This window comes from Rhodocyclus gracilis, from assembly GCF_009617575.1.
GTDB lineage: Bacteria > Pseudomonadota > Gammaproteobacteria > Burkholderiales > Rhodocyclaceae > Rhodocyclus > Rhodocyclus gracilis.
On sequence record NZ_WIXJ01000006.1, the window covers coordinates 1 to 55,748 of the forward strand.

Annotated in this window: 53 protein-coding genes and 1 pseudogene (1 of these 54 running past the window's edge); 28 read left to right on the forward strand and 26 right to left on the reverse strand. The window is 66.1% G+C overall.

The genetic code is table 11. The features are described from left to right. On the forward strand, positions 1-456 hold a 456-nt coding region (locus GHK24_RS09150; protein WP_153472469.1), incomplete at its 5' end, for an integrase core domain-containing protein. Positions 457-770: 314 nt separating this feature from the next. Here the strand turns inward: GHK24_RS09150 and GHK24_RS13900 are convergent. Continuing rightward, the gene (locus tag GHK24_RS13900; protein WP_228384636.1) at positions 771-1,136 is read right to left on the reverse strand and encodes a BRO-N domain-containing protein; all 366 of its coding nucleotides are present in this window, start codon (positions 1,134-1,136) and stop codon (positions 771-773) included. On the opposite strand from GHK24_RS13900, the pseudogene GHK24_RS13510 reads away from it, so the two are divergent. Beyond that, positions 1,017-1,355, forward strand: a pseudogene (locus GHK24_RS13510) (integrase core domain-containing protein); the annotation flags it as partial. The gene GHK24_RS13900 and the pseudogene GHK24_RS13510 sit on opposite strands and share 120 nt — an antisense overlap. A gap of 312 nt (positions 1,356-1,667) precedes the next feature. Here the strand turns inward: GHK24_RS13510 and GHK24_RS09165 are convergent. Both GHK24_RS09165 and GHK24_RS09170 read right to left on the reverse strand, forming a co-directional pair. Beyond that, on the reverse strand, positions 1,668-2,348 hold the full coding sequence (locus GHK24_RS09165) for a recombinase family protein (RefSeq protein WP_153472472.1): 681 nt from the start codon (positions 2,346-2,348) through the stop codon (positions 1,668-1,670). A gap of 278 nt (positions 2,349-2,626) precedes the next feature. After that, positions 2,627-3,904, reverse strand: a complete 1,278-nt coding sequence (locus GHK24_RS09170; RefSeq protein ID WP_153472474.1) for a tyrosine-type recombinase/integrase — start codon at positions 3,902-3,904, stop codon at positions 2,627-2,629. A 355-nt stretch (positions 3,905-4,259) separates the two neighbouring features. On the opposite strand from GHK24_RS09170, the gene GHK24_RS09175 reads away from it, so the two are divergent. From GHK24_RS09175 to GHK24_RS09200, 6 genes are all read left to right on the forward strand, one after another. Then, positions 4,260-4,715: a glycine zipper 2TM domain-containing protein gene (locus GHK24_RS09175; RefSeq protein ID WP_153472477.1), complete on the forward strand. Its 456-nt coding sequence runs from the start codon at positions 4,260-4,262 to the stop codon at positions 4,713-4,715. A gap of 107 nt (positions 4,716-4,822) precedes the next feature. Then, entirely contained in the window at positions 4,823-5,431 is a 609-nt protein-coding gene (locus tag GHK24_RS09180) for a LysE family transporter (protein WP_153472479.1), read from the forward strand. Positions 5,432-5,633: 202 nt separating this feature from the next. Then, on the forward strand, positions 5,634-6,641 hold the full coding sequence (locus GHK24_RS09185; protein ID WP_340666157.1) for a methionine ABC transporter ATP-binding protein: 1,008 nt from the start codon (positions 5,634-5,636) through the stop codon (positions 6,639-6,641). Beyond that, a complete protein-coding gene (locus GHK24_RS09190; RefSeq protein WP_153472481.1) occupies positions 6,638-7,315 on the forward strand; it encodes a methionine ABC transporter permease in 678 nt (225 codons plus the stop codon). Before GHK24_RS09185 ends, GHK24_RS09190 begins: the two co-directional genes overlap by 4 nt. A gap of 111 nt (positions 7,316-7,426) precedes the next feature. Then, on the forward strand, positions 7,427-8,212 hold the full coding sequence (locus GHK24_RS09195) for a MetQ/NlpA family ABC transporter substrate-binding protein (RefSeq protein WP_153472483.1): 786 nt from the start codon (positions 7,427-7,429) through the stop codon (positions 8,210-8,212). 36 nt (positions 8,213-8,248) lie between these two features. Next, on the forward strand, positions 8,249-9,580 hold the full coding sequence (locus tag GHK24_RS09200) for a DcaP family trimeric outer membrane transporter (RefSeq protein ID WP_153472485.1): 1,332 nt from the start codon (positions 8,249-8,251) through the stop codon (positions 9,578-9,580). 84 nt (positions 9,581-9,664) lie between these two features. On the opposite strand, the gene GHK24_RS09205 is transcribed toward GHK24_RS09200, so the two are convergent. The 3 genes from GHK24_RS09205 to GHK24_RS09215 all read right to left on the reverse strand — a co-directional run bounded on the left by GHK24_RS09205 (position 9,665) and on the right by GHK24_RS09215 (position 12,141). Then, entirely contained in the window at positions 9,665-10,339 is a 675-nt protein-coding gene (locus tag GHK24_RS09205; RefSeq protein WP_153472487.1) for an amino acid ABC transporter permease, read from the reverse strand. Then, positions 10,336-11,091, reverse strand: coding sequence for an amino acid ABC transporter permease (locus tag GHK24_RS09210; protein ID WP_153472489.1), 756 nt, complete (start codon positions 11,089-11,091; stop codon positions 10,336-10,338). The genes GHK24_RS09205 and GHK24_RS09210 overlap by 4 nt, the downstream gene beginning before the upstream one ends. Positions 11,092-11,322: 231 nt before the next feature. Continuing rightward, positions 11,323-12,141: an ABC transporter substrate-binding protein gene (locus GHK24_RS09215; RefSeq protein WP_153472491.1), complete on the reverse strand. Its 819-nt coding sequence runs from the start codon at positions 12,139-12,141 to the stop codon at positions 11,323-11,325. Between the two features lie 258 nt (positions 12,142-12,399). Here GHK24_RS09215 and trxB point away from each other — a divergent pair, with 258 nt between their 5' ends. Next, positions 12,400-13,368: a thioredoxin-disulfide reductase gene (gene trxB, locus GHK24_RS09220; RefSeq protein WP_153472493.1), complete on the forward strand. Its 969-nt coding sequence runs from the start codon at positions 12,400-12,402 to the stop codon at positions 13,366-13,368. Between the two features lie 168 nt (positions 13,369-13,536). Beyond that, positions 13,537-14,124 carry a Smr/MutS family protein gene (locus tag GHK24_RS09225; RefSeq protein ID WP_194286405.1) on the forward strand — a complete coding sequence of 196 codons (588 nt, stop codon included), beginning with the start codon at positions 13,537-13,539 and terminating at the stop codon, positions 14,122-14,124. Positions 14,125-14,138: 14 nt separating this feature from the next. On the opposite strand, the gene GHK24_RS09230 is transcribed toward GHK24_RS09225, so the two are convergent. The 4 genes from GHK24_RS09230 to ppa all read right to left on the reverse strand — a co-directional run bounded on the left by GHK24_RS09230 (position 14,139) and on the right by ppa (position 17,569). After that, the gene (locus GHK24_RS09230; protein WP_153472497.1) at positions 14,139-14,669 is read right to left on the reverse strand and encodes a GNAT family N-acetyltransferase; all 531 of its coding nucleotides are present in this window, start codon (positions 14,667-14,669) and stop codon (positions 14,139-14,141) included. 60 nt (positions 14,670-14,729) lie between these two features. Further along, positions 14,730-15,068 (reverse strand): P-II family nitrogen regulator, encoded by a 339-nt coding sequence (locus GHK24_RS09235; protein ID WP_153472721.1) that lies wholly within the window; start codon positions 15,066-15,068, stop codon positions 14,730-14,732. Between the two features lie 115 nt (positions 15,069-15,183). Beyond that, positions 15,184-16,842, reverse strand: a complete 1,659-nt coding sequence (locus tag GHK24_RS09240) for an NAD+ synthase (RefSeq protein WP_228384638.1) — start codon at positions 16,840-16,842, stop codon at positions 15,184-15,186. A gap of 178 nt (positions 16,843-17,020) precedes the next feature. Continuing rightward, on the reverse strand, positions 17,021-17,569 hold the full coding sequence (gene ppa, locus GHK24_RS09245; RefSeq protein ID WP_153472501.1) for an inorganic diphosphatase: 549 nt from the start codon (positions 17,567-17,569) through the stop codon (positions 17,021-17,023). Positions 17,570-17,796: 227 nt separating this feature from the next. Here ppa and GHK24_RS09250 point away from each other — a divergent pair, with 227 nt between their 5' ends. Further along, complete coding sequence (locus GHK24_RS09250) at positions 17,797-18,570, forward strand: RluA family pseudouridine synthase (RefSeq protein ID WP_153472503.1); 774 nt, start codon at positions 17,797-17,799, stop codon at positions 18,568-18,570. A 10-nt stretch (positions 18,571-18,580) separates the two neighbouring features. Here the strand turns inward: GHK24_RS09250 and GHK24_RS09255 are convergent, their stop codons facing one another. Beyond that, positions 18,581-19,495, reverse strand: a complete 915-nt coding sequence (locus GHK24_RS09255; RefSeq protein WP_228384639.1) for a DNA ligase — start codon at positions 19,493-19,495, stop codon at positions 18,581-18,583. A 184-nt stretch (positions 19,496-19,679) separates the two neighbouring features. On the opposite strand from GHK24_RS09255, the gene GHK24_RS09260 reads away from it, so the two are divergent. Continuing rightward, positions 19,680-20,309 carry a 2'-5' RNA ligase family protein gene (locus GHK24_RS09260; protein WP_153472505.1) on the forward strand — a complete coding sequence of 210 codons (630 nt, stop codon included), beginning with the start codon at positions 19,680-19,682 and terminating at the stop codon, positions 20,307-20,309. On the opposite strand, the gene GHK24_RS09265 is transcribed toward GHK24_RS09260, so the two are convergent. Further along, positions 20,306-21,256 (reverse strand): ABC transporter substrate-binding protein, encoded by a 951-nt coding sequence (locus GHK24_RS09265; RefSeq protein WP_340642780.1) that lies wholly within the window; start codon positions 21,254-21,256, stop codon positions 20,306-20,308. The genes GHK24_RS09260 and GHK24_RS09265 overlap by 4 nt on opposite strands. Before the next feature lie 363 nt (positions 21,257-21,619). Between GHK24_RS09265 and GHK24_RS09270 the strand changes: the two genes are divergently transcribed. The 3 genes from GHK24_RS09270 to tcuB are packed head-to-tail and all read left to right on the forward strand — an operon-like array spanning position 21,620 to position 24,797. After that, the gene (locus GHK24_RS09270; protein WP_153472509.1) at positions 21,620-21,976 is read left to right on the forward strand and encodes a cysteine-rich small domain-containing protein; all 357 of its coding nucleotides are present in this window, start codon (positions 21,620-21,622) and stop codon (positions 21,974-21,976) included. After that, positions 21,973-23,592 carry an FAD-dependent oxidoreductase gene (locus GHK24_RS09275; protein ID WP_340666158.1) on the forward strand — a complete coding sequence of 540 codons (1,620 nt, stop codon included), beginning with the start codon at positions 21,973-21,975 and terminating at the stop codon, positions 23,590-23,592. Before GHK24_RS09270 ends, GHK24_RS09275 begins: the two co-directional genes overlap by 4 nt. Then, a complete protein-coding gene (gene tcuB, locus GHK24_RS09280) occupies positions 23,589-24,797 on the forward strand; it encodes a tricarballylate utilization 4Fe-4S protein TcuB (RefSeq protein WP_228384640.1) in 1,209 nt (402 codons plus the stop codon). The genes GHK24_RS09275 and tcuB overlap by 4 nt, the downstream gene beginning before the upstream one ends. 193 nt (positions 24,798-24,990) lie before the next feature. Here the strand turns inward: tcuB and GHK24_RS09285 are convergent, their stop codons facing one another. Beyond that, positions 24,991-25,902: a LysR family transcriptional regulator gene (locus GHK24_RS09285; protein WP_153472511.1), complete on the reverse strand. Its 912-nt coding sequence runs from the start codon at positions 25,900-25,902 to the stop codon at positions 24,991-24,993. Positions 25,903-26,032: 130 nt separating this feature from the next. On the opposite strand from GHK24_RS09285, the gene GHK24_RS09290 reads away from it, so the two are divergent. The 9 genes from GHK24_RS09290 to GHK24_RS09330 all read left to right on the forward strand — a co-directional run bounded on the left by GHK24_RS09290 (position 26,033) and on the right by GHK24_RS09330 (position 35,130). After that, on the forward strand, positions 26,033-27,454 hold the full coding sequence (locus GHK24_RS09290; RefSeq protein ID WP_153472513.1) for a form I ribulose bisphosphate carboxylase large subunit: 1,422 nt from the start codon (positions 26,033-26,035) through the stop codon (positions 27,452-27,454). Between the two features lie 38 nt (positions 27,455-27,492). After that, entirely contained in the window at positions 27,493-27,849 is a 357-nt protein-coding gene (locus tag GHK24_RS09295) for a ribulose bisphosphate carboxylase small subunit (protein ID WP_153116298.1), read from the forward strand. 78 nt (positions 27,850-27,927) lie between these two features. Further along, positions 27,928-28,731, forward strand: coding sequence for a CbbQ/NirQ/NorQ/GpvN family protein (locus tag GHK24_RS09300; RefSeq protein ID WP_153472515.1), 804 nt, complete (start codon positions 27,928-27,930; stop codon positions 28,729-28,731). Between the two features lie 15 nt (positions 28,732-28,746). Beyond that, positions 28,747-31,128 carry a nitric oxide reductase activation protein NorD gene (locus GHK24_RS09305; protein WP_153472517.1) on the forward strand — a complete coding sequence of 794 codons (2,382 nt, stop codon included), beginning with the start codon at positions 28,747-28,749 and terminating at the stop codon, positions 31,126-31,128. A gap of 52 nt (positions 31,129-31,180) precedes the next feature. Continuing rightward, entirely contained in the window at positions 31,181-32,122 is a 942-nt protein-coding gene (locus GHK24_RS09310) for a sodium-dependent bicarbonate transport family permease (protein ID WP_167682328.1), read from the forward strand. Further along, entirely contained in the window at positions 32,119-32,427 is a 309-nt protein-coding gene (locus GHK24_RS09315) for a P-II family nitrogen regulator (RefSeq protein WP_153472519.1), read from the forward strand. Before GHK24_RS09310 ends, GHK24_RS09315 begins: the two co-directional genes overlap by 4 nt. A gap of 289 nt (positions 32,428-32,716) precedes the next feature. Next, positions 32,717-33,811 carry an FUSC family protein gene (locus tag GHK24_RS09320; RefSeq protein ID WP_153472521.1) on the forward strand — a complete coding sequence of 365 codons (1,095 nt, stop codon included), beginning with the start codon at positions 32,717-32,719 and terminating at the stop codon, positions 33,809-33,811. Positions 33,812-33,942: 131 nt separating this feature from the next. After that, a complete protein-coding gene (locus tag GHK24_RS09325; RefSeq protein ID WP_153472523.1) occupies positions 33,943-34,737 on the forward strand; it encodes a cobalt-precorrin-6A reductase in 795 nt (264 codons plus the stop codon). 24 nt (positions 34,738-34,761) lie between these two features. Next, entirely contained in the window at positions 34,762-35,130 is a 369-nt protein-coding gene (locus GHK24_RS09330; RefSeq protein WP_153472525.1) for a VOC family protein, read from the forward strand. 162 nt (positions 35,131-35,292) lie between these two features. On the opposite strand, the gene cobJ is transcribed toward GHK24_RS09330, so the two are convergent. The 3 genes from cobJ to GHK24_RS09345 are packed head-to-tail and all read right to left on the reverse strand — an operon-like array spanning position 35,293 to position 37,522. Continuing rightward, positions 35,293-36,168 carry a precorrin-3B C(17)-methyltransferase gene (cobJ, locus tag GHK24_RS09335; protein WP_340666159.1) on the reverse strand — a complete coding sequence of 292 codons (876 nt, stop codon included), beginning with the start codon at positions 36,166-36,168 and terminating at the stop codon, positions 35,293-35,295. Beyond that, on the reverse strand, positions 36,165-36,896 hold the full coding sequence (locus tag GHK24_RS09340) for a precorrin-2 C(20)-methyltransferase (protein WP_153472527.1): 732 nt from the start codon (positions 36,894-36,896) through the stop codon (positions 36,165-36,167). The genes cobJ and GHK24_RS09340 overlap by 4 nt, the downstream gene beginning before the upstream one ends. Further along, complete coding sequence (locus GHK24_RS09345; protein WP_153472529.1) at positions 36,896-37,522, reverse strand: precorrin-8X methylmutase; 627 nt, start codon at positions 37,520-37,522, stop codon at positions 36,896-36,898. The genes GHK24_RS09340 and GHK24_RS09345 overlap by 1 nt, the downstream gene beginning before the upstream one ends. A 246-nt stretch (positions 37,523-37,768) precedes the next feature. On the opposite strand from GHK24_RS09345, the gene cobF reads away from it, so the two are divergent. Further along, a complete protein-coding gene (gene cobF, locus GHK24_RS09350) occupies positions 37,769-38,539 on the forward strand; it encodes a precorrin-6A synthase (deacetylating) (RefSeq protein WP_153472531.1) in 771 nt (256 codons plus the stop codon). A 200-nt stretch (positions 38,540-38,739) separates the two neighbouring features. Here cobF and cobM read toward each other — a convergent pair whose 3' ends face one another. The 4 genes from cobM to GHK24_RS09370 are packed head-to-tail and all read right to left on the reverse strand — an operon-like array spanning position 38,740 to position 43,526. Next, the gene (gene cobM / locus GHK24_RS09355; RefSeq protein WP_153472533.1) at positions 38,740-39,513 is read right to left on the reverse strand and encodes a precorrin-4 C(11)-methyltransferase; all 774 of its coding nucleotides are present in this window, start codon (positions 39,511-39,513) and stop codon (positions 38,740-38,742) included. Continuing rightward, on the reverse strand, positions 39,510-40,292 hold the full coding sequence (gene cbiE / locus GHK24_RS09360; protein ID WP_153472535.1) for a precorrin-6y C5,15-methyltransferase (decarboxylating) subunit CbiE: 783 nt from the start codon (positions 40,290-40,292) through the stop codon (positions 39,510-39,512). The genes cobM and cbiE overlap by 4 nt, the downstream gene beginning before the upstream one ends. Next, positions 40,289-41,971 (reverse strand): cobyric acid synthase, encoded by a 1,683-nt coding sequence (locus tag GHK24_RS09365; protein WP_153472537.1) that lies wholly within the window; start codon positions 41,969-41,971, stop codon positions 40,289-40,291. The genes cbiE and GHK24_RS09365 overlap by 4 nt, the downstream gene beginning before the upstream one ends. Positions 41,972-41,975: 4 nt before the next feature. Continuing rightward, on the reverse strand, positions 41,976-43,526 hold the full coding sequence (locus GHK24_RS09370) for a cobyric acid synthase (protein ID WP_228384641.1): 1,551 nt from the start codon (positions 43,524-43,526) through the stop codon (positions 41,976-41,978). A 371-nt stretch (positions 43,527-43,897) separates the two neighbouring features. Here GHK24_RS09370 and bchE point away from each other — a divergent pair, with 371 nt between their 5' ends. Continuing rightward, positions 43,898-45,625 carry a magnesium-protoporphyrin IX monomethyl ester anaerobic oxidative cyclase gene (bchE, locus tag GHK24_RS09375; RefSeq protein ID WP_153472539.1) on the forward strand — a complete coding sequence of 576 codons (1,728 nt, stop codon included), beginning with the start codon at positions 43,898-43,900 and terminating at the stop codon, positions 45,623-45,625. A 132-nt stretch (positions 45,626-45,757) separates the two neighbouring features. On the opposite strand, the gene def is transcribed toward bchE, so the two are convergent. The 5 genes from def to GHK24_RS09400 form a co-directional block, all read right to left on the reverse strand. Continuing rightward, the gene (def, locus tag GHK24_RS09380) at positions 45,758-46,291 is read right to left on the reverse strand and encodes a peptide deformylase (protein ID WP_153472541.1); all 534 of its coding nucleotides are present in this window, start codon (positions 46,289-46,291) and stop codon (positions 45,758-45,760) included. A 316-nt stretch (positions 46,292-46,607) separates the two neighbouring features. After that, positions 46,608-49,217: a bifunctional aconitate hydratase 2/2-methylisocitrate dehydratase gene (gene acnB / locus GHK24_RS09385; RefSeq protein WP_340666160.1), complete on the reverse strand. Its 2,610-nt coding sequence runs from the start codon at positions 49,215-49,217 to the stop codon at positions 46,608-46,610. 370 nt (positions 49,218-49,587) lie between these two features. Then, positions 49,588-49,947 (reverse strand): YkgJ family cysteine cluster protein, encoded by a 360-nt coding sequence (locus GHK24_RS09390; protein ID WP_153472545.1) that lies wholly within the window; start codon positions 49,945-49,947, stop codon positions 49,588-49,590. Further along, positions 49,944-50,756: a class I SAM-dependent methyltransferase gene (gene trmB, locus GHK24_RS09395; RefSeq protein ID WP_153472547.1), complete on the reverse strand. Its 813-nt coding sequence runs from the start codon at positions 50,754-50,756 to the stop codon at positions 49,944-49,946. Before trmB ends, GHK24_RS09390 begins: the two co-directional genes overlap by 4 nt. Positions 50,757-50,774: 18 nt before the next feature. Beyond that, entirely contained in the window at positions 50,775-51,833 is a 1,059-nt protein-coding gene (locus GHK24_RS09400) for a tRNA dihydrouridine synthase (protein WP_153472549.1), read from the reverse strand. A gap of 332 nt (positions 51,834-52,165) precedes the next feature. Between GHK24_RS09400 and GHK24_RS09405 the strand changes: the two genes are divergently transcribed. Next, positions 52,166-52,864 carry a PIN domain-containing protein gene (locus GHK24_RS09405; RefSeq protein WP_153472551.1) on the forward strand — a complete coding sequence of 233 codons (699 nt, stop codon included), beginning with the start codon at positions 52,166-52,168 and terminating at the stop codon, positions 52,862-52,864. Here the strand turns inward: GHK24_RS09405 and GHK24_RS09410 are convergent. Next, entirely contained in the window at positions 52,856-53,719 is an 864-nt protein-coding gene (locus GHK24_RS09410; protein WP_153472553.1) for a YaaA family protein, read from the reverse strand. The two genes, GHK24_RS09405 and GHK24_RS09410, sit on opposite strands and share 9 nt — an antisense overlap. Positions 53,720-53,836: 117 nt before the next feature. Here GHK24_RS09410 and GHK24_RS09415 point away from each other — a divergent pair, with 117 nt between their 5' ends. Then, positions 53,837-55,748, forward strand: the 5' portion of a protein-coding gene (locus GHK24_RS09415; RefSeq protein WP_153472555.1) for a site-specific recombinase. It continues 323 nt past the right edge of the window; 1,912 of the gene's 2,235 nt are visible here — the first part of the coding sequence; it begins with the start codon at positions 53,837-53,839; its stop codon lies beyond the right edge, outside the window.

The following is a 55,748-nucleotide window of genomic DNA, read 5'->3' on the forward strand; positions in this document are numbered from 1 at the left end:
GCACTGAAATGCCTGACCGTCATCGACGAATACACCCGCGAGTGCCTGGCGATTGATGTGGCCGGCTCGATCCGTTCGGCGCGGGTCGTGGAGGTTCTTTCCCGACTGATCAGCATCCACGGCGCGCCACAGGTCTTGCGGTCGGACAACGGGCCCGAGTTCGTGTCCTGCGCGCTACTGCGTTGGGCGGCCAGCCAGGATCTCGACATGGCGCTGATCGATCCCGGCAAGCCTTGGCAGAACGGGACGACCGAGAGCTTCAACGGCAAGTTTCGGGATGAGTGCCTGTCGATGGAGTGGTTCCGCCATCGGCTCGAGGCCAAGGTCGTCATCGAGCAATGGCGTCAGCACTACAATGAGGTTCGCCCGCATTCGAGCCTGGGTAACCAGACGCCAGCGGCGTTCAAAAAAGCCCGTTTATCAACCACCCAACCGGAGGCCGTTCTCCAGGAATAAGTGGTCCGAAGAAGTCAGGCAGGTCACGGCGACCAGAGCATTACCCGTAATTCCAGTGATTGCGTCACTGGTAATGGGTGGAATTCCCCCCGTTAGCTCTGGTACTCTCCCGCCCTTTTATGACAAGGGTTTCAGAATGGCTGACAGGGGAGGCGCCTTCGCGGTGGGGCAGTGGGTGCGTTCGTTCTTACTGGATACGCGAAGTGTTGCCATAGTCGTGGGGGCGCTGCTGATTGCCAGTGGCCTTTGGGACGTGGCAGCAAGTGGCCGCTATGCAATGGGCGGGGCTTTAGGAACCGTCCGGCTGGATAGGCTTACTGGGCAACTCGTTGTGTGCAAGGCTGAGCAAGGACCGGGCGGGGAGTATTCCGTGGATTGCGCCCCTCAATCCAAACGCTAGCCCCTGCGGAGAGCACTACAGGTCTCGGCTGGCCGGTGACGTAGGCGCCGGTCTTGCGGATGCTCGGCAGGACTTCCTTGGTCACGAAGTCTTGGAAGGGCTTGGCGGTGGCCTTATCGCTCCGCATGATGAGCTTGTAGAGGCCCGACTCGGAGATGATGTTGGTAGGGCCTCCGCGCGAGGAGTGCAGTTGTTCTTGATCGAGCCCGGCAAACCAAACCAGAACGCTTACATCGAGTCGTTCAACGGACGCTTCCGCGACGAGTGCCTCAACGAGCATTGGTTCACCAGCCTGCGCCATGCCCAGGTGGTCATCGAACGCTGGCGCCGCGAATATAACGAGGAGCGACCGAAGAAGTCTCTGGGCGGCCTGCCGCCTATGCCGAATCACTCACCCGGAAATCAGCTACATTACCCCCGGACTCTAAAGCTCACTGCTACTGAAAACGGGGGGACGTCGGGTGGATGCCTTGGAAGGAGTGCAAGCGATGGAAGCTAAAGAGTGGCTGGCGCAATTTGACGACGCCACGCCACGCAACGAAGTGAAGACGCGCCTCACAGACAGGGAATATGAGGCGCTACAACTAATCAAACGCACATATGAGCTTGAGAGCGACTCCCGAGCGCTGCGGAAAGTGGCGAGGAATGGCCTGTTCGGGGTATCCGGTGGGGGCTATCGGGTTCCGTAAAAACAGGGGATCAGGGACAGGTACAGGTGCTAATAAGAATCATTATAGAAAACTAAAGAGGCCCCGAAGGGCCCCTGCTGGCGCTGCTCTAATTGACCGGGATTCCGGCTATTTGCCAAGTCCTACGCTGCCAGCCTGTCTAGAAGGTTCTTCACGCTGGTCTTGTGCCATGTCCCGCCCCTTGGAGTCTCGTAGCCGCCCCCGTTGAGGGCCTCCGCCAGCGCCCCTAGAGATACCCTCCCTTGGGCCCTGAAGGCTTCCACCACGGGGCGCAGCATCTCGGCGTGATCTTGGGCCTTCGCCTTCACCGCTTCCACGCCTGCCGCATTGCCCTTGCCAGCCCTCAGAAGCGCCGCTGCCCCGTTGGGGTTCCCTAGCTTGGTTCCTCGCGCCTTGGCCGCTTGTAGGGCCTCCTTGGTGCGCTTGGAGATGGCCTCCCGCTCTTGCTGCGCCACAAGGGCCATGATTCCGACCGTGAGATTGTCAGCCGCTGGCATGTCTGCCGCGAGGAACCTAACGCCGGAGTCCCTCAAGGTGAGCAGGAAGGCAGCGTTACGGGAAAGACGGTCTAGCTTGGCAATAACGAGAGTCGCGCCTGTGGCCTTGGCTTGGTGAAGGGCCTTCTGTAGCTCCGGGCGGGCGTTGTTCTTCCCTGACTCCACTTCTGTGAAGGAGGCAATCACGATGGCCCCAGCCCGTGCCGCGCACCCTGCAATGGCCGCTTGCTGGGCCTCAAGCCCTAGGCCGCTGCTGCCCTGCTTCGCAGTCGAGACACGATGATAGGCGACGAGTTTGGATGTCATGGCGGGGCCTCTTCGGGGCGGGTATAGATTCGTCTAACGAGCGTTAGGGGTTTTTATACCACGATCAAGGAGAGGCGAGCAATGCAGCAAGGCGAGGCGGAGCGAGGGCTCTGGGGGCGGGGCTTCCTCCCTGTTGCAGCGGCATCAGCGCAGGACGCAGGCCCTACAAAGCTCGTCGTTCCGGTGCGTCACAGCGGCCCGGCAGGTGCCAAGCAAGGCCCCCCCACGGGGGATAATCGCAGGGCGAGCAGAAGGGATAGACCCCTCACAAATTTTCGTCAGTTTTCCCCCGCCTCGGCCTTGAAGGGGTAGCTGATGCGCTCCAGAGCCTCCCGCTTGGTATTAAGGTCAGCGCCAGAGGAGTAGAGGCCAAAGGTCATCGTCGGCTTCTCATGGCCGAGAATGTCAGCCGCTACCCCTTCAGGGACTCCCGCATTCTCTAGGAGGGTCGCCACCGTCGAGCGGAAGGAGTGGAAGGTATGCTGACTGCTGAAGCCCTCCGCCGCCTTCAGGCGCCCGAACCGTTTGCCGATGGCGTTTGACCTCCCCTCGTACTTATTGAAAGTAAGCCCGGACAGAAGATAGCCGTCTTTTGATTCTTTCTTCAGGCGTTCTACCAAGGGGGCAATCACGGAATGAATGGGCACGCTGCGGGTGCCTGCCTCGGTCTTGTCGTCCTCGATCCAGAAGGCGCCATCCCGAACTTGGGCGGTCTTCAGCGAGCAAAGGGACTCGATGCGGGCGCCGGTGTAGGCCCCCAGCATGATGAGGTCCGCTAGTTGGGTGTCTCGCTTGGCGTTCTTGGCAGTCCCCACAGGGCGGGCCCGTGCGGCTTCCCATAGCTTGACTACATCGGCGGCGTCGTACGCGAAATTGGTAGCCTTCTTGCCCTTCTTCTTCGGGGCGGCCTCGATAACGCCCGCGAAGGGCTCGGCGTCCTTACTCACGGCGTCGTACCGCTGAAGGTACTTCCAGTAATTCCGGCAAAAGGAGAGGATGCGCTTGACTGAGGAAAGCTTGGCGCCTCGGGCTTCGAGCTTATCAACCCAGCGCCTCACTGCCCCTTTATTGATGCTCTCAAGGGTCGAGAACTCGGCAATGAGTAGGCTGACATCCTTGACCATCTGGTCCTTGGTCTTAGGAGCAAGCTTTATCTGAGCCTTCCACGCCTCGAAGTATTCGCTGCTGGGAGTGGCTGCGCCAGTAGCTACCACCACGAATTCTTGGGCAGCGGTAAGCCCTTTGGCTTCCTCCACCTTTTCGGCCTCGTCGGTTAAGACGTGCTCGAAAATCTCCCGCGCATCCTCGTCGGGGGCCTGTGCAAGTGACACCCTCCAGCGTAGCGCCTCGGTGGAGACAGCATTGGTAGAGCCCCTCGCCTGCCTTATCTGGGCCTTCCAAGAAGCGATGAAGGGGGCAGCGAGGAGCCCGGCCTCTCTCTTGTTGGTTGTGCCCATCGACTTCCTGAAGCGTACCTTGCCTAGGGCCTGCTGTACGTCTTTGGGAACTAGGAGAGTGGCGCACCAAACACCATCCGGGCGACGGTCTAGGTTCATGGTCTTTTATCTCGGGTTCGAATCACATTAACCCCAAGATTAACCCTACAATTAACCCTACGTCAAACGCAAAACGTCCTTATTTCTCAATGACTACGAGGGGTTAGATGCCCTTTAACGGAAAGTCCCGCCCTCTCCGCCAAGAACAATCAGAGGCCCTTCGGGGCCTTTGTCGTTTCTGCGCAGTTTCCACGCGCCATCGCTCGCACCTCCCACAGCGGCACTGCAGAAAAGCCCCTCAGCGCGGCGCCAGACTCTGTAATCCTTCGATACAAGCCCTTACAAACCACCGTCAGCGACGCTCACGGATGGTGCGTTAATGCTCCTGAAACACGCTTCTTCAGGAGAGAAGGTCATGAAAAACGTCTGGATCCCCGCACTGATCACCTCGCTGCTCGTCAGTGCCAACGCCTTTGCCGATCCTTACTGGGATCGCGGTTATGGCGAGCCGTATGGCCATCATCCGCATCATGAGCGCTTCTATGAAGTTCAAGAGCCGGTCGTGGTTTATCAAGGGCCTCCCGTGGTCTATCAACCGGCGCCGCGCGTCATCTATCAGGAGCGCATCATCTACCGCGACCGCCCGGTCCCTGTGTACGCTGCCCCGGTCGAGCCGCGCTATTACCAGGAGCAGACCCGCGTCTATCAGGCGCCGCCCCCCTATAACGGTAACCGCGTCATCGGCCAGGCGTTGGGCGCAGTGGCGGGAGGCATCCTCGGTAATCAGGTCGGCGCAGGGAATGGTCGCGTAGCCGCGACGGCGGTCGGCGCCGTCGTCGGCTCGATGGTCGGCGGCAACCTGAGCGAGTAGCCGCGCACCCCGCCCCCGCAAGATACAGCGCACCACGGGCCGGCAAGGCGCCGCCCGTGATACCGTCAGCACATTGGCGCTTCGGCGCCCCGTGATGCTAAGACGCCGTGACCTCTGACGCACTCCTCCTCGTTCTGGCCATTCATGCGGTCGCCCTGATTTCGCCGGGGCCGGACTTCGCCGTCGTGACGCGACTAAGCGTCATCGGCGGCCGGCGTGGCGGGCTATGGGCGGCGGCCGGCGTTGCCACCGCCATCGGCGTTTATGTATTGACCTGTGCGCTCGGGCTGTCACTGCTGCTCGCCGCGCTGCCCGGACTCTCGCGCGTGCTCTCTATCGCCGGGGCGATTTACCTCGCCTGGCTTGGGGTGCAATGTCTTCGCTCGCGTGGCGAATTGCCGGCGACGGGGGCGAAAACCCGGAGCGGTCGTGCCTTCATCACGGGTTTCTTCACCAATCTGCTCAATCCGAAGGCGATGCTCTACTTCGGATCGATTCTTTCGCAGACGCTGGCGCCCGGCCTGTCGGCCAGCGACACGGCCTTGCTGTGGACCTTGATGGTCGGCGAATCCTTCCTCTGGTTCGCCCTGCTGGCGCTGCTCTTCTCGTCCGAGCGCCTGCTTGGCTGGCTGCGCGTGCATCTGCGCTGGTTCGATCGCGCCGTTGGCGTCGTCCTCCTCGGACTCGCCGCCAAGCTCGCCTCCCGCGCCGCCTGACGCCTGCGCCTGCCCCGCCTGATTCCAGCCATTCTCGCTTGATCGATATTCCCGCGCGGGCAATATCGATATAGGGATCGCTTCGTTCGGGATTCGCCACCCGAATGCTAATTTCGCTGCCAATTCAGGGAGTCACCGTTTCCAGCAGCGATATCCGAGGCGGGTCTGCCCCCCGATGCCATAACAAATAACGGGGCAAGGCGTGATTGAAATCGACAACATCAGCAAGCACTACGTCGTCGACGGCGTGGCCATTCCGGCGATCTCCGGAATCAGCCTGCGCGTCGAAGCGGGCGAAGTGTTCGGCATCATCGGCGTCTCCGGTGCCGGCAAAAGCACGCTCGTCCGCACGCTGAATCTGCTCGAACGGCCGGACAGCGGGCGTATCCGAGTCGACGGCAGCGACATCACCACGCTTTCCAAGGATCAGCTGCTGCGCTACCGACGCAAGACCGGGATGATCTTTCAGCATTTCAACCTGATCAGCGCCAAGACCGTCGGCGAAAACATCCGCTTTCCGCTCAAGCTGGCCGGCGAATACACGCGCGCCGAGATGGACCGGCGGGTCGATGAACTGCTCGATCTCGTCGAACTCGGCGGCCACCGCGACAAATATCCGGCGCAACTCTCCGGCGGGCAGAAACAGCGCGTCGGCATCGCGCGCGCACTCGCCAACCACCCGAAACTGCTGCTCTGCGACGAAGCCACCTCAGCGCTCGATCCGCAAACGACGCAGTCGATCCTCTCCCTGCTGCTCGATATCAACCGCCGCTTCGGTCTGACCATCGTCCTCATCACGCATGAAATGGACGTCATCCGCCGCATCTGCGACCGCGTCGCCGTGCTCGACCGCGGCGTGCTCGTCGAAGAAGGCGTTGTCGCCGACGTCCTGCTGCATCCGCAGCACGAAATAACCCGCGCGCTGGTGCAGGAAAGCTGCCCCAGCGCGACGACCGGCCAGCGTCTCGGTCTCTCCGGGCCGCTCTTCCGTCTGACGTTTCTCGGCGCCGTCACCTACCAGCCGATCCTGCAAAGCATTTCAGCGGCGCTCGATGTTGGTTTCAACATCGTCGAGGGCGTTGTTGGGCGGATCAAGGAGACGCCCTACGGCCAGATCACCGTACAGGCGCTTGGCGACGCCGCCGACCCGGCGCGCATCGCCGCCGCCTTTGGCGAACACGCCGTCCGTTGCGAGGCATTACCGTCATGAACGCGTCGACCTTCAACCTCTTTGCCTCGCTCGACTGGTCCGATATCGGCATGGCGACGCTCGAAACGTTGACGATGGTCGGCGGCTCGCTGCTGTTTACCGTCCTGCTCGGACTACCGCTGGGCGTCGTGCTTTTCCTCACCGGCCCGCGCCAACCGCTCGAGCACGCCCGCCTCTACGCAGCGCTGTCGCTGCTCGTCAATCTGATCCGCTCGACGCCTTTCGTGATCCTGCTGATCATCCTGATCCCGGTGACGGTGACGCTGATCGGCACCTCCATCGGCGTTCCCGGCGCCATTCCGCCACTCGTCATCGGCGCCACGCCGTTCTTTGCCCGACTCGTTGAGAACGTCTTGCGCGAAGTGGATCGCGGCATCATCGAAGCCAGCCAGGCCATGGGCGCCACCCTGCCGCAAATCGTCTTCGGCGCCCTCTTGCCGGAGACCTTCCCCGGCCTCCTCGCCGCCATCACCGTCACCGCCATCACGCTGGTTTCGTACGCCGCGATGTCGGGCGTCATTGGTGGCGGCGGCCTCGGCGACCTCGCCATACGCTTTGGCTATCAGCGCTTCCAGAGCGACGTGATGTTCGTCACCGTCGCCGTCCTTCTCCTGCTCGTGCAGGCACTCCAGGTGTTTGGAGATCGCCTGGTGCAGCGCTTTTCCCACAAATAGATCGTCCGCCGGAAACGGGAGCTCACGCATGTCGCCATTTCGATGTTAACCCGCGCGCGAGCCCGCCTCGCGCGTCGTCACGCACCGATCTCTTTTCCCAAAGGAACGATCATGAAACGTCAATTCACGCCCCTCTTCGCGGCCATTTTTGCCTTCGCCGCCTTCTCGGCGCAAGCCGACACGAAACTGAGCGTCGCCGCCACCGCCGTGCCGCACGCGGAGATTCTCGAACACGTCAAGCCGACGCTGGCCAAGGAAGGCGTCACGCTCGACATCAAGGTATTCACCGACTACGTGCAACCGAACGTGCAGGTGGCCGAGAAAAAAATCGACGTGAACTACTTCCAGCACAAGCCTTACCTCGACGAGTTCAACAAGAACAAGGGAACGCACCTCGTCTCGGTCGCCGCCGTGCACGTCGAGCCCTACGGCGCCTATTCGCGCAAGTTCAAGAAAATCGGCGATCTGCCGTCCGGCGCCACCATCGCCATTCCGAACGACCCGTCCAACGCTGGCCGGGCGCTCGTGCTGCTTGAGCAAAACGGGCTGATCAAGCTCAAGGACTCGCACAACATCCTGTCGACGGTCAAGGACATCACCGAGAACAAGAAGGAATTCAAGTTCAAGGAACTCGAAGCCGCGACGCTGCCGCGCGTACTCGATCAAGTCGATCTGGCCCTGATCAACACCAACTACGCGCTCGAAGCCAAGCTCGTGCCGACGCGCGATGCGCTCTTCATCGAAAGCGCCAACTCGCCCTACGCCAATCTGATCGTCGCCCGTCCTGACAACAAGGACGCACCGGCCGTCAAGAAGCTCGTCTCGGCCCTGCAAAGCGAAGACGTGAAGCAATTCATCGAAACCAAATACAAGGGCGCCGTCGTTCCCGCCTTCTGATTACGCCGCGCTCTTTAACTATCTGGAGAAATCCCCATGACGCGTTTGAAAACCATCGCCCTTGCCGTTTCCACCCTCGGTCTCGTCGCCACCACGGCGCCGGCCTTCGGTGGCGAAGTCGAAGACCTGAAAGCCGCCCTGAAGAAACTCACCGAGCGACTCGACCAACTGGAAACGCAGCAGAAAACCCAGGCCGCGACGCAAGCGGCGGCGCCCGCAGCGCTCCCCGCCAACGTCGTCACCGCCGGCGACATCCCCGGCTCGATCAAGATTCCGGGAACGGAAACCTCGCTGAAGGTATATGGTTACGCACAGTTCGACGCGACCTACGACTTGAAGAGCCGCGGCACCGACCCGGACAACAATGACTGGGCCTCTTTCGTTGCCGTGCAGCCTCTTACCAAGACAGCCGATGGCAAGCGCAAGGATCAGTTGTACGCGACTGCACGCACTTCGCGTATCGGCCTCGAAACGAGCACGCCGACCGAGAACGGCATCCTGCACACGAAGATCGAGGGTGACTTCAACGCACCGAATGCTTACTCCGGCGAGACGCTGACGAACTCCGTCCTGTTCCGTCTGCGCCACGCTTACGGCGAACTCGGCAACTTCCTCGTTGGCCAGACCTGGTCGAACTTCAGCGACTTGGGCTCCTACGTCGACTCGGTCGACTTCAACGGCGTCGGCACCGTCCCGTTCGTCCGTCAGGCGCAGGTCCGCTACACCTTCCCGCTTGGCAGCAGCTCGAAGCTCGCGCTGTCGGTCGAAAACTCGCAAGCCGACCCGGCCAACGACGGCGCGGCCAGCCACTTCGACAAGACCCCCGACTTCATCGCCAACTTCACCACGACGGGCGACTGGGGCCACTTCTCGCTGCGTGGCGTCGCACAACAGTACCGCAACGATGCCCACACCAAGCAAGCCTGGGGTCTCGGCGCTGGCGGCAGCCTGAAGTTCGGCAAGGACACGCTGGTCGCGCAGATCAACGGTGGCAACGGGATTGGCCGTTACACGCTGAACTCCGCCTACCAGCGCGCCTACGACGACGGCAGCTCGATCCACTTGTGGAAGGCAGTCGGTGCTCATGTCGGCTACACCCACGTCTGGAACTCGACGGTGCGCTCCAACCTGATCCTCGCACACACGAAGTTCACCGGCGACAGCACGACCGAGGCGCTGACCGACAATGCCACAGGCGGCCTGGCGGTCAACAAGAAGATCGACGAAGCCCTGATCAATACCTTCTGGGGCGTCGCCAAGAATACGGAAGTCGGTCTCGAGTACGCCTACGGCAAGCGCACAACCTTCGCCGGCGACACGGGCACGCAGAACCGTATCAACGCGACGATCCACTACAACCTGTTCTAACCCGGCATGACCGACGCCTGCGCAGATACGGCAGGCGTCAGCGAAGCCCCCGGCGGATCAGCAGACCGCCGGGGGCTTCTGCTTTCAGGCGAGGCGCCGCGAGACCAAGCTCGCCAGCACATCCAGCGCCGAGCAGATGACGAAGTAGATCGCGCCGACGAAGAGGAATATCTCCGCCGGGTAGATCATCAGCCGGCTATTGACCTGCGCCGCAACAAACGAAAGCTCCGGCACGCCAACGATGTACGCCAGCGACGAATCCTTGATCAGCGACACCCACTGATTGATGAACGACGGCAGCATCATGCGCAAGGACTGCGGCAGGATGATGTAGCGCAGCACCTGCACCCGGCTCAGGCCCAAGGCCAGCCCGGCGTCCCACTGCGCACGGCGAATCCCGGCAATACCGGCATAAACCGCATGCGCCAGATACGCGCCGCCAATCAAGGACAGCGCGCAGGCCACCGACAGCAGCCCCGGAACGTCGATCCCCAGCGCCACCGGCAGCAGAAAATACGTCCAGAAAATAAGCATCAGCACCGGGATCGCCCGGAAAAATCCGAGGACCAGCACCAGCAGCCGATGCACATTGCCCGTCGCCAGCGCCAGCGCAATACCGAGCAGCAAACCGAGAGCGCCGGCCGCCACCGACGAAACGACACTGAGCACCAGCGTCAGCGCCGCCCCGCCCAACGGCCCCTCCGGGAAAGCGCCCCACAGCAGATACGGCAGGTTGTCGACAATGATCTGAAAATTCATGCCGTCTTCCCCATCGCCCGGGCTTTCGCCCGCTGCTGCCAGGCCCAGCACTGGCCGACCGCCTCGATCACGGCAATCACCAGGATGTAGAACAGCGTCGCAATCGCAAAGGCCTGAAAGGTCTTGAAGGTTTCACTCTCCACCTGACGCGAGGCGTACGACAACTCCACCAGCCCGATCGCCATGGCGAGAGACGAGTTCTTGACGATGTTCATGTACTGCCCGAGCAGCGGCGGCAGGGCGATGCGCAGCGCCTGCGGCAGCACCACATAACGGAAAATCGGCCACGGCTGCATGCCCAGCGCCTCGGCGGACAGCCGCTGGTGATCGGGTACGCCGCGCAAGCCGGCGCGGATTTCCTCGACGACGAAAGCCGTCGAATACGCCGTCAGCCCAAGCGTAGCGACCAGGCACTCGAACGACGGCCAGGAGAGTTCGACGCCGCCCACACTCAGCACATGCGGGCTGTTCAACCACAACATCGCGTCGTCCGACAGCAAGCCGGGCAGGCCGAAGTACCAGAAAAAGAGCTGTACCAGGAGCGGCGTGTTACGGAACAGCGCGACGTAGGTCGCCACGAGCAGCGTCACCACGCGCACGCCACTGATCCGCAACAAGGCCAGCAGGAAGCCGAGCAAGGTCGACGCGACGGCGACCGCGAGCGATACCCGCACCGTCATGTCCAGGCCATCGACCAGCCAGAGAACGTACTGCGTGGCGAGCGGCTCGCCAAAAAGAGAAGTCACGGTCATAAAAAAGATGCGGGCGCCGGCCACACCCCGGTGGCACAGCGCCCGCCGTCATCACGGAACGAACGTAGAAAAATCAAGCGACGGACGGGTCGGCACACACCCCGTCAAACACTATAAGACGGAGACGCCACCGCCGTCGACGCCGCGCCCGGGCGATGCCACGACGACTCTCGCCGCCGCCTTTGCCACCGAGACACCGAGACATACGTCGCGGCGGTGAGCTACTGCCAGTTATTTGTCCCGAATATGCGCGTCACCGATCTTGAAGAGGCGGGGCAACGGCGACTTGCTTTGCGGGCCGAACCACTTGTCGTAGATCTTCTGCGCCGTGCCGTTCTTTTCCAGCTCGCGCAGCCAATCATTGATGGTTGCCGTCAGGCGCGCTTCGCCCTTCGGAATGCCGGCGCCTTCGAGTTCTTCGGAGATGGCGAAGGGCGGAATTTCGTACTTTTCCTTGTCCGGCAGTGCGGCGAGCAGCGGCACCAGTTTGGCACCATCCTGCGTGATCGCCTGCACGTTACCGTTACGCAGCGCGGTCAGCGCGAACGGCGTGTCGTCGTAGGAGATGACCTTGGCCGTCGGGTACTTCTCACGCAGCGTCGTCTCCATCGTCGTGCCCTTGTCGGCACCGATGCGCCAATCCTTCAGCTGATCGGCGCTCTTCAGCGTGCCCTTTTTCGCCAGGAATTGCTGGCCGGACGCGAAGTACGGGATGCTGAAGTCGATGACTTTGGCGCGTTCTTCGGTGATGGTGAAGTTGGCGAAAACCACGTCGACCTTGCCCGAGGTCAGCAGTGGCACGCGGTTGGCCGGGTTGGTCGGCACCAGCTCGACCTTGACGCCCAGCTTCTTGCCGAGTTCGAGCGCGTAATCGACGTCGAGACCGATGATCTTGTGGGTTTTCTCGTCGACAAAGCCAAACGGCGGGTTGGCGTCGAAGGCGGCGACGCGCAGCACGCCCGCCTTGCGGATATCGTCCAGTTTGTCAGCGTGGGCAAGCCCAGAGACCAGCGCCAGTCCAACGAATGCGGCCAAAGCGTGTAATTTCATCTCACAAATCCTTCATTGATAGAGTTACGCACGGGAGAAGAAGGCTAGCAAAGGAGCGCCCGTCGCCTAACGAAGAAGAGCTGATTATCTTATAGCGCCCCCGGCACGGGAAAGGCGCCACCGGCAACCGGGGCATCGCACCGGCCTAAGCTTCCCTCGTCTCGCCACGCACGCCCTGCCGCCGGGGTACGCCGGCGACCGCAAAAGCGTCACGTCGCCGGTTATAATTTGTCCCCTTTCATCCCCGAGCGAATCGCGATGTCCCAAGCCGTCCGTCATAGCCGCCTGCTGATCCTAGGTTCCGGCCCCGCCGGCTACACCGCTGCGGTTTACGCCGCCCGCGCCAACCTGAAGCCTCTGCTGATTACCGGCATCGCGCAGGGTGGCCAGCTGATGACCACCACCGAAGTCGATAACTGGCCGGCCGACGCCAACGGCGTGCAAGGCCCGGAGCTGATGCAGCGCTTTGAAGAACACGCGCGCCGCTTCGATACTGAAATCGTCTTCGATCACATCCACACCGCGCGCCTCACCGAGCGGCCGTTCACGCTGGTCGGCGATTCGGGCACCTACACCTGCGACGCGCTGATCATCGCCACCGGCGCCTCGGCGCAATACCTCGGCCTGCCGTCGGAAACCGAATTCCAGGGGCGCGGCGTCTCCGCCTGCGCTACCTGCGACGGCTTCTTCTACCGCAACAAGCCGGTGGCCATCGTCGGCGGCGGCAATACGGCGGTGGAAGAAGCGCTCTACCTTGCCAACATCGCCAGCCATGTCACCGTGATCCATCGCCGCGAACGCTTCCGCGCCGAGAAGATCATGCAGGACAAGCTGTTTGAGAAAGAACGCGCGGGCAAGGTGACGATCCGCTGGAACACGACACTCGACGAAGTTCAGGGCGACGCCAGCGGCGTCACCGGTATTCGTCTGCGCGACGTGAACACCGGCGCCACCGACGATCTGGCGCTCACCGGCGTCTTCATCGCCATCGGCCACAAGCCGAATACCGAGTTATTCGCGGGCCAACTGGCGCTCGACGAAGCCGGTTATCTGATCACACAGGCGGGCCGCGAAGGCAACGCCACGGCCACCTCGATCGAAGGTGTCTTCGCCGCCGGTGACGTGCAGGACCACGTTTACCGTCAAGCCTGCACCTCGGCGGCCACCGGCTGCATGGCGGCACTGGATGCCGAGCGCTATCTCGACCGTCTCGCCATCGCCGGCTAAGCGGGGGGCATCGCCACGCCGCCGCGCTCCCTTGCCACACGTGAACGGAGGCAGCGGCTCCGCGCCTCCGGAATGCTCAATTCAGGGAGAGCCGAGGCGGCTTCACCGCCCGCCACGTCCATGCGAGCGTGCACCTGGCCGACGCCGCCGCTGCCACGCCCATCACTCATGAGCACGCCGCCGCCTGACGACGCCACTGACGCGGACGACGCGCGGCAAGCCTGGCTCGACGCGATCAGGGACGCCACGCCATTGCTGCCGCCCAACCGCGTCAGCTTCGAGCCGCCCAAACCACGCCCACGGCCTCGTCAACGCGAACTTGATGAGCGCGCCGTCATCCGCGAGGCGATGCAGACGCCGCTCGACAGCGACGAGTGGTTCGACGCCGGCTCCGCCGACGCTTTTCTGCGCAACGGCGTTTCGCGCATGACGCTGCGCGATCTGCGGCGAGGCCGCTGGGCGATCCAGGGTCATCTCGACCTGCATGGCTACACCCGGCACGAGGCCCAGGAGGAAGTCGAACGGTTCATCGACAGCGCCCTCGGCGCCGGCCAGCGCTGCATCCGCATCGTGCATGGTCGCGGCCTGGGCTCGCCGGGACGCGAAGGCGTGCTGCGCACGCTCGTCAAAAGCTGGCTGGCGAGGCGCCGCGACGTACTCGCCTTCTGCCACGCGCCGCCGCGTGACGGCGGCGAAGGAGCGCTCTGGATACTGCTGCGCACGCAGCGCAACGACAGCCGCAGCACCGCCCGCTGAGCAGGCCGAGCGTGCTACACGTGCCGAGCCTGCCCGGCACTGGCGAGCGACGCGGCAAGAGCCTTGTCGAGCGAATTGACCATGTAAAACGCCGGCCCAGGATAGCTCGCCAGCGCCTCGGTCTGCGTAGCCGCCAGCGCCGAAACTACGGTGTAGCCCTGACGCTGCCAGAACTCACGCGACCCCTGCACCGACACCAGTGAAGAGTGCGACAGGCCCGCCGCCATGGCGCACGCCAGCGCGTGCCGGACCAACGCGCCGGCAACGCCCAGCCCCGCCACTCGCGGCGACACGGCAAGGTCATGCAGATACAGGTTGTACGCGTCGTGCTGGGGCGCGAACGGGGCGCCAAGCGGCGTGATCTTGCCCAAGGGGGAGCGGTAGCCGAAGAGGTAGGCGCAGACGCCCATCTCGTTTACGGCCACCCAGGTCCAGCCGGCGGAAGCTGTCAGCCGCTCACGATAGAGCGCCTCAGGCTCGTTCATCTCCGGAGGGTAGCACTGTGACTGGATGTCCAGTACCACCGGCATGTCGGCCGGCTGCATCGGACGAATCACATTAATTGCGGGCAGCGTCCGATGCGAAGGCAACTGCGGCGCGGTCAATCAGACAGCCGCTTCGTCGGTCTCGCCGGTACGAATGCGCACAACCTGCTCGACCGGCGTTACGAAAATTTTGCCGTCGCCAATCTTGCCGGTGCGCGCGGCCTTGATGATCGCCTCGATGGCGCTATCGACGACGCTGTCGGTAACAACGATTTCAATCTTGATCTTGGGCAGGAAATCAACGACATATTCCGCCCCGCGATACAGCTCGGTATGCCCCTTTTGCCGACCGAAGCCCTTCACTTCACTCACCGTCAGACCGGCAACGCCGATCTCCGACAAGGCTTCGCGTACTTCGTCGAGTTTGAAAGGCTTAATCACCGCTTCGATTTTTTTCATCATTCCCTCTTCCTGAAAACCCGCAAACCAATGCCTGGAATCGTATCAGAAAACCATTTCGCGGACGGACGCGCCACCGACTGAACACGCAGAGCCGCTCCCCGCCCGATCGCACTCAGACGGTGTCGCGATAGCGATTGGTGATCGGATAACGCCAATCCTTGCCAAAACCGCGCGGCGTGATGCGGATGCCGACCGGCGACTGGCGACGCTTGTATTCGCTGATGCGCAGCAAGCGGACGACGCGCTGCACGTCGGCCTCGGCATAGCCGCGCGCAATGATGTCGCGCGGTGACTGATCGTTTTCCATGTACGCCTCGACGATGGCATCGAGCACGTCGTAGGGCGGCAAACTGTCCTGATCGGTCTGGTTGGGCCGCAACTCGGCCGACGGCGCACGCGTGATGATGCGCTCCGGAATCACCGGCCCGCCCGGCTGCGCGTTGCGCCAGGCCGACAGCCGATAGACCACTGTCTTGGCGATATCCTTGATCACGGCGAAGCCGCCGGCCATGTCGCCGTACAAGGTGCAATAGCCGACCGCCATCTCGGATTTGTTGCCGGTCGTCAGCACCAGCGCACCGGAGCGGTTCGACAGCGCCATCAGGATCAGGCCGCGTATGCGCGCCTGCACGTTTTCTTCCGTCGTGTCCTGCGCGCCAGCCGTATCGAGTACCGGCGCCAGCAGGCCGGCGAACGTCTGCATCGCCTCGGCAATCGGCACGCTGTCGTAGCGGACCCCGAGCGTCTGCGCCATCGCCGCCGCGTCGTCGAGGCTGATCTGCGCTGTATAAGGCGACGGCATCATCACCGCGCGCACGCGCTCGGGCCCGAGCGCGTCGACGGCAATTGCCAGCGTGAGCGCAGAGTCGATACCGCCGGAGAGACCGATGATGGCGCTGGCAAACCCGCTCTTCCCCAGGTAATCGCGCACGCCCAGCACGAGCGCGCCGTACACCTCGGCCTCCGGCGACAACACAGGCGCGCATTCGCCGGGCAGGAAATCAGCCTCACACCATTCGACCAGCAGCAAGGCCTCGGTAAACGAGGCAGCCGCTGCGCAGACGCGGCCTGCACGGTCGACTGCAAACGACGCGCCGTCGAACACCAGCTCGTCCTGGCCACCAACGAGATTGGCGTAAAGCACGGGCAAGCCGCTGACGGCGACGCGCTCGCGCAACACCTCGACGCGGCGCCCCGACTTACCGACGCTGTAAGGCGAAGCGTTAAGCACCAGCAATAATTCGGCACCGGCATCGCGCGCCGATTCGGCAGCCCCCGCCGACCAGACATCCTCGCAAATGTTGATACCGCAACGCACGCCGCCAATCGTCACCACGCAAGGCAAATCGCCGGGCGTGAAATAGCGCTGTTCGTCAAAGACGTTGTAATTCGGCAGTCGCTGCTTGCAATACGTCGCCAGACGCCGCCCGCCTGCCAGCACGGTGGCGGCGTTGTAGCAGCGGCCATCGCGCCACAGCGGGTGGCCGACGAGCACGGCAAAACCGTCTTCCGGCAACTGCCCCGCCGGCGTGGGCGCAAGATCGGCCAGACGCTGCGCCAGCGCGTCGAGTTCGTGATCGCAGGCGCGCAAAAAATCGGGGCGCAGCAGCAGGTCTTCTGGCGGATAGCCGGACAAGGCCAGCTCCGGCGTCAGCACCAGCGACGCTCCCGCCGCACGGGCACGCGCCGCAAAATCGGCGATGCGTGCCGCATTGCCGGCAAGATCGCCGACAACGGCATTCATCTGGGCAATGGCAAGGGTCAGCGACATGGGGGCAGCCATTCAAAAAAACAAAAAACGTGCCAGCCAGACGCTGGCAACGAAAAACACGGGTCGAAAAAACGGGGAGCCAGCCTTTCGCACGCGCAAACCTTCACGATGCTCCGGCCGACTCCCCTGCCGCTAATGACGGCCACGAGCGCGATCAGCGATCACCCCCGGCGCGCACTCACTCGGCGGCGCTGCTCAGCGATTCCTCATAGCGATGAACGCCTTGCATGATTTCCTTCTTGGCCTCTTCGACCTCGAACCAGCCTTGAACCTTGACGAACTTGCCCGGCTCGAGATCCTTGTAATGCTCGAAGAAGTGCGAAATCTGATCCAGCTGGATCTGCGGCAGTTCGCGCGGGCTGTTGATGTGGCGGTACATGCGCGACAGCTTGTCGACCGGCACGGCGAGCACCTTGGCGTCAGCGCCGGCTTCGTCTTCCATCGCCAGCATGCCGATCGGGCGGCAACGCACGACGACGCCGGGCGGCAGCGAGAACTGACAGACCACCAGCACGTCCACCGGATCACCGTCACCGGCGATGGTGTTCGGGATGTAGCCATAGTTGCACGGGTAGTGCATGGCGGTGGACATGAAACGGTCGACGAAAATCGCCCCGCTCTCCTTGTCGACCTCGTACTTGATCGGGTCGGAACGCATCGGGATTTCGATGATGACGTTGAAATCGTTCGGCAAGGACTTGCCGGCGGGAACGTTATTCAGAGCCATTATTAAGCTTTCTCTCCAGGATGGGCGGGTGGGCGATTATAACGTCGGTGCCCGTCTCGCGAGCGCAGGCGCGCGCGCAAAAAACGCATTTGCCTCCCCGCTCGTTGCCGCTCGCGCCCGCTTGCGCGAAGATGCGCGCTCCTGACGCACCCGCTGGCCTTCCCGACCGCAGTTTTTTGGCGCAAGGCACTACGTCGCCGCGCACCGCCTTCCCTCGTGCCACCACCATGACCGACCGTTTACCGCCGCTGCCGCATGACATAGAACACGCCACGCAGGGCGAAGCCGTGCCGGGCGAGTCCCCGTTCGCAAACAGCGCCCCTCTCGCCGGCGACACCGGCGACTGGCCGACCTCGGCGGGCGTACCGGGCACGGGATATCGGCTGATCCACGTCGACGCCTCGATCATCGTCGCCGACAAGGCGAGCGGGCTGCTGTCGATGCCCGGACGCGGCCCGGAAAAGCACGACAGTTTTTCCGTACGGCTACAGCGCGAATTCAGCGACGCGCTGATGGTCCACCGGCTCGACATGAATACCTCCGGACTGCTCGTCGTCGGCCGCGGCGCCGAGATGCACAGCCGCCTCAGCCGGTTTTTCCGCGAACGGCGCGTCGACAAGGAATACGTCGCGCTCGTCGACGGCTGCCCCGAACCGGGCAGCGGCGAAATCTGCCTGCCGCTTGCCGCCGACCGCGACAACCGGCCGCGCCACCGTGTCGATCTCGCCCATGGCAAACCCTCCACCACGCGCTACTGGCGCGTCGACTACGACAGCGTCGCCGACATCAGCCGCATGGCCCTGCGCCCGCTGACCGGGCGCTCGCACCAGTTGCGCGTGCACATGCAATCGCTCGGTCACCCGATTCTCGGCGACGCCCTCTACGCAAGCCCTGCCGCCCAAGCGAAAGCGCCACGCCTGTGCCTGCATGCAACGCGTCTGGCCTTCATCCACCCGGAGCACGGTGGCTGGGTCGAGTTTCACTGTCCGGCGCCTTTCTGAGCGCCCCGGCTCAAAAATCCTCCGCCAGCCGCCAATAGCGTGCGAAGCGCGGCTGTCCCGACGACGTCAGTTCCGTGTAGCGGTAGCTGACGCGTGCGCCACGCGGTGGCGGGTCTTGCCGTAACGCAGCGCTCAGACCGCTGCCCAGACGCAGGCGACGCCCATCCGCGCGTTCGACGATCAGGGCGCCGACGGCTCCCTGCCAACGCCCTTTTCCCGGCACATAGCCAACAACCGTCGCCTCGTCGTCGCGGAGCGGCTTGAGTTTGAGTAAAGCCTCACTGCGCCCTGTCAGGTACGGCGCATCGGCGCGATGCAGGACCAAGCCCTCGCCGCCCGCAGCGACAACGGCCGCCAGATGCCGCGACAGACTCGCGTGGTCCGCCACACGAAACTGCTCCACCACTGACAGCCAGGGAACACCGGCACCGGCCACGTCGGCCCGCAGACGTTCCAGACGCTGCGTGAAATCCAGCCCGCCCTCGGTCGATGCCGCGTCGCTGGCCGGCGGCCTCTCGAACAGCCGGTACTGCACACGCCGCCACTCGTCGTCGAGCGGCCGTTCGCGACGCACGGTGGCCGACACCGCGTCGAATTCGCCGCGCCCGATCCACAACTCGCCATCGAGCGGATGCGCCGGCAAAGCGGCGACGAACCACGCCGGAGCAGCGATCAGCCGGCCACTGCGAAAACGCAGTCGCTGCCCGTCCCAGAAGGCGCGTACGCCGTCGAGTTTCTCGCTGACCCAATACGCAACCGGATCGAGCGATGGCCGATACACGGCGGCCAGCAATACGGGCGGCGGCACCGGCTCGGCGGCCACGCTGGCAACGGTCGCTGCCGCCACGCTGGGCGTCAGCAGCGCCGAGACGAGCAAAGCCATAGAGAGCGTTTCGGACAGGTTTTCGCGCATGGGCGGTGGCATGACTCCTCCTGAAAATGACGGTAGTGGAACGCGGGACCGCCGCCATTTTACGCATAAGTCATATTTTTACAGCGCCTGCACCGTGCCAACACGACCACCTCGACGACGCGCCACCAGCGCTGGCCGGTGATAGCATGGCGCCCGCCCCGGCCGCGCCTCGCCGCCCACTTCATCGCCACCACCCATGCGCACGCATTTTTCTCGTCCGCCCCTCACCGTCGCTCTGGAAGACCGCGATTACCCGGAATGGCGGCGTGGCCGCGAACGCTATGGCATCTGGATGATCGACGCGGATACGGCGCCGGTGCGCGAGCGCGTCGCGCAGGCACGGCAAACGCTCGACGGGTTGTTCACCCCACACCGACGCCTCGCCCACATCACGCTCTTCATCTGCGGCTTCATCAACGAACCGGCGCAGCTTGACGACGATTTCGACAGCGCCATGCTGGCGCGCCAACGCACGCAACTCGCCAACGCCCGGATCGCGCCGTTCACCCTGCACATCGGCGGCATCGACAGCTTTGATTCGGCGGCGTTTCTGCACGTTACCGACCGCGCCGGCGGACTGCGGCGAATCCGGGCAGCGCTGACCGTCGGGCAAACGGAAGTCTGCCCAGGCCGCTATACGCCGCACCTGACGGTTGGGCTGTATCGGGCGGCGTTTGCCAAGCGCGAGGTGCGCCAGCGCATGGCACCGCTGGCGACACTGCCACCGCTCGACCTGACGGTACGCGATATCGTCTTTGCCGGCTACGCGGCCAAAGAACTGGACGGCCCGCTTGAAGTGATCGAGCGCCTGCCCCTCGGCGACTAGGGCCAGACCGCCTTGTTCGGCGAAGTCCGTTGCGGTGGCAGCGGAATCGGCCCGGCCGCCGCACTGCGCAGACAACGCGCCATGATTTCCGCCGCCTCGCCAATGCGCGGGCCGGGACGCGACAGCACATCGGCCTCTTCTTCGCTGAACCAGCACACGCGCTGATCGCGCACGGCGCGAATGCGCTGCCAGCCGGCGCGCTTGGGCACGCCCATTGCGGAACGGCGCACCATCATCATCACCTGCGGATCGGCGCGCAGAATGAACTCCGGCGACAGGCGCGGAAAGAACCCCAGATTCGGCGGCACGATATTGCGTACGCCAAAGCGCGCCAAGGACTCACCGATGAACGACGCCTCGCCGGCGGCGAACAGCGAACTGTCGAATTCGTAGTAGAACGAAACGCCACGCATCGACGCCGGCACGGTACGCCCGGCGCGATCGATACGCGTATCGATCGTCCGCCAGGCGGCTTCCGGGTCGGGCAGCGCCAACATGCGCCCCAGCAAGGCCAACGCGCGGCGAATGTCCGCCTGTGTACGCAGATCGAGCATCAACACCTTGACCCCCGCCGCCTCCAGCCGCTCGGCCAAACGCGGCACATAGGAAGTAAGGACGATATCGGGCTTGAGGGCAACCAGGGCCGACAGATCGGGATTGGTGATCTCGCCCAGCTTGCTGACCCGCTGCAAGGCCTGCGGATAGTCGGAATAGCGGTCGGTGCCAACGATCCGCGAGCAGGCGCCAAGCACGCAGACGGATTCGCTGAGCGAAGGCACCAGGCTGACGATGCGCTGCGGTGCCTCAGGCAGGCGAACGATGCTACCCCGATCATCCTTGAGGACGATCTCGGCCAGCGCCAGTGCTGGCGCCAGCACGAGCGCGCAGAAGGCAGCCGCCAGCACGCGCCGTGCGCAGCACGCCCGTGCGGTCGCCCACCGCTTCACCCCTGCCGGTCCTGAAACGCCCTGTACACCCACCGTGGCACCCCTGCGCCCAACTCGTGCGCCCAACGCCTGCAAACATTCCTGCGCCAATCGCCCTGCCCGCTGTCGCGGACACCCGCCCCACGAAGCCCTGCACGCCCGTATCTACTATTTCTTGCCGGCGCGCCCCTGTGCAAATCCCACAAGTGAATCTTGCGCGCAAAAATAGGCCGGCATCATAGCCCCGGAGACGCCCGCCGGCAAAGCAAAGGACTCCTTGCTTGACCGCCTGCGGAGCAAACGGTTTAATGCCCCAGCCTTTTTTGTGCCGCCGTTGCCGGGCAGTGGCACTCATCCTTTCCTGTCCGCTGCCGTGGAGCCCGTATGGAACCGAAAGACACCACCCCCAACGAGGACTACAAGGGCTTCACCAACGCCACCTGCCCCTTCTATCCCTGTCACAGCGGCGTCAAGCGCGAGTTCAACTGTCTGTTCTGCTATTGCCCGCTGATCGCCTACGAGTGTCCGGGGCAGTACAAGGTGTTCACCAGCAAGAATGGCGTCGTGCGCAAGGACTGTACCGATTGCTCCCTGCCGCACGACGGCTATCGGCAATCGTGGAATTTCATCCAGAAGTGGGTCGAGCGTCCCGTCATCTGGTCGGGCAAGGCGCAAACGCGCCCGCTCGCTCCGCGCCCCGAAGCGGCCAACCCCGAGCCGGACGCCTCCCTGCCGTCGTGAGCGTCGGCAGCCCTCCTTCCGAAGCTACTGAAAACACCTGCCCGGTCGACGTACTCGTCATCGGCGGCGGTGTCGCCGGCTTATGTGCAGCACTTGAGGCCGCCGCAGCGGGCGCTTGCGTCCATCTGCTGGAAGCCGCCCCGCGCCCGCTGCGCGGCGGGAATGCCCGCCACTCGCGCAACCTGCGCCAGGCCAACGTTCACGAAACCCCCTGGCAACGCGACCACTATCCGGTCGCCGACTTTCGCGCCGAATTGCTCGCGGCCACGGGCCACAGTAGCAGCGTCGGCAGCTGCGGCGACATCGAAGACTCCGCCAGCACGGCATTGCTGGTCGACACGCTCGTTGCCGGTTCGAGCGAACTGGCCGACTGGCTGATGGCGCACGGTGTCGCCTTGCAGCCGACCGCCGGCGGCCTCATCCCCTGGTCGCGCAAAACCGTCTTTTTTCTCGGCGGCGGCAAGGCGATGGTCAACGCCCTCTACGCTGCCGCCGACACCGCCGGCATCCACGTCACCTACGACTGCCGCGTGCCGTCCCTCCCGCTTGAGCCGGCGCGCCCGACCACGTCGCCAGCAGCCAGCGGACCGATGAGTGAGCGGGAAGAATCGGCCACCTGCGCACCCGGTGCGCCCGACGCACGCTTTGCGATCATCGCCGAAACACCGCGCGGCCCACGCCGTTTCAGCGCCCGCGCCGTTGTCGTCGCCAGTGGCGGCTACCCCGCCAATCGCGACTGGCTGGCCGAACGCTGGGGAGACGCCGCCCGCCATTTCGCCAATCGCGGTAGCCCCTATCTGCGTGGCGAACTGCTGCACGCCCTCCTCGCTCAAGGTGCGCAGCCGGTCGGCGTTGCCGGCGATTGCCATCTCGTCGCCGTCGACGCGCGCGCGCCGCAGGACGACGCCGGCATCGTCAGCCGCGTTGACGGCATGCCGCTCGGCATCGTCGTCAACCGTGACGGACAGCGCGTTTGCGACGAAGGCGAGGACATCGGGCCGATCCGTTTTTCGCACTGGGGGCAACGCCTCGCGCACCTTCCCGGCCAACTGGCCTGGCTGCTTCTCGACGCCGACGGGCTCGCCGCCCTGCCGGCGCTGCTCTGCCCGCCGGTCATGGCGCCGACACTGGAAGCGCTCGCTGCCCGCACAGAGATCGACGGCGACGCGCTTATCCGCACCGTTGCCACCTTTAACGACGCCTTGGCCGCCGCGCGGGCCAACGGCGACGAGCGCGCCACTCCGCCCGGCCAACCCAGCCGGCGCGTGCATGACAAACCGCCGATCCGGCCGCTCTTGCGCGCCCCCTTTGCCGCCATCCCGATGCAGCCCGGGGTGAGCTTCACCTGCTTTGGCGTCGCCGTCGACGCGGCGGCGCGGCTGCGCCGCGACGATGGCAGCGTGTGTTCCGCGCTCTTCGCCGCCGGCATGATCATGGCGCCCGCCATCCTCGGCAGCGCCTACCTGTCGGGCGCAGCGCTGACCATCAGTGCGGTGTTTGGCCGGATTGCCGGGCGGAATGCGGCGGCCGTCGCACTTCCCCGCCCGAACGCCGCTGCCACCTTGCCCGCGGGCGCCACCGCACCAGCGCCGCTCCCCGGCAACAGCCCGCCATGACGCCAGCCGCAAACGATACAGCCGCTCCCGGGCGCTTCGGGCCGTCACCGGCGCGCACCGCCCTCGCCGCCATCCCGCTCGTGATCGACGGGAGTGAGATGGGCAAACGGGCAAAGGCCGGCAAGGAGGCCAAGGCAACCATAACCGACGAAGCGCGGCGCACGCTGGCGCTGTGCAACGTGTGCGGCTACTGCACCGGCTACTGCGACGTCTTTGCCGCCGCCGAGCGGCGACCGGCGCTCGCTGACGGCGATCTCGCGCATCTGGCGCACCTCTGCCACAACTGCCGCTCCTGCTATTACGCCTGCCAGTACGCGCCGCCGCACGAATTCGCCATCAACGTGCCGGCGACGCTGGCTCGGCTGCGCGCCGCCGACTACCGGGCACGTGCTTGGCCATGGGCGCCGTCAACGCCTGCTCTGGGTGCGCTGGTCGTCGCCTGCCTGCTCGGCGTGCCGGCGCTCACGCTGGTGGCGGTGCCGGCCGATACTCTCTTTGCTGCACATCGCGGCCCGGGCGCCTTCTACGCCATCGTCCCCCAGAACCTGATGAGCGGCGGCGCCGCACTCGCCTTCGGCAGCGCCGCGCTGCTGATTGTCGCCGGGGTCGTGCGTTTCTGGCGCCAGAGCGCGCGCACGGCCCCCATGCCCACGGCCAGCGCCGGCACCGCCTTGCCGCGCGCACTCGCCGACATCGCTACGCTGCGCAACCTCGACGGCGGCGGCACCGGCTGCCACGAACGCGAGGACGCATCGGCGCGCGGTCGCCGCCACGCGCACCACGCGCTGTTCTACGGCTTCCTGCTCTGCCTCGCCTCGACCGCCAGCGGCGCCTTCCAGCACCATTTCCTCGGCCAGCCGGCGCCCTACCCGGTGCTCAGCGCGCCGGTGCTCCTCGGCAGCCTCGGCGGCGTCGCCATGCTCGCCGGTATTGCCGGACTGACGCGGCGCAAACGCCATGCCGACCCAGCGCCGACTGCCAGTGAAACCGAGCCGGCCAACCGCCTGCTGCTCGCCACGCTCGCCGCCATCGCTGCCAGCGGTCTGGCGCTGCTCGCGCTGCGCGACACGCCGGCGATGGGCATGAGCCTCGCGCTGCACTTGGGCAGCGTGCTCGGGCTGGCGCTGTCGATGCCCTTCGGCAAGTTCGTGCACGGCGCCTATCGCGGGGCGGCGCTGCTGCGTCAGGCGAGGGAAGACCGGTAGCTCGCGGCGCAGAGTCGTCGCTGAACTGCAGGCCACTTACTGACCACTCACCGACCACTCGGCGGCCTTCCGCAGACAACCCGCCAACCACTCGCCGCCGGCGGCGACGGCTGATCTGTCGACGCCGGCCTGCGTTGGCGCGTGACGCGAGCCGGCAAGGCCCCGACCGCCCCGGCACCAGCACACCGACGCTTCACTCCGGAAAATTGACCGCCGTGTGTCCCTGACTGGCGAGCAGGTGATCGATGAACGCCGATGCCACCGCCGACAGATGCTTGCCGGCCGGATAGGCGACGTACCACTGGCTCTGCAGCGGGAAACCTGCCACGTCGAGCGGCTGGATCAGGCCGGCTTCACCCTCCAGCGCAAGCGTGTGGCGCGACAGCACGGAGAGGCCGAGGCCGCCGGCGATCGCCTGCTTGATCGCCTCGTTGCTGCCGAGCTCCATGCGCACCTTGAGCGTGCAGCCCTGCGCCGCGAAGAAGCGCTCGGCCGCACGGCGCGTGCCGGAGCCGCGTTCGCGCAGGATGAACGGCTCCTCGGCGATGCGCGCGGGCGGAATCGCCTTCTGCCCGGCCAGAGGATGGTCGTGGCGGGCGAGGACGACCAGCGGATTGTCGGCAATCGGCGTGGCGACGACGTCCAGCCCGCCCGGCGGCTTGCCGAGGATGACCAGATCGTCCTCGTTGGCAGCCAGGCGCGCGAGCAGCTTCTCGCGGTTGGTGACGGTGAGCTCGGCCTCGATTCCCGGATGGCGCGCGCAGAACTCGCCGAGCAGGCGCGGAATGAGGTACTTGGCGGTCGTCACCATGGCAATGCGCAGGCGGCCGCGTTTGAGTCCCTGCAGGTCGGCCAGCCGCATTTCCAGCCGCTCCAGCGCGTCGAGCGTTTCGCGACTGGTCGCCAGAACTTCCTCACCAGCGGCGGTGAGATGCAGCTTCCGGCCGATGCGTTCGAGCAGCGGCAGGCCGACGGACTCCTCGAGCTGGCGCACCTGCGCGAACACCGCCGGCTGCGTCAGATGCAGCGCCTCCGCCGCGCGCGTGTAGCTCAGGTCGCGGGCGACGGCGGCAAAGATCTGCATCTGGCGGAGGCTGAAGCGCATCGCTCAAGAATACACAAAACTCTATTTCCAGTCTAAAAACTATCGAGTTCTGTTTATTCGCAGACCTCGGCATAGTGCCTCCACCCCGAGCGTATCGGGTCCGACCGACGAGCACACTGAGGAGAGAGGCATGGCCGCAAAGAAATACGACGCCGGCGTCAAGGAGTACCGAACGATGTACTGGCAGCCGGATTATCCGGTGAAGGATTCCGATTTTCTCGCTGTTTTCAAGGTCGTTCCGCAGGCCGGCGTGTCGCGCGAGGAAGCCGCCGCCGCGGTCGCCGCCGAGTCATCGACCGCGACATGGACGACGGTGTGGACCGACCTCTTGACCGACCTCGAGTACTACAAGGGTCGCGCCTACGCGATCGAGGACGTGCCGGGCAACGACGAGGCCTTTTACGCCTTCATCGCCTACCCGATGGACCTGTTCGAGGAAAGCTCGGTGGTCAACGTGTTCACCTCGCTGTGCGGCAACGTCTTCGGCTTCAAGGCGGTGCGTTCGCTGCGCCTCGAGGACGTGCGCTTCCCGCTGTGGTTCGTCACCACCTGTCCCGGCCCGCCACACGGCATCCAGGTCGAGCGCGACAAGATGGACAAGTACGGCCGGCCGCTGCTCGGCTGCACGATCAAGCCCAAGCTCGGCCTGTCGGCGAAGAACTACGGCCGCGCCGTCTATGAATGCCTGCGCGGCGGCCTCGATTTCACCAAGGACGACGAGAACGTCAACTCGCAGCCGTTCATGCGCTGGCGCGACCGCTTCTCCTTCGTGCAGGAAGCAATCGACAAGGCCGAGCAGGAAACCAGCGAGCGCAAGGGGCACTACCTCAACGTGACTGCCGGCACCTTCGAGGAAATGATGGAGCGTGCGGCCTACGCCAAGGAACTCGGCTCGCCGATCATCATGAACGACTTCCTCACCACCGGCTGGGCGGCGCACCAGAGCCTGTCCAAGTGGTGCCGCAAGAACGGCATGCTGCTGCACGTGCACCGCGCGCTGCACGGCGTGATCGACCGCAACCCCAACCACGGCATCAACTTCCGCGTGCTGGCCAAACTGCTGCGTCTGATGGGCGGCGACCACCTGCACTCGGGCACCGTCGTCGGCAAGCTCGAAGGCGACCGCGCGGCGACGCTCGGCTGGGTCGACCTGATGCGCGAACGCCACATCAAGGCCGACCGCGCGCGCGGCATCTTCTTCGATCAGGACTGGGGACCGATGCCCGGCGTCTTCCCGGTCGCCTCCGGCGGCATCCACGTCTGGCACATGCCGGCGCTGGTCTCCATTTTCGGCAACGACTCGGTACTGCAGTTCGGTGGCGGCACCATCGGCCACCCCTGGGGCAACGCCGCCGGCGCCTGCGCCAACCGCGTCGCGCTCGAAGCCTGCGTGCAGGCACGCAACGAAGGTCGCGCGATCGAGAAGGAAGCCAAGGACATCCTCACCGAAGCCGCCCGCTCCAGCCCCGAACTCAAGGTGGCGATGGAAACCTGGAAGGAGATCAAGTTCGAGTTCGACGTGGTGGACAAGCTCGACGTCCAGCACCGCTGAACCGGCCGACCTCCCCTATTTGACTGAAAGGACAACACATGAGCAACGTACAGGACTACGCCTCCCGCCTGAGCGATCCGGGTAGCCGCAAGATGGGCACCTTCTCCTACCTGCCGCCGATGGACGCCGCGCAAATCCGCAAGCAGATCGAGTGGATCGTCAGCAACGGCTGGAACCCGGCGATCGAGCACGTCGAGCCACAGCACGCCATGGACAGCTACTGGTACATGTGGAAGCTGCCGATGTTCGGCGAAACCGACATCGACCTGATCCTCGCCGAACTCGACGCCTGCCACCGCGCCAACCCGGACAACCACGTGCGCCTGATCGGCTACGACAACTTCAAGCAGAGCCAGGGCGCCAGCATGGTGATCCATCGCGGCCGGGCGGTCTGACCCCAGCCAGCCCCCGCTGCCCCGCCGCGCCGCCCCGTCTCTGACGCGCGGCGGGGGCTTCCCCGACAGGAGCGTGCAATGAGCGACATCCTTGAGCAGTACCGCATTCCCGCAGAACCCTACTACCGCCCCGTCGCCGACGAGGTCACGCTGTTCGAGGCCGCCTACGCGGCGAAGATGCCGCTGATGCTCAAGGGGCCGACCGGCTGCGGCAAGACGCGCTTCGTCGAACACATGGCCTGGTGGCTCGGCAAGCCGTTGGTCACCGTCGCCTGCAACGAGGACATGACCGCCTCCGACCTCGTCGGCCGCTTCCTCCTCGACGCCTCGGGAACGCGCTGGCAGGACGGCCCGCTGGCCTTCGCCGCGCGCCACGGCGCGATCTGCTACCTCGACGAAGTGGTCGAGGCGCGCCAGGACACGACGGTGGTGATCCACCCGCTGACCGACAAGCGCCGTGCGCTGCCACTGGAAAAGAAGGGCGAGTTCCTGCGCGCACACCCCGACTTCCATCTGGTGATCTCGTACAACCCGGGCTACCAGAGCCTGATGAAGGACCTCAAGCAATCGACCAAGCAGCGCTTCGGCGCGCTCGACTTCCACTACCCGGCGCACGCGGTCGAATCCGAAATCGTCGCCCATGAGGCGAAGATCGATGTCGCCGCGGCCGACAAGCTCGTCGCCATTGCCGAGCGCTCGCGCAACCTGAAGGGGCACGGCCTCGACGAAGGCCTGTCGACGCGCATGCTGATCCACGCCGGCGAGCTGATCGCGCGCGGCGTGGCGCCGCTGGCGGCGTGCCGCGTCGCGCTGGTGCGGCCGATCACCGACGACCCCGACATGCGCGACGCGCTCGACGCCGCCGTCGCCACCTTCTTCTAGACGCCGGGAAACGCGATGAGCGCGCACCTTGCCGAGCATCAGGCGCTGCTCGACGAACTGCCGGCAGCGGCGCAGGCGCTGGCTGCCGCCGCCTGGCCCGAGGCGGTGCGCGCGCTCAGTGCGCGTGGCCTCGACAACTGGCTCAAGGGCGCGCTGGCGCTGCAGCGCATGGGGCGCGGCGACGGCATCGTCGCCGCCTGGATCGGCGACGTGCCAGCGGTGGCGCGCGAACTCGGCGAGGAAATCCTGCCCGACTTCGCCCAGCACTGCCTACAGTTCGCCTCGCGCACCTCGGGCGCAGTGATCGAGCGCATCGTCGCCAGCGCGCCGACGGCCGCGCGCCGCCTCGGCGATGCCGAACTGTTCCGTGACTACCTGCGCCTGCTCGACGTCCTGCTCGGCCAGGCGCCACGTGGGCTGCGCCCGCTGCTCGAACACCTAGACGAACTGCTCGCCGTGCTCACGCTCGGCGGCCTGCGCCGCTGGGCGCTATGGGGCGCGCAAGCGCACCGCACCGACTTTGCCGAACAGCTGCGCTACTTCAGCCTTGCCTCCGAAGAGGCGAAGGCGGTGCTGCAGCAGGAACGCAAGGGAACGCTGTTCGTCGACATCCACCGGCGCATCGGCATGTACCTGCGCGCGCTGTGGGGGCGCGACTTCTTCCTGCGCCCGAGCGCCGGCGATTTCGAGTCGCGCGAAGGCAGCCGGCCGTTCATCGCCGACTTTTTCGTCCATCTGCCCGACGCCTGCGACGACTGGCAAGGTCTGCCCGGGCTCGAGCTGTACCGCGCCGCCGCCGCGCACTGCGCTGCGCACATCGTGGCGACGAGCGCGCGTCTCGACGGCGAGGCGTCATCCCAGCCCACCCCGCTGTCGACACTGCAACGCGCCTGCGTCGGCCTGATCGAGGACGCACGCGTCGAAGCGCTGGCGATCCGCCGCTTCCCGCGGCTGAAGGAACTGTGGCTGCAGTTCCACCGCCCCGATGCTCAGCCCGAAGCGCCGACCAACGCGCCGGCCGACAGCGTCGGCGCCCGCTTCGGCCGCATCGCGCGCGCGCTGCTCGACGCCGATGCCGCCGACGACGCGGGCGCTGCTGATGGCGCTGGCCATCACGATGCGCTCGTCGCCTGGACGCGCGAACGCTTTGCCGCCGCCGATCTGTCCAGCCACGTCGTTTCGCGCGAACTCGGCCTGGCGCTGGCCGGCGAGATCACGCGCCTCGGCCTGCCCTGGTCGGCGCACCGCGACGGACTGGCCGTTCCCTACCGCGACGACAACCGCTACCTGTGGGAATACGACCGCGCGCGCGCCGACGACGCCTTTGCCGCCGCGCAGCGCGAAGCGCAGGTGCGCCGCTACGTCAGCGTCTCGGAGATGGTCAACGAGGTCGAGGTCGAAACGGCTGGCGACGACGCGCAGGAAATCTGGGTCTGCGCCAGCGAGTTCTTCGCCGACGACGGTGTTTCGTTCAACGCCCGCGAGGGCCGCGAGCCGGTCGCCGAGCCCTGCCACTACGACGAGTTCGACTACCAGTTGCAACTGACCCGGCCGCTATGGACGACGGTGCAGGAAAAGCGGCCGAAGCTCGGCGAGCTCGCCGTCGTCGAACAGATCATCGACGCGCACCGTCCGCTGACGCAGCGCCTCAAGCACCTGCTTGAAGCCCTGCAACCGCAGGGCGTGCAACGCCTCCGCAAGCTCGAGGACGGCGACGAGCTCGACCTCGAAGCGGCAATCCGCGCACAGGTCGACCGGCGCCTCGGGCAGACGCCCGACCCGCGCGTGATGATGCGTTCGCTGCGCAAGACGCGCGACATCGCCGTGCTGGTGCTGCTCGACCTCTCGGAATCGACCAACGATCGCGTCGCCGGCCAGGACTACAGCGTGCTCGAACTGACGCGCGCCGCCACCGTGCTGCTCGGCGAGGCGATCGACACCGTCGGCGACGCCTTCGCGCTGCACGGCTTCTGCTCGGACGGACGGCACAACGTCTTCTACCAGCGCTACAAGGATTTCGCGCAGCCCTGGGGCGATCTCGCCAAGGCGCGGCTGGCCGGCATGGAAGGCCGTCTGTCGACACGCATGGGCGCGGCGATCCGTCACGCCGGGGCGCAGCTGGCGCGGGTGCGCGCGACGCGCAAGCTGCTGCTCGTCGTCACCGACGGCGAGCCGGCCGACATCGACGTGCGCGACCCGCACTACCTGCGCTTCGACGCCCAAAAAGCCATCGAGGAAGTCAGCGCCCGCGGCGTCAAGCCTTTCTGCCTGACGCTCGACCCGCGCGCCGACCAGTACGTCGCGCGCGTTTTCGGCCAGCGCAACTACCTCGTCCTCGACCACGTCGAGCGCCTGCCCGAACGCCTGCCGCTGCTCTACGCCGGGCTGGCGCGGTGAGATCGCGGCACGCTATGACGGGCACAACTACGCAGCGCCAGAGGAGGCTTTCGTGATTGATGTTGTTGTGCTGTTTTTTCTCTTTGGGCTGCTCGCCGGCGCGGCTCGTTCCGAACTGAAGTTACCGGCAGCGCTGTATGAGACGCTGTCGGTCTTTCTGCTACTGGCGATCGGCCTCAAGGGCGGCGAAGGACTCGCCAAGCAGGCGGTGCTGCCGCTGCTACCGCAACTCGGCTCAGTGATCCTGCTCGGTGTCGCACAGACGCTGATCGCCTACAGTCTGCTGCGCGCGGTCGGCCGTTTCGACCGCGCCAATGCAGCGTCAACGGCAGCGCACTACGGTTCGGTCAGTGTCGCCACCTTCGCCGTCGCCCTCAACTGGCTAGCAACGCGCGCCATTCCGTTCGAGTCGCAAGCCGCTGTTTTTCTCGCCGTCATGGAAATTCCCGCGATCCTTGTCGGCATTGTCCTGGCGCGCGGCATTAATCGACACACCAACTGGCGCCGGTTGGCGCACGAAACCTTTCTTGGCAAGGGTGTGACCTTGCTGCTCGGCAGCATGGCGATCGGCTGGCTGGCCGGCCCGGACGGACTGGCGCCGATCAAAGGCGTCTTCTATGAGCTGTTCAAGGGCGCCCTCGCCCTCTTCCTGCTCGAAATGGGGCTGATCGTCAGCCGTCACTTCGGCACCTTGCGCCAGCATGGACTCTTTCTGGTTGGCTTTGGTATCGCCATGCCGTTGCTCTCGGCGCTGCTCGGGCTGACGACCGGCATCGCCCTCGGCCTGTCGCCGGGCGGCGTGACACTGCTCGTAGTGCTCGCCGCCAGCGCCTCGTACATCGCGGTACCCGCCGCCATGCGCCTTGCCGTCCCGGAGGCGAACCCGGCACTGTCACTCGCCGCCTCGCTTGGCATCACCTTTCCCTTCAATTTGCTGGTCGGCATTCCGCTCTACCACCGACTGGCCGTCCACTTCGCAGGAGATTCGGCATGACCGCGCCCAGTGAAATCCGCAGCCTGCTGACCGTGATCACCGAAGCAGCACTCGAAAACACCCTGCTGCATGACTTCGAGGGTCGCGGTGTCCACGGCTGCACTGTCTCCGATGCGCGCGGCCGGGGACAGCGCGGCGTGCGTGACGCCGCTTGGGGAGAAGCGGCGAACGTACGCATCGAGGTCATCTGCCGACGCGAATGCGCCGAGGCGCTACTCGACCACCTGCAGCGGCATTACTTCAACAATTACGCCATGGTGGCATTCGTTCAGGAAGTCGTCGTCCTGCGCCCGAACAAATTCTGAATCTGCATGTGTGCCAGCGCACCACTCACATGCCTGACCTGACCGCCAAGGTTCGACAAAAACGTCACGAGCACCAGGCGAACGGCAGTACAAGCCCCCCGCTTCCATTACTCTGACGCAGGATGTCGACTGTCCTACGGCTCCCTGCTCTGCCTCGCCTCGACCGCCAGCGCCGCCTTCCGGCACCAGGTACTCGGTCAGCCGGCGCCCTACTCCGTCATCAGCGTGCCGGTGATCCTCGGCAGATGACGTACACTCGCGCCTCGCGTAACCATTTTTAGGCCATTCAATGACAGGCAGGCAGGGTTGGCAGGATCTTCAAGAGCGTATCCGGGCCGAAATTCAGCATCTGGCAGCCATCAACGCCAGTGATCGACGCTGGCCAATGCCTTTTTGCGCCGCCCTCGCCTCCGGCCTGCCGCTTCTGGTCGGCGCGTATTTCGATCATCTCGAATACGGGCTGGTCTCGTCGCTGGGCGGCATGGTTTTTCTCTACGCGCCCAACACGCCGCTCTATCACCGCATGGTCTCGCTGATGGCCTCAGGATTCGCCATGAGCGCGTGCTACACGCTTGGCGTGCTGAGCCAGTTCCTGCCCTGGGCGCTGGTGCCGACGCTGGCGTTCATTGCCTTGCTCGTGTCGATGGTTTGCCGCTTCTACGCGCTCGGCCCGCCCGGCAGCCTGTTTTTCATGATGGCGGCGGCAATTGGCGCGTATTCGCCGATCAACGTTCTCGACGTTCCCCTGCATGTCGGCCTGCTGACCATGGGCTGCCTGCTCGCCTGCCTGATCGCGTTTTTCTACAGCATCTACGCGCTACGGCAGCAGGCGCCGCAAGCGGTGACACCGCTGCCACCGCCCAGCTTCGAATTCGTCATCGTCGATTCAGTCATCATCGGCATGTTCGTCGGTCTGTCGCTGATGCTGGCGGAAAGCATGCACCTGGAACGCCCCTACTGGGTGCCGGTGAGTTGCCTCGCCGTCATTCAGGGCGCCTCGCTGCGCGCAGTGTGGACAAAGCAGACCCACCGCATTGCCGGCACCGCCATTGGCCTCCTGCTCACCTGGGGTCTGCTCGCCTTGCCCCTCGACAAATGGAGCATCTCGCTGATGATGATTGCCTTGGCTTTCATCATCGAAGTGCTGGTCGTCCGCCACTACGGACTGGCGGCCGTATTCATCACGCCACTGACGATCTTTCTGGCGGAAGCCGCACGGCTCGGCGCAGGCCCGACCGATGCGCTGCTCATCGCCCGCCTCTTCGATACCGTGCTCGGTTCGCTGGCCGGATTGCTCGGCGGCGTTTGTCTGCACCACCCGCGTTTTCGCGCGCTACTCGGGCAGCAACTGCGACGCCTGATCCCACGGCGACTGCTGTCGTGAGCGCCGCGCACCGCTCGCCACATCAACTGGCGAAGAGCCGGCCACACTCGCCCGAGGAAGAACTGGCCACCGCCGCATTCCTGCCCACTAGCCGCCCCTGACCCGCTAACGTTTCGCTAGACATTCGCCGCATGACGCCTCCCGAACCCACTGCCTCCCCCGCTGACTTCAGCCTCCTCATCCTCGGCGGCACCAGCGAAGCCTACCAACTGGCCGCAGACCTGCACGGCAGGGCCGACACCGGCCTGCGCGTGATCAGCTCGCTCGCCGGACGCACCGCGCAACCGCGCCTGCCGGCGGGCGAAAGCCGCGTCGGCGGATTTGGCGGCGTAGCCGGCCTGACGGCCTATTTGCGGGCGGAGCACATCGACGCCGTGATCGACGCCACGCACCCCTTTGCCGGGCAGATGCGCTGGAATGCCGCCGATGCCTGCGCCGCGGCGGGCGTGCCGCTGCTGCGACTGGAGCGCCCCGCCTGGCGAGCCGCCCCCGGCGATCACTGGCTCGAGATCGACAACTGGGACGAAGCGGTAGCACATCTCGCCGCCAGCGCCCCCGCGACACGCCGTGTGCTGCTGGCGCTGGGGCGACAGGAACTGGCGCCCTTCGCCCCCCTTGACCACTGCCATTTCGTCATCCGCAGCGTCGACGCACCCGACCCGCAACCGCCATTCGCGCACGCCGAACTCGTGCTGGCGCGCGGGCCGTTCTCGCTCGCCGACGAGCGCGAACTGCTCCTTAGCCACGCCATCGACACCATCGTCTGCAAGAATAGCGGCGGCGGCGCGACCGACGCCAAGCTCGCCGCCGCGCGCGAACTCGGCGTCCGCGTGCTGATGCGCCGCCGCCCGCCGCAACCGGATTCGCCAAGCGTGGCAAGCGTCGCCGCCGCAATGCAGTGGGTCGCGGCACGCGCCGGCAAGTAACTCACACTCCCGAAAGGAGCGCACATGTTCGATCACCTGTCACTCGGCGTCAGCGATCTGCCCGCCAGCGAAGCTTTCTTTCTGAAGGCGCTGGCACCGCTCGGCGTCACGGTCGTCATGCAAGGGCCCTATGGGATCGGGCTGGGCCGCCAGGGCAAGCCATCGCTATGGCTGGTGCCGGCCAAGGTCACACCGGCGCCGCTGCATCTGGCTTTCGCCGCCGAAACGCGCGTGCAGGTCGACGCCTTCTACGCCGCGGCACTCGCCGCGGGCGGCAAGGACAACGGCGCGCCGGGGCTGCGCCCGGACTACCACGCGAATTATTACGGCGCTTTCGTCATCGGCCCGGACGGCCACAACATCGAGGCCGTCTGCCAGCGGCCGGAGGCCTGAGTCCGGTAGCCGCTGGGCGGGGAATCGACGATCAGCGCGAGCGCTGCCAAAATCGTTGCGCGCCCGAGGCGTTGAGCCTTCTCGTTGCGGCTCCCTCGTTGCCGTCCAGTCGTTGATGTGCTTCGTCGACGCCAGCTTCGTCGACACCTGCTGCGTTGTCGCCTAGGTCGGGCTTCCCTCGTCGTTACTGAGTACTTCGCCGTCGCCCGCCTCGTCATACCAGCGCGGCGTGTAGACCCACGTAGCGCCGTCGCCACGCGGGAAGGCGCGCGTCTGCGACGAGCCGACGATGACCACGGTGCGCATGTCGACCTGCTCTGGCGTCACCTCGCCAAGCGTGCAGACAACGAGGCGCTCGGCCGGACGACCGATGTCGCGGCCAAGGACGACCGGCGTCGTTGCCGGCAGGTGCCGGCGCAGCAGATCGAACGCGCGACCGAGCTGCCAGGGACGCGCCTTCGAGATCGGGTTGTAGAGCGCCAGCACCAGATCTGCCGTAGCGGCGAGTTCGAGGCGGCGCTCGATCACTTCCCAGGGTTTGAGGTTGTCGGAGAGCGACAGCACGCAGAAGTCGTGGCCGAGCGGTGCGCCGACGCGCGACGCGGCGGCCTGTGCCGCCGAGATGCCGGGAACGATGCCAACGTCCACCGCCTGCCACGCCGCTGCGTGTTCGCCGGCGGACACGCACTCGGCGTGCAGCGCCTCGATCACCGCCGTCGCCATGGCGAAGATGCCGGGATCGCCGGACGACACCACGACCACCTTGCGGCCGCTGGCAGCGAGGGCGAAAGCGTGGCGTGCGCGCTCCATCTCGACGCGGTTGTCGGAGGCGTGCAGCGTCGCCCTGAGCGGCCCGGCCAAGCGAACCGCCATCTCGACATAAGGGAAGTAGCCGATCAGGTCGTCGGCGTCGCGAAACGCCTCGGCCGCCTCCGGCGCCAGCAGGCCGGCCGATCCCGGCCCGAGACCAACGACACGCAGCCAGCCCCCCGCCGACGCCAGCGGCGCCGCGCCGGCGCGCACCACGGGGCGACTCACGCCGCCCACCGTGCGCCCGGAACGAGGATCATCGCGAAATAAGGCACGCTCGCCGGATCGATGCTCGACAGCGGCGCGATGCGCTGATTGCCCATGGTGGCGCGCTCGACGTAGTGGGCGCGGTCGAGCAATCCAAGCTCTTCGATGACGCTGCGCACCTTGGCGAAATTACTGCCGAGCTTCATGATCGCCGCCGATTCGGTATCGGCGAGACGACGCTTCAGCTCCTCCGCCGGCAGCACGCCGGAGAGCACCGTCAGGGTCTGATTGCGATAGACCAGCGGCGTACCGACCACCGAGGCGCAAGCCAGCATCGCACACACGCCCGGCGTGACTTCGGTCTTGTAGCGGTCGGCAAGGCGGTCGTGCACGTACATGAACGAGCCGTAGAGAAAGGGATCGCCCTCGCAGACGACGGCGACATCGCGACCGGCATCGAGATGCGCGGCGACGATGGCGGCCGATTCGTCGTAGAAGGTGGCCAGCGCCGTTTCATAGCAGAAGGGCGGCGGCAGGTTTTCGGTCGTAACCGGATAAATCAGCGGTTGCACGATCTGCTCGGGCGCCAGATAACGCTCGATGATGGTAAGCGCGTTCCCTGCCTTGCCGCGCGCGGCAAAGTGCGCCACCACGGGAGCCGCACGCAGATGGCGCAGAGCCTTCAGCGTAATCAGCTCAGGGTCGCCGGGACCGACGCCAAGGCCGAACAGTCTGCCGGTTGTGGACATCACTCGTGCTCCGTACCCAGCGCGTTGAGCGCCGCCGCCGCCATCGCGCTGCCACCGCGCCGGCCGCGCACGATGACGAAGGGCACACCGCGCGAATTGGCGGCAAGTTCGTCCTTCGATTCGGCGGCGCCGACAAAGCCGACCGGGAAGCCGAGAATCAGCGCCGGCTTCGGTGCGCCCGCGTCGATCATTTCGAGCAGGCGAAAGAGCGCGGTCGGCGCGTTACCGACCGCCACCACGGCGCCGGCAAGGCGCGGCCGCCACAACTCCAGCGCCGCCGCCGAGCGCGTCGTGCCAAGCTGACGCGCGAGTTCAGGCACCTGCGGATCGTTGAGGGTCACGATGACTTCGTTGCCGGCCGGCATGCGCGAACGCGTCACGCCATCGGCAACCATGCGGCTATCGCACAGAATCGCTGCGCCAGCGGCCAGCGCAACCCGCCCGGCGGCGCCAGCGCCCGGCGAAAAGACGAGATCGTCGACGACGTCGGGCATGCCACAGGCGTGCGCCACGCGCACCGCGAGTTTCTCCAGATCGTCGGGGATGCGCTCCAGCCGGGCTTCCGCGCGGATGATGGCGAAGGACTGGCGGTAGATGTCGTGCGCGTCGCGGCTGTAGTCGATCATCGGAGCGTCTCGAAAAAACCGGCTATTATACGCGACCGTCCGGCGCCAGCAGCGTCGGCCGCAACGGCCCGGTGCGCGCCGTCGACGCCCCAGCGCGCGCCCAGGCGCTCATCCTGCCGCCCGGCCGCCGAAACCGGTATTCCACGCTCGCCGGCGTGCGCACCGCGCAAGGAGCCGACGCCCGACACTCTCGACTGGTGCAGACTCTGCGCGAGTAGCGACTTTCCACGATTTTCTCTGTTTACGATGAAAAAAATCCTGCTCATCGGCATCGGCCCCGGCCATCCGGATTACCTGACGATGCAAGCCGTCAAGGCGTTGCGCACGGTCGACGTTTTTTTCTTTCTGGAGAAGGAAGGTCGCGGCAAGGAGGCGTTGATCGCTGCGCGCGACACGATTCTGGCCGAATACGCTGATGCCGCGCGCTACCGCAAGGTGTTCGCGCAAAGCCCACCGCGCAGCACCGAGCAAGGCTACACGGCCGGTGTCCGCGACTGGTACGACGACAAAGCGAAGATCATCGCCGGGCTGATCAACGACCAGTTGGCCGACGGCGAAACCGGGGCTTTCCTGATCTGGGGAGATCCCTCGCTCTACGATGGTACGCTGACCATCCTGCAAGACATCGAACGGCGCGAACTGGCGCAGTTCGACTACGCAATCATTCCGGGTATCACCAGCGTTCAGGCGCTGGCAGAAAAGCACCGGCTGACGCTCAACCGGATCGGCGAATCGATCACCATCAGCACGCCCCGCAATCTGGCGAACATGCCGGCTGCCGACATTCATAACACGGTCGTCATGCTCGATTCGAATGCAGCATTCGAGCACATCGACGACGCCCGTCTCGATATTTACTGGGCCGCGTATCTCGGCGCCGACGACGAAATGCTTGCGGCTGGCGATCTGCGCACGATCGGCCCCGAACTCGCCGAAAAAGCGCGTCAGGCGAGGGCCGAGAAAGGCTGGCTGTTCGACATTTATCTGCTGCGCCGGCGGAATTCGGACGCCGAATAGGCGGCTTCGCTGCTCGTGATCCGGGCGCAAGGAGCCTCTTGCTTCGGCGCCCCAGCCGGTCAGGGCCGGAGCACCTCACGGTGATCACAAATCGTTGCCCCGGCCCGATCGGCTGGCGCGTGCTCCGTACTGCCTTCGATACGGTACATGCTGCGTCGGGGAGCACTTAGCCCAGCGGCCGATGCCGTACAGGCTGCCGCTTACGACCCGGCGCGCGTGTCGCGGCCGCGGAAGCGGCGCTGATAGTCGGCGGAGTACAGCGCGCTGTTGCTGAAGTCTTCGGCCGCCAGCGCCGGGCCGACGAGGATCAGCGCGCTGCGCTCGGGCGGCGCCTTCGCCACTTTGGCGGCGATGTCGTCGAGCGTGCCGCACACGATGCGCTCTTCCGGCCAGGTCGCCCGGTACACCACCGCCACCGGACAGTCGGCGCCGTAGTGCGGCAGCAGTTCGGCGACGATGTCGTCGAGCACGTGGATCGAGAGGTGCAGCGCCAAGGTCGCGCCGGTGGCGGCGAAGCTCGCCAGTTTTTCGCGCGGCGGCATCGCTGAGGCGCGGCCAGAGGTGCGCGTCAGTACCAGCGATTGCGCCACTTCCGGCAGCGTCAGTTCGCGCTTGAGCGCGGCGGCGGCAGCAGCAAACGAGGGCACGCCGGGCGTCACCGTGTAGGGAATACCGAGGCGGTCGAGTTCGCGCAACTGTTCGCCCATCGCGCTCCAGATCGACAGGTCGCCCGAATGCAGGCGCGCCACGTCGAGCCCAGCGGCGTGCGCGGCAGCCATTTCGGCGACGATTTCCTCGAGGCTCAGCGGCGCGGTGTCGACGACGCGCGCCCCCGGCGGGCAGTAGTCGAGGATCGCCGGGTGGATCAGCGAACCGGCGTAGAGGCAGACCGGACAGGCGGCGATGCGGTCGCGGCCGCGGACGGTGATCAGGTCGGGCGCGCCGGGGCCGGCGCCGATGAAGTGAATGCTCATGCGTGGGATTCCGTGTCGGGTACTGCGCGTTGCGCTGGCAGTTCGAGCGCAACGAGGTTGAGGCGGTGGATATCGTCAAAAGCGGCTGCAGAGCCGGCGGCGAAGGCGGTCTGGCCGGTGGCAGCGGCAAGCTCGGCGGCGCGCACGCTGCGCCGGCGTTCCTGCGGCCCGCCGAGCGCTTCGAGCACATGCATCAGCGCGTCGCCGAAGCCTTGGGCGACGAGATGCGCGGCAAGTTCAGCCGGCGTCGTCTCGTCGGCGGAGAGCACGACCAGACGCGCGCCGGGAACGAGCTGGTCGGTCAGCCCGGCGAGCGGCCGACCACAGAGCGAAGCGAGCGTCGTTTGCTGCTGCGGCCAGCCGAGGCGCGCGCAGGCGAGCGCGAACGACGACGGCGCCGGCAGACAGGCCAGCGGCACGTCGGGCAGCAACCGGCGCAGCGTGCTGCCGATGCCGAAGCAGAAGGGATCGCCCGAGGCGAGCACGACCACCGGCCGGCCGGCGAAGTCGCGCAGCGCGGCAACACCGGCGGTGAGCGGCGACGGCCAGGCGCGCGCCTTGCCGCGAATGAGTGGCGCCGCCAGCGCCAGTTGCCGTTGGCCGCCGACGACCAGCACCGCGCCGGCGATGGCCGCCCGCGCTGCGTCACCGAGACCGGCAACGCCGTCCTCGCCGATGCCGACCAGCGTCAGCCAGGCCGGGCCGTCGGGCATCGGCGCCAAGGCGTCGAAATCGTCGAAATTGTCGACTTCGCGGCGGGAAGCCTGATCGCCGCTCATCGCGCCAGCGCCCACAAGGTATCGAGATCGAGGTCTTCGGCCAGCTGCGCGGCGAAAGCGTCGAGCGCCGCGTCGACACGTGCCTCGTAGGCGCTGGCGGGCGTCGTCCGTTCGCCCTGCCCCGCCCCGTGCTCCACCGCCTCGCCGCGCATCTGCGCCAGCCAGTGCCGGCGAAAGCCGTCGGCGGCGAACAGGCCGTGCACGTAGCTGCCCATCACCCGACCGTCGGCAGAGACGGCGCCTTCGGCGCGCTCGTGACTTCCAAGGGGTGCGATACGCGCACTGAGGTCCGCGTCTTCGCCGCTTTCGCCATCCGCGTCCACGAGACGCAGCCACGGCTGCGCCAGTGCCGCGCCCTGCGTGCGCCCCATGTGCATCTCGTAGCCAGTGACGCGCTCGCCGCTGACCCGGTCGACGGCGTCGAGGTCGAGCAGGCGCTTGTCGCCGCCGATGGTCGTTTCGAGCTCGAGCAAGCCGAGCCCTGCGCTCTCGCCGGGCGCACCCTCGATACCCTGCGGATCGCGCACGACGCGGCCGAGCATCTGGAAGCCCGCGCACAGGCCGACGACGCGGCCGCCCTGGCGCACATGCGCGTGCAGGTCGTGCTGCCAGCCCTGTGCGCGCACGAAGTCGAGGTCGGCGCGCGTCGCCTTGGAGCCGGCGATGACGACCACGTCGGCGGCGCGCGGCACCGGCTCGCCCGGCTGCACCCAGACGACGCGAACGCCCGGCTCGGCGGCGAGCGGGTCGAGGTCGTCGGCGTTGGCGATGCGCGGCGTGCGCAGTACGGCGATGGTCAGCGGCTTCGCCTCACCGGGCCGCGGTGGCTTCGCCACGGCGCGCGCGGCGAGGTCGAGCGCCAGCGAATCCTCCTGCGGCAGGCGCGCCGCGCCGTCGAACCAGCGCACCAGCCCGAGCACCGGCCAGCCGGTGGCGGCACTGATGGTCGCGGCGGCCGGCGCGAACACCGCCGGGTCGCCACGGAATTTGTTGACCAGCACGCCGCCGACGCGCGCGCGCTCGGACTCGGTCCACAGCAGGCGATGGCCGAGCACCGCCGCGCTGACGCCGCCGCGCGATTCGTCGCCGACCAGTAGCACCGGCAGGTCGGCGGCTTCGGCAAGCCCCATGTTGCTGATGTCCTGCGCGCGCAGATAGGCCTCGGCGCCGCTGCCGGCGCCTTCGATCAGCACCAGATCGGCCTCCTGCGACAGGCGTTCGAGGCTGTCGAGCACCGCCGGCAGCAGCGCCGGCTTGAGCGTCTGGTAGGCGGCAGCCGAAGCGCGACCGAGCACGCGGCCGCGCAGCACGACCTGGCAGTCGACGTCGCTTTCGGGCTTCAACAGCACCGGGTTCATGTGCACCGAGCGTGGCGCACGGCAGGCGCGCGCCTGCAGCGCCTGCGCGCGGCCGATCTCGCCGCGCACGGGCTCGGCGCTGATGCCCGCCGCGGGAGCCGAACCCTGCTCGGGAACGTCGGCATCGACCGTCACCGCCGCGTTGTTGCTCATGTTCTGCGCCTTGAACGGACGCACGATCAACCCGCGATTGGCGAAGGCGCGGCACAGGCCGGCGACGAGCAGGCTCTTGCCCACATCCGACGAAGTGCCTTGGATCATCAGCCGGCGCGCGCGGCGCGGCGCGGCGGGCGCCGGCGTGAACGCAGCGACGTCGCTCATGCGCCTAGCGCGCCAGCGCCAGCAGCGCGTCGAGGTCAAGATTGGCCTCGACGTGGTCGGCGAGCGCTTCCAGCGTCGCTTCGACCTGCGCCTCGAAATCGAGCGCGGAAATCTGCGCGCCGAGTTGACCGAGCCAGTGGCGGCGGAAACCATCGGCGGCGAACAGGCCATGCACGTAGGCGCCCATCACCCGTCCGTCGGCCGAGATGGCGCCTTCGGGCGTCTCGCGGCCGTCGCCGTCCACCAGCCGCAACCACGGCCGTTCGAGCCCCGGCCCTTGCGTGCGCCCCATGTGCATCTCGTAGCCGGTGACGCGCTCGCCGCTGACGCGGTCGATGCGGTCGATGTCGATCAGGCGCTTGTCGTCGCCGATCGTCGTATCGACGTCGAGCAGGCCGAGGCCCGCCGTTTCGCCGGGATCGCCCTCGATGCCGAGCGGATCGCGCACGACGCGGCCGAGCATCTGGAAACCGGCGCACAGGCCCACGACGCGGCCGCCGCGGCGCACGTGCGCGCGGATGTCGATGTCCCAGCCTTCGCGGCGCAGCACGTCGAGGTCGGCGCGCGTCGTCTTCGAGCCGGGCAGCAGCACCACATCGGCGTCGGCCGGGATCGGCTCGCCGGGACGGATCCAGCGCACGGCGACGCCGGGTTCGGCGGCGAGCGGATCGAGGTCGTCGAAATTGGCAACGCGCGACAGCTGCGGCACGACGACGGTGAGCCCGCGCCCTGCGCCCACGGCCGGCTTTTCCAGCGCCAGCGCGTCCTCGGCCGGCAGGCGACCGGCGGCGTCGAACCAGCGCACGACGCCGAGCAGCGGCCAGCCGGTCTGCTCGCTGATGACGCGGCAGCCGGGTTCGTAGAGCGAGAAATCGCCGCGAAACTTGTTCACGATGTAGCCGACGATGCGCGCGCGCTCGTCTTCGGTGTGCAGCACGTGCGTGCCGACCACCGCCGCGATGGCGCCGCCGCGGTCGTTGTCGGTGAGCACCACCACCGGCAGGTCGGCCAATTCGGCGAGCTTCATATTGGTGATGTCGCAGTGGCGCAGGTAGACCTCGGTGCCGCTGCCGGCGCCTTCGACGATCACCAGATCGGCCTCGGCGGTGGTGCGGCGCAAGCTGTCGAGCACCGCCGGCATCAGCGTCGGCTTGAGTTCGTGGTAGTGCCGCGCCGGCCAGTTGCCAAGTGCGCGCCCGCGCAGCACCACCTGCGAGCCGACGTAGGCCTGCGGCTTCAACAGCACCGGGTTCATGTGGATCGACGGCGGCAGCTTGCAGGCGCGCGCCTGCAGCGCCTGCGCGCGGCCGATCTCGCCGCGGCGCAGTTCGCCGTCGGGGCCGGGCGGCAGGTCGGAATCGACGCTCACCGCGGCGTTGTTGCTCATGTTCTGCGCCTTGAACGGCCGCACGGCGATGCCGCGGCGCGTGTAGGCGCGGCACAGGCCGGCGACGAGCAGGCTTTTGCCCACGTCCGAACTCGTTCCCTGAATCATCAGGCAGCGCGCGCGCTTCGGCACCGCCGGATCGAGCAGCGGCACCTCGATCTGCGGCAAGAAGCGCGGCGCCGTGACTGGAGTTGAAGGCGAAGCGCAGGCGCCCGACACGCAAGCGCCTGCGGACACCTCCGCTGCAACGGACGGAACCGGCGCCACTGGTGCTGACGAAGGGGGCAATTCAGAAGAAGACACGAACGAAACCTCGCAAAGAGCCGCGCAAGTATCCGGACAGAGAGAGAGACGGTCAACGCGACAGCGCGAGGCCTCACGCGCGCGCGCGACGATCCGCCGGAAAGCCCGGCGGGCCGGCATTTGGCGGCGAAAACCACGGACCTGTCAGGGTTGACGCGAGACGCCGCGCCGCGCAAAATCCGCGCTCGTTTTCCCTGCCGGTATTGCGCCGGGAAATCTTTGCTCTGGAGCATCCTATGCGCATCCTTTTCGTCCATCCGAATTACATCTGCGGTGGCGCCGAAATCGCCGGCAAATGGTCACCCGCCTGGGTCGCCTATCTCGCGGGTTACCTCAAGGCTGGCGGCTATACCGATTACAGCTTCGTCGACGCCATGACCGACGACATCTCGGACGACGAGTTGCGCGAGATTTTCAAGCGCGAACAGCCCGATGTGATCGCCACCACGGCCAACACCCCGGCGATCTACACCGCCGAGCGTCTGCTCAAGATCGCCAAGGAAGAATGCCCGAACGCCATCACCCTGCTGGGCGGCATTCACGCGACGTTCATGTTCCAGCAAATCCTTGCTGAAGCGCCGTGGATCGACGCCATCGTGCGTGGCGAGGGCGAAGCGGTCACGCTCAATCTGGTGCGTGCCATCGATCAAGGCCGCTGGCCGGCCGAACGTGCCGACATTCTCGGCATCGCTTACATGGACGGCGACCAGATCGTCGCCACCCCCGCCGAGCCGACCATCCGCGACGTCGACTCGATCGTCGCCGACTGGGGCGTGCTCGACTGGAAGAAGTACATGTACATCCCGATGGGCGTGCCCGTCGCGACACCGAATCTGGCGCGCGGCTGCCCGTTCACCTGCTCCTTCTGCTCGCAGTGGAAGTTCTGGCGCGACTACCGCGTCCGCGACCCGAAGAAGGTCGTCGATGAAATCGAAGTGCTGGTGCGCGAACACGGCGTCGGCTTCTTCATCCTCGCCGACGAGGAACCGACAATCAACCGCAAGAAGTTCGTCGAATTCTGCGAAGAGCTGATCGAACGCAAGCTGCCGGTCTACTGGGGTATCAACACCCGCGTCACCGACGTGCTGCGCGACGAGGAACTGCTGCCCTTCTACCGCAAGGCCGGCCTGATCCACATCTCGCTCGGTACCGAAGCCGCCGCCCAGTTGAAGCTCGATCTCTTCAACAAGGAAACGACGGTCGCGCAGAACAAGAAGGCCATCGACCTGCTGCGCGCCAACGGCATCGTCACCGAAGCCCAGTTCATCGTCGGCCTGGAAAACGAGACGAAAGAGACGCTCGAAGAAACCTACCGGATGTGCATGGACTGGAATCCGGACATGGCCAACTGGTCGATGTTTACGCCCTGGCCGTTCTCCGACCTCTTCCACCAACTCGGCGACAAGGTCGAAATCTTCGACTTCGAGAAGTACAACTTCGTCACCCCGATCATGAAACCGCTGGCGATGGATCGTGGCGAACTGCTCGACGGCGTGATGAACAACTACCGCCGCTTCTACATGAAGAAGTCCTTCCTCGGCTACCCGTGGGTGCGCGACCCGATCCGTCGCAAGTATCTCCTGGGCTGCCTCAAGGCCTTCCTGAAGAGTGCTTTCGAACGCAAGTTCTACAGCCTCGGCAAGCACAACTACTGGGGTCCGCAATCGAAGGGCAAGATCAACTTCGGTTTCGACGAGTCGCGCAAGCTGGTCAAGAACGAGCCGCAGATCGAAGCGCAGGTCATCCAGTGGAAGACGGCGCCCCCGCGCAAGCGCTCGGCCGCCACGGCGGAAGCCATCAAGGCCGCAGAAACGGCCGCCGCCGCACCGATGGCCGGCTTCAAGGCCTGCGGTGGTGGCGATCAGCAGATGGAAGAAGGCGCACCAGCCGCTGTCATGGCCTGCGGCGGAGGCACCGAGCAGTTGCCGGGCGCCGCGTCGGCCATGCCGCGGATGAAGATCTAAGGCAGCGCAGAGCTTCGTCAGCATCAATGAAAAACGCCCCGCCATTGATTTGGCGGGGCGTTTTCTTTTGGCGATCCTGCTCTCAAAAGCAGCGGAGTGCCCGATACCCCGTGCCGGCGCACGCGGGACGGATCAATCCTCGCCGAGCGGCAGACCGGGAAACAGCTCTTCGGTAAAGCCGAAGCGGCTGAAATCGCGCATCCGCATCGGATAGAGCTTGCCGATCAGATGGTCGCACTCGTGCTGCACGACGCGGGCGTGAAAGCCCGTGACGCTGCGATCAATCAATTCGCCGGTATGGGTGAAGCCCTGATAGCGAATCGCCTCCCAGCGCGGCACTTCACCGCGCAAACCCGGCACCGACAGGCAACCTTCCCAACCGAGCACCTCCTCTTCGCCAAGGGGCGTGATGCGCGGATTGATCAGAATGGTGCGCGGTACCGCCTCGGCGTCCGGATAACGCTCGCTCTCGTCGAAGCCGAAAATCACCACCTGCAGGCCGACGCCGATCTGCGGCGCGGCCAGTCCGACGCCACCAGCGGCTTCCATGGTGTCGAACATGTCGGCGATCAGCCTCGCCAGCGCCGGATCGTTGAAATCGCTGACCGCCTGCGCGGGTTCAAGGAGGCGGGGATCGCCCATGCGAAGGATGGTATGAACAGTCATTGGCGCACTCTCCCGTAAAGCTCTCGCGATTCGTCAGGCGCTGGCGGAAGGGCGAGCTAGCCGAAGACCACTGCACCCGCACCAGACGTCGCATCGCCGATGAAAATCACCGACGCGCTTGCACGATTATAGGCACGAGAGCGGCCTTGCGTTTTGCTGCCCTATCTTGACCCTATCGTTCCATCTGCCGGCTTTTCGTCGCCCTATTGTTGTCCTTACGCGGCCATTGCACAGCCCTCTCGCTACCCGATAGAACAACGCCCGACCGGAACTGCTCTCCCGGCCGGGCGTCGCGTCAGTCAGAGAGTGACGAAGCTCAGTCGGTCACGGTCGCCGCCACGTCGGCAAACTCGGCGATCTGGTCGAAGTTCATGTAGCGATAGACATCAGCCGCCTTGGCGTTCACCCGCTTGATCTGCTCCATGTACTCGTCGACGGTGACGATGCGGCCGGCCAGCGCGCACATCGCGGCGAGTTCGGCTGAGCTGAGATAGACGCGCGTATCGAGGCCGAGGCGGTTCGGGAAGTTGCGCGTCGAGGTCGAGATCGCCGTCGAGCCCTTGCGGATCTGCGCCTGGTTGCCCATGCACAGCGAGCAGCCCGGCATTTCCATGCGCGCGCCGGATTTGCCGAGGATCGCGTAATAGCCTTCCTCGTTGAGGATCATCGCGTCCATCTTGGTCGGCGGTGCAATCCACAGCCGCGTCGGGATGTCGGCCTGACCTTCAAGCACCTTGGCGGCAGCGCGGAAGTGACCGATGTTGGTCATGCACGAACCGATGAACACTTCGTCGATCTTGTCGCCGGCGACTTCGGAGAGCAGTTTCACGTCGTCCGGGTCGTTCGGGCAGGCGAGGATCGGCTCGGTCACCTCGGCCAGATCGATCTCGATCACCGCGGCGTATTCGGCGTCAGCGTCGGGCGCCAGCAGCGTGCCGTTCTCGATCCAGGCTTCCATCGCCTTGATGCGGCGACGCAGCGTGCGCGCATCCTCGTAGCCGTTGGCGATCATCCACTTCATCAGCGTGATGTTCGAGCGCAGGTATTCGACGATCGGCGCCTTGTCGAGATGCACGGAACAGGCGGCGGCCGAACGCTCGGCGGCGGCGTCGGAAAGCTCGAAAGCCTGTTCGATCTTCAGATCCGGCAGGCCCTCGATTTCGAGGATGCGGCCGGAGAAGATGTTCTTCTTGCCCTTCTTCTCGACCGTCAGCAGGCCCTGCTTGATCGCGTAGTAGGGAATCGCGTTGACCAGATCGCGCAGCGTGATGCCCGGCTGCAGCTGACCCTTGAAGCGCACCAGCACCGATTCGGGCATGTCGAGCGGCATGACGCCGGTGGCCGCGGCAAAGGCAACCAGACCGGAACCCGCCGGGAACGAGATGCCGATCGGGAAGCGCGTGTGCGAGTCGCCGCCGGTGCCGACGGTGTCGGGCAGCAGCAGGCGGTTCAACCACGAGTGGATGACGCCGTCGCCCGGACGCAGCGAGACGCCGCCGCGCGTGCTGATGAACGACGGCAACTCGCGGTGCATGCGCACGTCGACCAGCTTCGGGTAGGCGGCGGTATGGCAGAACGACTGCATCACCAGATCGGCCGAGAAGCCGAGACAGGCGAGGTCCTTCAGTTCGTCGCGGGTCATCGGGCCGGTCGTGTCCTGGCTGCCGACGGTGGTCATCTTCGGCTCACAGTAGGTGCCCGGACGGATACCCTGCTGCTGACCGCCGATCTCGGGCAGACCACAGGCGCGGCCGACCATCTTCTGCGCCAGCGAGAAACCGCGGCCCGAATCGGCCGGCGACTGCGGCAGACGGAACAGCGTCGACACCGGCAGGCCGAGCGCTTCGCGCGCGCGCGCCGTCAGACCGCGGCCGATGATCAGCGGAATGCGGCCGCCGGCGCGCACTTCGTCGAAGATCACCGGCGACTTGACGGTGAATTCGGCGATCAGCTCGCCGTTCTTGAAGGCTTTTCCGGCGTAAGGCTGCAGCTCGACGACGTCGCCCATTTCCATCTGCGACACATCGAGCTCGATCGGCAGCGCGCCGGCGTCTTCCATCGTGTTGTAGAAGATCGGCGCGATCTTGCTGCCGAGACAGACGCCGCCGAAACGCTTGTTCGGCACGAAGGGAATGTCCTCGCCGGTCCACCACAGCACCGAGTTGGTTGCCGACTTGCGCGAGGAACCGGTGCCGACGACGTCGCCGACGTAGGCGACGGCGTTACCGCGCGCCTTCAGCGCTTCCAGCTGTCGGATCGGACCGAGCTTGCCGGCTTCGTCGGGTTCGATGCCGGCGCGCGGGTTCTTCAGCATGGCCAGCGCGTGCAGCGGGATGTCCGGGCGCGACCAGGCGTCGGGCGCCGGCGAGAGATCGTCGGTATTGGTTTCGCCGCTCACCTTGAAGATGGTGACGACGAGCTTTTCCGGCACTTCCGGGCGCGCGGTGAACCACTCGGCGTCGGCCCAGCTCTGCAGCACGGCGCGCGCATTGGCGCCGGCAACGCCTTCGCCCTTCTCGGCCAGCGCCTGCACGTCGTGGAAGAAGTCAAAAACGAGCAGCGTCTTCTTCAGCGCGTCGGCGGCAGCGGCGCCACATTCGGCGCTGCCGAGCAGATCGATCAGCGGCTTGACGTTGAAACCGCCGAGCATGGTACCGAGCAGTTCGGTCGCCGCCACCGGCGAGAGCAACGCACACTTCTCGTCGCCCGCAGCAACCTTGGCGAGGAAGTCCGCCTTGACGCGCGCCGCGTCGTCGACGCCGGCGGGAACGCGATGCGTGATCAGGTCGACCAGCGTCGACTCTTCGCCGGCCGGCGGGTTTTTCAAGAGCGCGACGAGATCGCGCGTCTGCGCCGCAGTCAGCGGCAGGGGCGGAATGCCCAGCGCAGCGCGCTCGGCAACGTGTTGGCGGTAGGCTTCAAGCACGGCAGTTCCTCTCTCACAAAGATCAATCAGCAGGCGCCGCTACTGCGCGCCGGGCGGCCGGACAGGTGAAAAAGGCGCGAAAAAAGCGCTTTCGCCTACCGGAAACACGCTCTCAAGTCTTATATATCTTATAAGATACAAAGCAGCCTGTGAAGGTTCGACGTGTGACGAAAGCATGGAGCCATCACACTCACAACGGCAATCGCCGGCGAGGAAGGTTCCGCAGACCGCGCGCGCAGCGACGCGATGCGGAAGAGACCGACTACGAGTAATGCCGTGGCACGCGGCGACTCTTGCGACAGCCCCGGAGCCGCTCCGGAAACGCGACCTCGGACGCAGCGCCCCGGATCAGCAGCCAAGAAACCGGTGACTAGGCCGAACTACCGGCTGCGCCGCCAGCCGCAAGCGGCGGCAGACCGTGTCGGCGCCGCGCTCGCTGGCAGGCATCGTCGGCGATACCGAGCGGCGCCAGTTCGCCAAACTCGCGGCACGGTCCGGGGCGTAGCGCGTAGATGCTGCAAGCGGCCGAAACACCGATCTCGCCGACCAGAGCGACGCAGCGCGGTGGCGATTCGTCGGTACCGCGCAGGCGTACCAGCGACGCCGTCAGCGGCACGACAAGCGCCGCCGGCACCGTTCCGCCGGGCGCGGAATCCACCTCGGCACGATGGAAATCGACGCGATATGCCGCGCAACAGGCGCCGCAGCCGTGACAGGTCGGCGCGCTCATGGCGCTTCGTCAGCCAGCGTGGGCGAGGCGGGTGAGGTCGACGAAAGAGACGAAACGGACAAAACAGACGGCGCGAAGGACGAGGACAACGAGGACGACACCGGCAACGCTCCTCGCGCCTGCGCGCCGACCCGCTGCGGCGCGGCGTCGAGATCGACGACCAGACGGTAGAGCGTATGCCCGGAATCGCGGTATTTGCGCTCGAACGCCGTCACCGGCTCGCCCGCCGCCCAAACCTCGCCGCGCGTGACCAAACCGGTCAGGCGTTCGACGGCGAAGGCGAATTCGTCGATGTAGATGCGCCAGTTGCTGCGGCATTCGAGAACGCCGCCCAAGGCGAGCACGGTCGGGAACACCGCATGCGCGTGCCAGCGCCGCGCCAGATGGCCGATCTTCGGCCAGGGGTTGGGGTAGAAAATCGTCTGCTGGCGGGGACGCAGGCCCGCGTCGGCCAAGAGACGCCAGAAGTCGACAAGATCGGCGCGCAGCAGCAGTACGTTAGCCGGCAAAGGCTGGCGCGTGCCCCGACCCAGCCGGATCGCCGACTGATCAACGCCGACGACGAAGCACTCCGGATGCTGGCGTGCCAGCCAGACACTGCTCTCGCCCGTGCCGCAGCAGGCATCGACGATCAGCGGCGCCGCCACGCCAAAGCCCCTGTAGGCCGCGAGAAATTCTTCGAACGCCCGCTGGTTGTAAACGGCAATCGGCTGGCGAAATGGCTGGCCGACGCGGCGATCGAGCAAGGCCGGCAGCTGCGTGTGGATGTCAGTCTGCGCGCTGACGGGGGTGCGGGAGTTGGCGTGCATGGTCGGGAGTTATTCGAGTTACGAAGCCGCAGCAAACGGCGAGTCGGCGACCGGGCGGACCGGCACGCCGTGCGCACGCAGGACGTCGGCCGTCGCCGCCACGCTGGTCACGGGCCGCAGGACGGCCAGAAGCGCGCCCGCCTCGTCGTAACGCACCGACAGCGCCTTCAACCACTGTTTCAGTCGCCCAGGCGCGGCGCGCGCCTGCACACGCGTTTGCACGCCCGCCCAGAATTCGGCCAGACTCGGTAACAAACGCTGCCACTCCGCCGCCCGCAAACGCTCGGCGACAGGCGGAGAAAGCGGCTCCGACGCATCACTGGAAAGTCGCGCCTCGCCGATCCGACGCGCCAGAAACGGATCAGAGACGGCCCCCCGGCCAATCATCACATCGGCGAGGCCGCTTGCGGCGCGGCAGCGGTGATAGTCCTCGACACTCCACACCTCGCCGTTGGCGACGACCGGAATCGACAGGGCTGCGCCGATGGGCGCCAGCAACGCCCAATGAGCGGGCGGGCGATAGCCTTCGTCGCGCGTGCGTGCGTGCACCACCAAGGCGTCGATCCCACCTGCCGCCAGGGCCTGCGCGCACTCCAGCGCGCGCGTCGGCGCCTCTACGCCCAGCCGCATTTTGGCCGACAGCGGCACCGCCGCCGGCATGGCGCGCCGCACGGCGTCGGCAATGCGAAAGAGGCGTTCGGGGTCGTTGAGCAGGACGGCGCCGCCATCGTGCCGATTCACCGTCGGCGCCGGACAGCCGAAATTCAGGTCGATGCCGGTCGGGCCGAGTTCGGCAAGGCGCGCGGCGTTCTCGGCAAGACACGAGGCGTCACCGCCCAGCAACTGCACGCGTACCGGCGTACCGGAAGGCGTGCAGCTGGCGTGCTCAAGTTCCGGGGCGGTGCGCAGGAAGGTGCGCGGCGGCAGCAGGGAGGACGTCACGCGAACGAACTCCGTCACCGCCAGATCGAAGCCGCCAAGCCGCGTCAGCACGGCGCGCAAGACCACGTCGGCCACACCATCCATCGGCGCCAGCAGCACGCGCCCCGGGCGCCGCACCGAGGGATCGGCACTCATCGCCGCACCCGCATTCTTGCCCGCTTCGCCCATCACGATGTCCCGATACCGCTCGAAAAGCCGCATTCTACCCGAGCGCCGCGCCGCGCCTGCCGAAGCAACTGCCAGCTCGCTGGCGATTCGTTTATGGCTCGCGCAGGGCCCATTTCTGTCTTGCCTCTGCGCTCACCACCGAGGCGTTCCGCAGCGTCCCGCCCCCGCCAGCCTGTTCGTCACCAACAAGGCGCCCGCCTTCTCACGCGATCGGCCGAAGCGACGCCTCCAGGCGCACGTAAAATGCCGGCTAGGCACTTCTGCCCACCCCCCGGACTTCCGTGCCAGCGCACGTCGCCATGACTACAAACCCCTCGCCCAGCCAGCAATCCGCACACTCTGTACCGACAGCGCACTCCGCGCCGGCCCCGGCGGCCCGGATAACCGATGCGACGTCTCGCCCTGCGGCCAACGATCCGCCCCGGCGCCTCGTCCTCGACACCAACATCGTCATCGACCTCCTGCACTTCGCCAACCCGGCGACAGACTGGCTGCGCGCCGGCATGGCCGCCGGTCGTCTACGCTGTTTCACCTCCCCCGAGTGTCTGTCCGAACTGGCCAGCGTCTTGCCGCGTCCGCAGTTCCGGCTCGACGCGGCGGGCGTCGCGCGCGTGCTCGCCGCCTACGAGGCGTGGGTCATTTCGCTGCCTGAAGAGAACCCGGCAGGCTCCATAAACCCAGCAGCCCCGGCAAGCACCGTCGACGCCCCCCGCCGGGAAGAGTCGGCGCACCGCGACGCCGTCGGCGAGGCCACCGGTGAGGACATCGCCAATCTGCCGCGCTGCCGTGATCGTGACGACCAGAAATTCCTCGTGCTCGCCGCCCGCTGCGGAGCCGACGCACTGATCACGCGCGACCGCGAACTTCTGCGTCTGGCCCATCCGGGACGGCGCTGCCCGGCGCCGTTCGCGATCCTGACCGCCGAGGCGGCCGCGCCGCTCTTTGGCGACTCTGGCGACTCTGGCGACTCTGGCGGCTACGGCGCCGAGTCAGACTGAGCGCCGCCGGAACACCCAGCGCGCCGCGTCGGACACTTCCGGCGCGAACGCGTAACCGTCCTCGGCAAAGGAGCGCAGATCGGCGGCGTCACGCAGGCGATGGAGGATGGCGTAACGCGCCATCAGGCCACGCGCACGCTTGGCAAAAAAGCTCACCACCTTGAAGCGTCCAGCGCTCCAGTCCTCGAACACCGGTTGTACGACCGGCAAGCGGCAGTGGCGCGCCAAAACCTTGAAATACTCCTCGGAGGCCAGGTTAACGAGCGTTTGCGCCATCGGCAAAGCCCCATTGGCTGGCTCGGTGGTGCGGGCGCGCGCTTGCGCCACTCCCGGCGCCATCTCGCGTTCCGATTCCTGTGCCATCTCCGGTGCAATCTCCTGCGCCAGTGCTTCGATAGCCCGCGCCGGATGCTCGCCCCAGAAGGCATACAGATCTTTGCCACGCGGAGTGTCCAGACGCGTCCCCATCTCCAGCCGGTACGCCTCCATGCGGTCGAGCGGCCGCAACACCCCGTACAAGCCGGAGAGAATGCGCAGATGCCGTTGCGCAAATTGCAGATCGTCCGCACTCAAGGAGCGCGCGGCGAGACCTTCGTAGACGTCGCCGTTGAAAGCGAACACGGCAGGCAACGCCGCGCTGGCCGAGTCCGAACCCCAGTCGGCGAAGCGCGTCGCGTTGAGCGACGCCAGAGTGTCGCTGATCCCCATCAGCGAGCCCAGTTGCGCCGGAGACATGGCGCGCAGACGCTCGACCAGGAGCCGCGCCTCGTCGAGAAACGCCGGAGCAGTCGGCGTCAGGGCAAGCGGCGGCGGCGAGAGATCGAGCGTTTTGGCAGGCGAGAGAACGATGATCATCGGCAAACTCCATCGGCGGTAAGCAAGGCGGGCGACGGGCAGGGGCCCGGCGGCGAGCGTGCTAGGATTGTAGCCGACACCATCACCGACGCCGCTCCCCCGGCGCGACACGAACCGATGGAAGAAATCCTTCAGCGCTTTGCCGCCCTCGCCGCGCCGGCAGAGAGTCCAGACTCTTCGCTCTCTGCGGCTCTTTTGCCCGCCGCCGCCCCTGCAGCGCCTTTCTCACCAACGGGCAGCGGCCGTGGCGCGACGGAGGATCGCCGCCCCCTCCCGGCCTCGGCGGCCTCCGCGTTCTCCTCATCCGCCGCCCCCGCACAGACGGCGCGCAGCAATGGCACGACGCGCGCGCACGACGAAACACCCGCCGACCTCTTCGTCGCCCTGATCGACTGCCTGCGCCCACGCGACGCCGACGATACCGAGAGCGCGCGACGCAGCCTGCAAGCCCTGTGTTTCCTGCTCGGCGAACGGCCGGCACTGCGCGCTGGCATGCGTAGCGCCATTCGCGAACTGAGCCAGAGCCATCGCCACTCCGAGCTGTACGCCGCCTCCGGCATCTTGCCGAACACCGGCTTTTTTTCCGAAGCCTTCCGCCGCATCGGCCACAAGCTGCTGCCAGACGTGCCCGATCCGGGCCTGCTGCGCAGCGTGCTACGCCGCGTCTTCCATCGCCCCGATGATTTCCGCTGGGTCAGCGGCGCTGGCGAAGACGCCTGGCTACATGTCGTCGACGCCCTGCGCTTTGGCGAAGACGCAGCTGCCGCGCCCTCCGCCACGCCACCGCGCGCGCATGGCGAAATGCAGCACTCGCTGCGTGTCGTGTCGACCTGGATTGCGGCGCTGGGCAGCGAATCGGAACTGCTGCGCCTGATCCCCTCGCTGGCCGACGCGGCGACGGCGCAATCGCACCAGTCGCCCTTCATCGCGCAAAACGGCGAACTGCTGGCCTACCTCGACCGGCTCGCCAGGGGCCCGAGCGGCGAGGGTCTCGCCGCCGACGCCGATGACCGCCACCTGCGCGTCCTGCTCGACCAGTGCCGCGACGTCATCGCCCGTGTGCGCCGCCGCGCCGCACGGCAGGGCGCCAGCATTCGTCTCACCTATCACCTGCAACGCCTCGAGCAACTCATCGGCCGCGCCGAACAGTTGCTCGACATCGTCACCGTCTGGCACGCCGACCCGTCCGGACACAGCGCGCAAGCGCCCATCGTCCGCCTCTTCATGCAGCGGGTTGCCGACGAATGCCAGCGCGACGCCTTGCGCCCGCACTGGCGGCAGAACGTCGAACTCCTCTCGCTGCGCGTGACCGAGAACGCCGGCCACCACGGCGAGCACTACATCACCGAAACGCGTGGCGAATACCTCGCCATGGCACGCTCGGCGATGATCGGCGGCTTCATCATCGCCTTCATGGCCTGCATCAAACTCGTGCTGGCCAAGGCCGGCATGCCGCCGGCGACAGGCGCCCTCGCTTTCTGTCTCAACTACGGGCTGGGCTTTTGCCTGATCCACATCCTGCATGGCGCGGTCGCCACCAAGCAGCCGGCGATGACCGCCAACGCCATCGCCGCGCGCATCAGCCAGTCCGGCGGCAAGGTGCGCGACATCGAAGCGCTGACGGCGCTGATCGCCAGTACCGTACGCAGCCAGATCGTCGCCATCCTCGGCAACATCGGCGTCGCCATTCCGCTGGCGGCCTTCCTCGCCATCGCCTTTGTCACCGTGACCGGCACGCCGCTGGCCGACGCCGACAAATCGATGCACCTGCTCGAAGAGCAAAGCCTGATCAAGAGCGGCGCCGTCTTTTATGCCGCCATCGCTGGCGTCTGCCTCTTCCTCGCCGGGCTGATTTCCGGCTATTTCGACAACTACGCCGCCTATAACCGCATTCCCGAACGCCTGCTGCAACTCGCCTGGCCGCGACGGCTGCTCGGCGAAGCGCGCATGCAGCGCGTCGCCCGCTATATCGGCGACAACCTCGGCGCCCTCGCCGGCAATCTGACCTTCGGCTTTCTGCTCGGCGGCA

Bases quoted from the DNA above. Each gene is read 5' to 3' on its own strand.
- GHK24_RS13900 (WP_228384636.1), bottom strand. From the start codon at position 1,136: ATGCTCGTTGAGGCACTCGTCGCGGAAGCGTCCGTTGAACGACTCGAT.
- GHK24_RS09165 (WP_153472472.1), bottom strand. From the start codon at position 2,348: ATGACATCCAAACTCGTCGCCTATCATCGTGTCTCGACTGCGAAGCAG.
- GHK24_RS09170 (WP_153472474.1), bottom strand. From the start codon at position 3,904: ATGAACCTAGACCGTCGCCCGGATGGTGTTTGGTGCGCCACTCTCCTA.
- GHK24_RS09175 (WP_153472477.1), top strand. From the start codon at position 4,260: ATGAAAAACGTCTGGATCCCCGCACTGATCACCTCGCTGCTCGTCAGT.
- GHK24_RS09190 (WP_153472481.1), top strand. From the start codon at position 6,638: ATGAACGCGTCGACCTTCAACCTCTTTGCCTCGCTCGACTGGTCCGAT.
- GHK24_RS09195 (WP_153472483.1), top strand. From the start codon at position 7,427: ATGAAACGTCAATTCACGCCCCTCTTCGCGGCCATTTTTGCCTTCGCC.
- GHK24_RS09200 (WP_153472485.1), top strand. From the start codon at position 8,249: ATGACGCGTTTGAAAACCATCGCCCTTGCCGTTTCCACCCTCGGTCTC.
- GHK24_RS09205 (WP_153472487.1), bottom strand. From the start codon at position 10,339: ATGAATTTTCAGATCATTGTCGACAACCTGCCGTATCTGCTGTGGGGC.
- GHK24_RS09210 (WP_153472489.1), bottom strand. From the start codon at position 11,091: ATGACCGTGACTTCTCTTTTTGGCGAGCCGCTCGCCACGCAGTACGTT.
- GHK24_RS09215 (WP_153472491.1), bottom strand. From the start codon at position 12,141: ATGAAATTACACGCTTTGGCCGCATTCGTTGGACTGGCGCTGGTCTCT.
- trxB (WP_153472493.1), top strand. From the start codon at position 12,400: ATGTCCCAAGCCGTCCGTCATAGCCGCCTGCTGATCCTAGGTTCCGGC.
- GHK24_RS09225 (WP_194286405.1), top strand. From the start codon at position 13,537: ATGAGCACGCCGCCGCCTGACGACGCCACTGACGCGGACGACGCGCGG.
- GHK24_RS09230 (WP_153472497.1), bottom strand. From the start codon at position 14,669: ATGCAGCCGGCCGACATGCCGGTGGTACTGGACATCCAGTCACAGTGC.
- GHK24_RS09235 (WP_153472721.1), bottom strand. From the start codon at position 15,068: ATGAAAAAAATCGAAGCGGTGATTAAGCCTTTCAAACTCGACGAAGTA.
- GHK24_RS09240 (WP_228384638.1), bottom strand. From the start codon at position 16,842: ATGTCGCTGACCCTTGCCATTGCCCAGATGAATGCCGTTGTCGGCGAT.
- ppa (WP_153472501.1), bottom strand. From the start codon at position 17,569: ATGGCTCTGAATAACGTTCCCGCCGGCAAGTCCTTGCCGAACGATTTC.
- GHK24_RS09250 (WP_153472503.1), top strand. From the start codon at position 17,797: ATGACCGACCGTTTACCGCCGCTGCCGCATGACATAGAACACGCCACG.
- GHK24_RS09255 (WP_228384639.1), bottom strand. From the start codon at position 19,495: ATGCCACCGCCCATGCGCGAAAACCTGTCCGAAACGCTCTCTATGGCT.
- GHK24_RS09260 (WP_153472505.1), top strand. From the start codon at position 19,680: ATGCGCACGCATTTTTCTCGTCCGCCCCTCACCGTCGCTCTGGAAGAC.
- GHK24_RS09270 (WP_153472509.1), top strand. From the start codon at position 21,620: ATGGAACCGAAAGACACCACCCCCAACGAGGACTACAAGGGCTTCACC.
- tcuB (WP_228384640.1), top strand. From the start codon at position 23,589: ATGACGCCAGCCGCAAACGATACAGCCGCTCCCGGGCGCTTCGGGCCG.
- GHK24_RS09285 (WP_153472511.1), bottom strand. From the start codon at position 25,902: ATGCGCTTCAGCCTCCGCCAGATGCAGATCTTTGCCGCCGTCGCCCGC.
- GHK24_RS09290 (WP_153472513.1), top strand. From the start codon at position 26,033: ATGGCCGCAAAGAAATACGACGCCGGCGTCAAGGAGTACCGAACGATG.
- GHK24_RS09295 (WP_153116298.1), top strand. From the start codon at position 27,493: ATGAGCAACGTACAGGACTACGCCTCCCGCCTGAGCGATCCGGGTAGC.
- GHK24_RS09300 (WP_153472515.1), top strand. From the start codon at position 27,928: ATGAGCGACATCCTTGAGCAGTACCGCATTCCCGCAGAACCCTACTAC.
- GHK24_RS09305 (WP_153472517.1), top strand. From the start codon at position 28,747: ATGAGCGCGCACCTTGCCGAGCATCAGGCGCTGCTCGACGAACTGCCG.
- GHK24_RS09315 (WP_153472519.1), top strand. From the start codon at position 32,119: ATGACCGCGCCCAGTGAAATCCGCAGCCTGCTGACCGTGATCACCGAA.
- GHK24_RS09320 (WP_153472521.1), top strand. From the start codon at position 32,717: ATGACAGGCAGGCAGGGTTGGCAGGATCTTCAAGAGCGTATCCGGGCC.
- GHK24_RS09325 (WP_153472523.1), top strand. From the start codon at position 33,943: ATGACGCCTCCCGAACCCACTGCCTCCCCCGCTGACTTCAGCCTCCTC.
- GHK24_RS09330 (WP_153472525.1), top strand. From the start codon at position 34,762: ATGTTCGATCACCTGTCACTCGGCGTCAGCGATCTGCCCGCCAGCGAA.
- GHK24_RS09340 (WP_153472527.1), bottom strand. From the start codon at position 36,896: ATGTCCACAACCGGCAGACTGTTCGGCCTTGGCGTCGGTCCCGGCGAC.
- GHK24_RS09345 (WP_153472529.1), bottom strand. From the start codon at position 37,522: ATGATCGACTACAGCCGCGACGCGCACGACATCTACCGCCAGTCCTTC.
- cobF (WP_153472531.1), top strand. From the start codon at position 37,769: ATGAAAAAAATCCTGCTCATCGGCATCGGCCCCGGCCATCCGGATTAC.
- cobM (WP_153472533.1), bottom strand. From the start codon at position 39,513: ATGAGCATTCACTTCATCGGCGCCGGCCCCGGCGCGCCCGACCTGATC.
- cbiE (WP_153472535.1), bottom strand. From the start codon at position 40,292: ATGAGCGGCGATCAGGCTTCCCGCCGCGAAGTCGACAATTTCGACGAT.
- GHK24_RS09365 (WP_153472537.1), bottom strand. From the start codon at position 41,971: ATGAGCGACGTCGCTGCGTTCACGCCGGCGCCCGCCGCGCCGCGCCGC.
- bchE (WP_153472539.1), top strand. From the start codon at position 43,898: ATGCGCATCCTTTTCGTCCATCCGAATTACATCTGCGGTGGCGCCGAA.
- def (WP_153472541.1), bottom strand. From the start codon at position 46,291: ATGACTGTTCATACCATCCTTCGCATGGGCGATCCCCGCCTCCTTGAA.
- GHK24_RS09390 (WP_153472545.1), bottom strand. From the start codon at position 49,947: ATGAGCGCGCCGACCTGTCACGGCTGCGGCGCCTGTTGCGCGGCATAT.
- trmB (WP_153472547.1), bottom strand. From the start codon at position 50,756: ATGCACGCCAACTCCCGCACCCCCGTCAGCGCGCAGACTGACATCCAC.
- GHK24_RS09400 (WP_153472549.1), bottom strand. From the start codon at position 51,833: ATGAGTGCCGATCCCTCGGTGCGGCGCCCGGGGCGCGTGCTGCTGGCG.
- GHK24_RS09405 (WP_153472551.1), top strand. From the start codon at position 52,166: ATGACTACAAACCCCTCGCCCAGCCAGCAATCCGCACACTCTGTACCG.
- GHK24_RS09410 (WP_153472553.1), bottom strand. From the start codon at position 53,719: ATGATCATCGTTCTCTCGCCTGCCAAAACGCTCGATCTCTCGCCGCCG.